Annotated in this window: 55 protein-coding genes (2 of these 55 cut by a window edge); 29 read left to right on the forward strand and 26 right to left on the reverse strand. The window is 31.0% G+C overall.

What is annotated here, in order from left to right:
• Positions 1-1,863, reverse strand: partial view of a TonB-dependent receptor domain-containing protein gene (locus ACSIGC_RS12300; protein WP_442265112.1) — the 5' portion only. The gene continues 924 nt to the left of window position 1, outside the view; only the first 1,863 of its 2,787 coding nucleotides appear in the window; its start codon is at positions 1,861-1,863; its stop codon lies off the left edge, out of view.
• A 197-nt stretch (positions 1,864-2,060) separates the two neighbouring features.
• Entirely contained in the window at positions 2,061-4,343 is a 2,283-nt protein-coding gene (locus ACSIGC_RS12305; RefSeq protein WP_442265113.1) for a TonB-dependent receptor, read from the reverse strand.
• 114 nt (positions 4,344-4,457) lie between these two features.
• Here ACSIGC_RS12305 and ACSIGC_RS12310 point away from each other — a divergent pair, with 114 nt between their 5' ends.
• Positions 4,458-5,114, forward strand: coding sequence for a metal-dependent transcriptional regulator (locus ACSIGC_RS12310; protein WP_442265114.1), 657 nt, complete (start codon positions 4,458-4,460; stop codon positions 5,112-5,114).
• Complete coding sequence (locus tag ACSIGC_RS12315; protein ID WP_095074666.1) at positions 5,111-5,947, forward strand: ZIP family metal transporter; 837 nt, start codon at positions 5,111-5,113, stop codon at positions 5,945-5,947. The genes ACSIGC_RS12310 and ACSIGC_RS12315 overlap by 4 nt, the downstream gene beginning before the upstream one ends.
• Positions 5,948-6,192: 245 nt before the next feature.
• Here the strand turns inward: ACSIGC_RS12315 and ACSIGC_RS12320 are convergent, their stop codons facing one another.
• Together ACSIGC_RS12320 and ACSIGC_RS12325 are read right to left on the reverse strand one after the other, a co-directional pair.
• Entirely contained in the window at positions 6,193-6,759 is a 567-nt protein-coding gene (locus ACSIGC_RS12320) for a cysteine hydrolase family protein (protein WP_442265115.1), read from the reverse strand.
• Between the two features lie 6 nt (positions 6,760-6,765).
• Positions 6,766-7,716 (reverse strand): carbon-nitrogen hydrolase family protein, encoded by a 951-nt coding sequence (locus ACSIGC_RS12325; protein WP_442265116.1) that lies wholly within the window; start codon positions 7,714-7,716, stop codon positions 6,766-6,768.
• Between the two features lie 209 nt (positions 7,717-7,925).
• On the opposite strand from ACSIGC_RS12325, the gene ACSIGC_RS12330 reads away from it, so the two are divergent.
• The 8 genes from ACSIGC_RS12330 to ACSIGC_RS12365 all read left to right on the forward strand — a co-directional run bounded on the left by ACSIGC_RS12330 (position 7,926) and on the right by ACSIGC_RS12365 (position 18,508).
• Positions 7,926-8,615 carry a hypothetical protein gene (locus ACSIGC_RS12330; RefSeq protein WP_442265117.1) on the forward strand — a complete coding sequence of 230 codons (690 nt, stop codon included), beginning with the start codon at positions 7,926-7,928 and terminating at the stop codon, positions 8,613-8,615.
• A gap of 124 nt (positions 8,616-8,739) precedes the next feature.
• Positions 8,740-9,738 carry a helix-turn-helix domain-containing protein gene (locus ACSIGC_RS12335; protein WP_442265118.1) on the forward strand — a complete coding sequence of 333 codons (999 nt, stop codon included), beginning with the start codon at positions 8,740-8,742 and terminating at the stop codon, positions 9,736-9,738.
• Between the two features lie 3 nt (positions 9,739-9,741).
• On the forward strand, positions 9,742-10,569 hold the full coding sequence (locus ACSIGC_RS12340; RefSeq protein ID WP_442265119.1) for a DUF2911 domain-containing protein: 828 nt from the start codon (positions 9,742-9,744) through the stop codon (positions 10,567-10,569).
• A gap of 66 nt (positions 10,570-10,635) precedes the next feature.
• Positions 10,636-13,761 carry a UvrD-helicase domain-containing protein gene (locus ACSIGC_RS12345; RefSeq protein ID WP_442265120.1) on the forward strand — a complete coding sequence of 1,042 codons (3,126 nt, stop codon included), beginning with the start codon at positions 10,636-10,638 and terminating at the stop codon, positions 13,759-13,761.
• A gap of 24 nt (positions 13,762-13,785) precedes the next feature.
• Positions 13,786-14,979, forward strand: a complete 1,194-nt coding sequence (kbl, locus tag ACSIGC_RS12350; RefSeq protein ID WP_442265121.1) for a glycine C-acetyltransferase — start codon at positions 13,786-13,788, stop codon at positions 14,977-14,979.
• Positions 14,980-15,099: 120 nt separating this feature from the next.
• Complete coding sequence (locus ACSIGC_RS12355) at positions 15,100-16,497, forward strand: OmpA family protein (protein ID WP_442265122.1); 1,398 nt, start codon at positions 15,100-15,102, stop codon at positions 16,495-16,497.
• A 182-nt stretch (positions 16,498-16,679) separates the two neighbouring features.
• Entirely contained in the window at positions 16,680-18,191 is a 1,512-nt protein-coding gene (gene atpD, locus ACSIGC_RS12360) for a F0F1 ATP synthase subunit beta (RefSeq protein ID WP_442265123.1), read from the forward strand.
• Positions 18,192-18,214: 23 nt separating this feature from the next.
• Entirely contained in the window at positions 18,215-18,508 is a 294-nt protein-coding gene (locus ACSIGC_RS12365) for a F0F1 ATP synthase subunit epsilon (RefSeq protein WP_442265124.1), read from the forward strand.
• Positions 18,509-19,018: 510 nt separating this feature from the next.
• On the opposite strand, the gene pyk is transcribed toward ACSIGC_RS12365, so the two are convergent.
• From pyk to ACSIGC_RS12390, 5 genes are all read right to left on the reverse strand, one after another.
• Positions 19,019-20,446 carry a pyruvate kinase gene (gene pyk / locus ACSIGC_RS12370; protein ID WP_442265125.1) on the reverse strand — a complete coding sequence of 476 codons (1,428 nt, stop codon included), beginning with the start codon at positions 20,444-20,446 and terminating at the stop codon, positions 19,019-19,021.
• A 3-nt stretch (positions 20,447-20,449) separates the two neighbouring features.
• Complete coding sequence (locus tag ACSIGC_RS12375; RefSeq protein WP_442265126.1) at positions 20,450-20,920, reverse strand: IPExxxVDY family protein; 471 nt, start codon at positions 20,918-20,920, stop codon at positions 20,450-20,452.
• A gap of 78 nt (positions 20,921-20,998) precedes the next feature.
• On the reverse strand, positions 20,999-21,736 hold the full coding sequence (gene rnc / locus ACSIGC_RS12380; protein WP_442265127.1) for a ribonuclease III: 738 nt from the start codon (positions 21,734-21,736) through the stop codon (positions 20,999-21,001).
• A gap of 16 nt (positions 21,737-21,752) precedes the next feature.
• Positions 21,753-23,006, reverse strand: coding sequence for a beta-ketoacyl-ACP synthase II (gene fabF / locus ACSIGC_RS12385; protein WP_442265128.1), 1,254 nt, complete (start codon positions 23,004-23,006; stop codon positions 21,753-21,755).
• A 12-nt stretch (positions 23,007-23,018) separates the two neighbouring features.
• On the reverse strand, positions 23,019-23,255 hold the full coding sequence (locus ACSIGC_RS12390) for an acyl carrier protein (protein WP_075340350.1): 237 nt from the start codon (positions 23,253-23,255) through the stop codon (positions 23,019-23,021).
• Between the two features lie 171 nt (positions 23,256-23,426).
• Here ACSIGC_RS12390 and purN point away from each other — a divergent pair, with 171 nt between their 5' ends.
• Both purN and ACSIGC_RS12400 read left to right on the forward strand, forming a co-directional pair.
• Positions 23,427-23,999, forward strand: coding sequence for a phosphoribosylglycinamide formyltransferase (gene purN, locus ACSIGC_RS12395; RefSeq protein WP_442265129.1), 573 nt, complete (start codon positions 23,427-23,429; stop codon positions 23,997-23,999).
• Positions 23,992-24,630 carry a ribonuclease H1 domain-containing protein gene (locus ACSIGC_RS12400; RefSeq protein WP_442265130.1) on the forward strand — a complete coding sequence of 213 codons (639 nt, stop codon included), beginning with the start codon at positions 23,992-23,994 and terminating at the stop codon, positions 24,628-24,630. The genes purN and ACSIGC_RS12400 overlap by 8 nt, the downstream gene beginning before the upstream one ends.
• A 4-nt stretch (positions 24,631-24,634) precedes the next feature.
• Here ACSIGC_RS12400 and ACSIGC_RS12405 read toward each other — a convergent pair whose 3' ends face one another.
• From ACSIGC_RS12405 to ACSIGC_RS12420, 4 genes are all read right to left on the reverse strand, one after another.
• Entirely contained in the window at positions 24,635-25,051 is a 417-nt protein-coding gene (locus ACSIGC_RS12405) for a hypothetical protein (RefSeq protein ID WP_442265131.1), read from the reverse strand.
• 70 nt (positions 25,052-25,121) lie between these two features.
• Positions 25,122-26,081: a M43 family zinc metalloprotease gene (locus tag ACSIGC_RS12410; RefSeq protein ID WP_442265132.1), complete on the reverse strand. Its 960-nt coding sequence runs from the start codon at positions 26,079-26,081 to the stop codon at positions 25,122-25,124.
• Positions 26,082-26,157: 76 nt separating this feature from the next.
• A complete protein-coding gene (locus tag ACSIGC_RS12415; RefSeq protein ID WP_442265133.1) occupies positions 26,158-27,213 on the reverse strand; it encodes a zinc metalloprotease in 1,056 nt (351 codons plus the stop codon).
• A gap of 290 nt (positions 27,214-27,503) precedes the next feature.
• On the reverse strand, positions 27,504-28,715 hold the full coding sequence (locus tag ACSIGC_RS12420; protein ID WP_442265134.1) for an aminotransferase class V-fold PLP-dependent enzyme: 1,212 nt from the start codon (positions 28,713-28,715) through the stop codon (positions 27,504-27,506).
• 88 nt (positions 28,716-28,803) lie between these two features.
• Between ACSIGC_RS12420 and ACSIGC_RS12425 the strand changes: the two genes are divergently transcribed.
• Positions 28,804-30,126, forward strand: coding sequence for a serine hydrolase domain-containing protein (locus tag ACSIGC_RS12425; protein ID WP_442265135.1), 1,323 nt, complete (start codon positions 28,804-28,806; stop codon positions 30,124-30,126).
• 40 nt (positions 30,127-30,166) lie between these two features.
• Here ACSIGC_RS12425 and ACSIGC_RS12430 read toward each other — a convergent pair whose 3' ends face one another.
• From ACSIGC_RS12430 to ACSIGC_RS12445, 4 genes are all read right to left on the reverse strand, one after another.
• Positions 30,167-32,425, reverse strand: a complete 2,259-nt coding sequence (locus ACSIGC_RS12430) for an inorganic phosphate transporter (protein ID WP_442265136.1) — start codon at positions 32,423-32,425, stop codon at positions 30,167-30,169.
• 80 nt (positions 32,426-32,505) lie between these two features.
• Complete coding sequence (locus tag ACSIGC_RS12435) at positions 32,506-33,396, reverse strand: metallophosphoesterase (RefSeq protein ID WP_442265137.1); 891 nt, start codon at positions 33,394-33,396, stop codon at positions 32,506-32,508.
• A gap of 76 nt (positions 33,397-33,472) precedes the next feature.
• Positions 33,473-34,897, reverse strand: coding sequence for a DUF5689 domain-containing protein (locus ACSIGC_RS12440; RefSeq protein ID WP_442265138.1), 1,425 nt, complete (start codon positions 34,895-34,897; stop codon positions 33,473-33,475).
• Between the two features lie 24 nt (positions 34,898-34,921).
• The gene (locus ACSIGC_RS12445) at positions 34,922-37,687 is read right to left on the reverse strand and encodes a carboxypeptidase-like regulatory domain-containing protein (protein WP_442265139.1); all 2,766 of its coding nucleotides are present in this window, start codon (positions 37,685-37,687) and stop codon (positions 34,922-34,924) included.
• 153 nt (positions 37,688-37,840) lie between these two features.
• Here ACSIGC_RS12445 and ACSIGC_RS12450 point away from each other — a divergent pair, with 153 nt between their 5' ends.
• From ACSIGC_RS12450 to ACSIGC_RS12460, 3 genes are all read left to right on the forward strand, one after another.
• On the forward strand, positions 37,841-38,884 hold the full coding sequence (locus ACSIGC_RS12450) for an endonuclease/exonuclease/phosphatase family protein (RefSeq protein ID WP_442265140.1): 1,044 nt from the start codon (positions 37,841-37,843) through the stop codon (positions 38,882-38,884).
• Between the two features lie 97 nt (positions 38,885-38,981).
• On the forward strand, positions 38,982-40,466 hold the full coding sequence (locus ACSIGC_RS12455; RefSeq protein ID WP_442265141.1) for a hypothetical protein: 1,485 nt from the start codon (positions 38,982-38,984) through the stop codon (positions 40,464-40,466).
• Positions 40,467-40,477: 11 nt separating this feature from the next.
• Positions 40,478-40,903, forward strand: a complete 426-nt coding sequence (locus ACSIGC_RS12460) for a hypothetical protein (RefSeq protein WP_442265142.1) — start codon at positions 40,478-40,480, stop codon at positions 40,901-40,903.
• 98 nt (positions 40,904-41,001) lie between these two features.
• Here ACSIGC_RS12460 and ACSIGC_RS12465 read toward each other — a convergent pair whose 3' ends face one another.
• Genes ACSIGC_RS12465 through ACSIGC_RS12475 form a run of 3 tightly spaced genes read right to left on the reverse strand, consistent with a single transcriptional unit; the run spans position 41,002 to position 43,525 of the window.
• The gene (locus tag ACSIGC_RS12465; RefSeq protein WP_442265143.1) at positions 41,002-41,346 is read right to left on the reverse strand and encodes a hypothetical protein; all 345 of its coding nucleotides are present in this window, start codon (positions 41,344-41,346) and stop codon (positions 41,002-41,004) included.
• Positions 41,347-41,398: 52 nt separating this feature from the next.
• A complete protein-coding gene (gene recJ, locus ACSIGC_RS12470) occupies positions 41,399-43,084 on the reverse strand; it encodes a single-stranded-DNA-specific exonuclease RecJ (protein ID WP_442265144.1) in 1,686 nt (561 codons plus the stop codon).
• Positions 43,085-43,102: 18 nt separating this feature from the next.
• Entirely contained in the window at positions 43,103-43,525 is a 423-nt protein-coding gene (locus tag ACSIGC_RS12475) for an OsmC family protein (protein ID WP_442265145.1), read from the reverse strand.
• Between the two features lie 59 nt (positions 43,526-43,584).
• Between ACSIGC_RS12475 and ACSIGC_RS12480 the strand changes: the two genes are divergently transcribed.
• Positions 43,585-44,175, forward strand: coding sequence for a carboxymuconolactone decarboxylase family protein (locus ACSIGC_RS12480; protein ID WP_442265146.1), 591 nt, complete (start codon positions 43,585-43,587; stop codon positions 44,173-44,175).
• Between the two features lie 81 nt (positions 44,176-44,256).
• Here ACSIGC_RS12480 and mscL read toward each other — a convergent pair whose 3' ends face one another.
• From mscL to ACSIGC_RS12495, 3 genes are read right to left on the reverse strand one after another with little or no spacing between them, the layout of a single operon-like run.
• A complete protein-coding gene (mscL, locus tag ACSIGC_RS12485) occupies positions 44,257-44,667 on the reverse strand; it encodes a large-conductance mechanosensitive channel protein MscL (protein ID WP_442265147.1) in 411 nt (136 codons plus the stop codon).
• A 55-nt stretch (positions 44,668-44,722) separates the two neighbouring features.
• A complete protein-coding gene (gene alr, locus ACSIGC_RS12490) occupies positions 44,723-45,823 on the reverse strand; it encodes an alanine racemase (RefSeq protein ID WP_442265148.1) in 1,101 nt (366 codons plus the stop codon).
• On the reverse strand, positions 45,820-46,428 hold the full coding sequence (locus ACSIGC_RS12495) for a thymidine kinase (protein WP_442265149.1): 609 nt from the start codon (positions 46,426-46,428) through the stop codon (positions 45,820-45,822). Before ACSIGC_RS12495 ends, alr begins: the two co-directional genes overlap by 4 nt.
• A gap of 156 nt (positions 46,429-46,584) precedes the next feature.
• On the opposite strand from ACSIGC_RS12495, the gene ACSIGC_RS12500 reads away from it, so the two are divergent.
• Genes ACSIGC_RS12500 through ACSIGC_RS12525 form a run of 6 tightly spaced genes read left to right on the forward strand, consistent with a single transcriptional unit; the run spans position 46,585 to position 50,803 of the window.
• Positions 46,585-47,475 carry a hypothetical protein gene (locus tag ACSIGC_RS12500; protein WP_442265150.1) on the forward strand — a complete coding sequence of 297 codons (891 nt, stop codon included), beginning with the start codon at positions 46,585-46,587 and terminating at the stop codon, positions 47,473-47,475.
• Positions 47,476-47,491: 16 nt separating this feature from the next.
• Positions 47,492-47,884 carry a DUF6165 family protein gene (locus tag ACSIGC_RS12505; protein WP_442265151.1) on the forward strand — a complete coding sequence of 131 codons (393 nt, stop codon included), beginning with the start codon at positions 47,492-47,494 and terminating at the stop codon, positions 47,882-47,884.
• Positions 47,885-47,897: 13 nt separating this feature from the next.
• On the forward strand, positions 47,898-48,740 hold the full coding sequence (locus ACSIGC_RS12510; RefSeq protein ID WP_442265152.1) for a tetratricopeptide repeat protein: 843 nt from the start codon (positions 47,898-47,900) through the stop codon (positions 48,738-48,740).
• A gap of 1 nt (position 48,741) precedes the next feature.
• Positions 48,742-49,767 carry a DUF3089 domain-containing protein gene (locus tag ACSIGC_RS12515; protein WP_442265153.1) on the forward strand — a complete coding sequence of 342 codons (1,026 nt, stop codon included), beginning with the start codon at positions 48,742-48,744 and terminating at the stop codon, positions 49,765-49,767.
• 56 nt (positions 49,768-49,823) lie between these two features.
• On the forward strand, positions 49,824-50,288 hold the full coding sequence (locus tag ACSIGC_RS12520) for a DUF4252 domain-containing protein (RefSeq protein ID WP_442265154.1): 465 nt from the start codon (positions 49,824-49,826) through the stop codon (positions 50,286-50,288).
• Between the two features lie 50 nt (positions 50,289-50,338).
• Entirely contained in the window at positions 50,339-50,803 is a 465-nt protein-coding gene (locus ACSIGC_RS12525; protein ID WP_442265155.1) for a DUF4252 domain-containing protein, read from the forward strand.
• Positions 50,804-50,823: 20 nt separating this feature from the next.
• Here ACSIGC_RS12525 and ACSIGC_RS12530 read toward each other — a convergent pair whose 3' ends face one another.
• Positions 50,824-51,171 carry an arsenate reductase family protein gene (locus ACSIGC_RS12530; RefSeq protein ID WP_442265156.1) on the reverse strand — a complete coding sequence of 116 codons (348 nt, stop codon included), beginning with the start codon at positions 51,169-51,171 and terminating at the stop codon, positions 50,824-50,826.
• 42 nt (positions 51,172-51,213) lie between these two features.
• Here ACSIGC_RS12530 and ACSIGC_RS12535 point away from each other — a divergent pair, with 42 nt between their 5' ends.
• The 3 genes from ACSIGC_RS12535 to ACSIGC_RS12545 all read left to right on the forward strand — a co-directional run bounded on the left by ACSIGC_RS12535 (position 51,214) and on the right by ACSIGC_RS12545 (position 53,504).
• Positions 51,214-51,669, forward strand: a complete 456-nt coding sequence (locus ACSIGC_RS12535; RefSeq protein ID WP_442265157.1) for a DinB family protein — start codon at positions 51,214-51,216, stop codon at positions 51,667-51,669.
• A gap of 15 nt (positions 51,670-51,684) precedes the next feature.
• Positions 51,685-52,833: a cystathionine gamma-synthase gene (locus tag ACSIGC_RS12540; protein WP_442265158.1), complete on the forward strand. Its 1,149-nt coding sequence runs from the start codon at positions 51,685-51,687 to the stop codon at positions 52,831-52,833.
• Positions 52,834-52,910: 77 nt separating this feature from the next.
• The gene (locus ACSIGC_RS12545; RefSeq protein ID WP_442265159.1) at positions 52,911-53,504 is read left to right on the forward strand and encodes a TetR/AcrR family transcriptional regulator; all 594 of its coding nucleotides are present in this window, start codon (positions 52,911-52,913) and stop codon (positions 53,502-53,504) included.
• Positions 53,505-53,820: 316 nt separating this feature from the next.
• Here the strand turns inward: ACSIGC_RS12545 and ACSIGC_RS12550 are convergent, their stop codons facing one another.
• Positions 53,821-54,429 carry a superoxide dismutase gene (locus tag ACSIGC_RS12550; protein ID WP_442265160.1) on the reverse strand — a complete coding sequence of 203 codons (609 nt, stop codon included), beginning with the start codon at positions 54,427-54,429 and terminating at the stop codon, positions 53,821-53,823.
• A gap of 128 nt (positions 54,430-54,557) precedes the next feature.
• Positions 54,558-55,568, reverse strand: coding sequence for a class 1 fructose-bisphosphatase (gene fbp, locus ACSIGC_RS12555; RefSeq protein ID WP_442265161.1), 1,011 nt, complete (start codon positions 55,566-55,568; stop codon positions 54,558-54,560).
• 184 nt (positions 55,569-55,752) lie between these two features.
• Between fbp and ACSIGC_RS12560 the strand changes: the two genes are divergently transcribed.
• The 3 genes in view from ACSIGC_RS12560 to ACSIGC_RS12570 are tightly spaced (at most 52 nt apart) and all read left to right on the forward strand, a layout consistent with a single transcriptional unit that may run on beyond the window.
• Entirely contained in the window at positions 55,753-56,238 is a 486-nt protein-coding gene (locus tag ACSIGC_RS12560; protein WP_442265162.1) for a GNAT family N-acetyltransferase, read from the forward strand.
• The gene (locus ACSIGC_RS12565; RefSeq protein WP_442265163.1) at positions 56,225-57,478 is read left to right on the forward strand and encodes an aspartate kinase; all 1,254 of its coding nucleotides are present in this window, start codon (positions 56,225-56,227) and stop codon (positions 57,476-57,478) included. Before ACSIGC_RS12560 ends, ACSIGC_RS12565 begins: the two co-directional genes overlap by 14 nt.
• Before the next feature lie 52 nt (positions 57,479-57,530).
• On the forward strand, positions 57,531-57,671 hold the start of the coding sequence (locus ACSIGC_RS12570; RefSeq protein WP_442265164.1) for a GNAT family N-acyltransferase. The gene runs 1,665 nt beyond the window's last position; only the first 141 of its 1,806 coding nucleotides appear in the window; it begins with the start codon at positions 57,531-57,533; the stop codon falls past the right edge of the window.

Consider the following 57,671-nt stretch of genomic DNA (forward strand, 5'->3'; position numbering starts at 1 on the left):
TTCTCCTCTTATACCAAAAATACCAGTGAATTTATCAGAAAATTTATATTCAAACTGTGCATAAGCAGCATTAATATTTTGCTTACCACCATAAGTTTGTGGTAAAAGCACATCTATAGTACTACCTAATCCTCCTCTAAATGTTCTAATGGTAAATAAACCTGCATTAAAGTTATCTTGATTGAAATAGCTATCTAAATTATAAACATCGTTAATGATAGGTTGTGTTACAGTTCTTAAAGTAATAGCAAAGTTGAATTGAGTTGCGTCAAAATCAACATCTTTAAATCTTCCACTATAACCTAATTTTAATTTAGCTCTGTTAATGTCGTCTGCATCTTTGGCAAACTTGTATGTAATACTAGAATTTGCAGCAATTTCTTCTTCTTCAAGGTCAGAGAAGAATCTATGGTTATCAGAATCATTACTGATTAATAAGAAAGACTTTGGTCCGTTAGGTTCGTCATTTCTATTAGGTAAAACAGTAGTTTGTTTTCTGTCTGGAACGTTGTTTTTGTTAAAGTTATACGAAGCTCCCCAATCAAATTCGATATTTTCTCCGAATTTATGATCTCCTAATAATTGGTGAACAAACAATGTGTTTTGCACATAAGTTTGTCTTTGTATAACAGCACCACCTTCTGGAGCATTATCAAAAATATCATAGATACCTTGGTAATCGTCATGACTATTACTAGAATTATTTACCATTAAACCGTTATACTTGAACTCATGAGATTTATACTTTAAACGTAAGTTACCCATTGCTGTAGTATTCGTGTTATATGAATAAGATTCTCTTGTTAAATCTCTACGCGCTACACCAGAAACGTTTACATCTGCTCTTGTAACTCCTTGTTGATATGTAAAGTCGTTATTGAAAGAACCAACAGCAAAGAAACTTAATCTTGTATTGTCAGATAAATCAAAAGAATCTCCTCCTTTAATTGCAATTGAAGTATTTACTGGAGCATTTCCTTCTTGTCTATCCCAGCTAGTTGTAAAATTGTAATTGTTTAATGGAAATGCAGGATAGTTAGTTTTATAAAAACCAAAACTATTAGGACCATCTGAACCATAAAAAGTTTTATTATTAGCTACAGTATTAATTCCTGAACCTAAGCTGATTTCAGCAAATCCTTTTCCTTTATATACTTTTGAAGAAATATCAACATTAGCACCTGCAAAATCACCGTAATTACTAAGTGCGTAAGTTTTGTCAATACCGATATATTCAACAATATCAGTAGAAAAAATACTTAAGTCGATATTCTTTTTAGAAGGATCGTTAGATGGTAAAGGTAACCCGTTAAGAGTTGTTACATTATAACGATCTCCTAAACCTCTTACGAATACAGTTCCTGAACCTTCTTCTTTGGATACACCAGTAGTTTTAGTAACAGCTGTAGCAACATCGCTTACACCTTTTCTTGCAAGTTCTTGATTTCCTATTTTTTGTTGGATAACAACTGCTTTTTTTTGCTCTAATAAAAGGGCACTTTCTTTTTCTCGACTTACAGTTGTATTAATTTGAACTTCTTCTAATTGCTCCCCACCACTAGAACCAAGTTCTTGATTAATCACTAAAGTTTTTCCAGATATTATAGTAATTGGTTTTTCAATAGTTTGATAACCAACAAAACTAAAAACTAATGTATGGTTTCCAGCTGGTACAGATATGGTATATTTTCCATCTAAATCTGTAGTTCCTCCAATAGAAGTACCTTTAATAAAAACATTAGCAAAAGGTAAAGTATCGCCATTCATTTCTTTATCAGTAACAGTCCCCGTAACTGTACCTTTATCTTGTGCACCGACCATTTGACACAGATAAACTAAAGCAACTAATAAAATTTTTTTCATTTTTACGTATTCTAAAATCAATTGCAAAAGTCTACTGAAAGTGTAAACAAAAGGTTACATATAAATTAATGTTACATTATTAGAATGTTTATTTTATGTTAAGTAAAGGAATAATAAAAGTTAAGCCAAATAAAACAGCTACTTTTAGGTTGAAGAAGTAGCTGTTTGTTTATTAGTGGTTTATGTGCTTTAATAAGCTAATCGTTAATGAATTTTATTCCAAAGAAATATGTTCTAGGTCTAGAAGGACCGTATACATAATTAGCATCTCTATTAACACCTTGATCAAAATCTTGTTGATAACTGTCAAAAATATTTTGGATACCTGCACTAATTTGAATCTTTGAATGTTCGTGTTTATCAAGTGAAATACTATAAGATGACCTGAAGTTTAATTCAAAAAAGTCAGAAGTTTTCTCTAGTTTATCTTCAGTAGTAAATCCTGCTAAATGTGGAACGTACATACTTCCTGTATAAATACCAGAGATATTATTTTGAAACTTTTTAGTTGGAGCGTATGTAATTATGAAGTTTCCGTATACATTAGGAGACTTGAAAAATTTATCTGCATTTTCTAAAGATATATTAGGATCATCAGACCAAGCAACGGGTGAATTAAACTTACCTTGTTGAACGGTTCCTCCGGTTTGAATGATCCATTTTTCATTAGGAGCGTACTTAGTTTCTAGATTTACACCAAAAACATTAGCATTATCTCCATTTCTTTTTTCCCAAATAACATCAGTTAATTGTTCTAAAATAAAAGGGTTAACAAGGTTGGTGTAGAAGCCTTCAAGTGTAAAAGAAAATTCACCTTTTTCTAAATTTTTATTCCAATCTAAAGAAGCAGTGAAACTATGAGAAGTTTCAGAAACTAAATTGTCACGATTTACTCTAACAGTTAATACTTCACCAGCTGCAATTTGAGCATGTAAGTCTTCAGTAAAAACTTGTGGTGCTCTAAAACCTTTTGCGTAAGAAGCTCTTAATCTAAGGTTATCATTAGCAAAATACATAACATTTAATCTAGGATTCCAAACAATATTTTCTTCGGTTAAATTATGAATATCTGCGCGTATTCCCCCTAAAACTTTCCATTTCTTATTAATTGTCCATTCTTGCTGTGCATAAATACCATAAGTTCTTAAAATTTGGTTCACAAAAGCATTAAACCCTGGTTTTTCATCAATCATATGATCATATTTATACTCGATTCCTCCAGTAAAGTTTCCTTTCCCTCCTAAGAAAGAGTTAAATTTATGTCCGTACTGAGCGCCTAAAACCCATGTTTCATCTTTTGATTCACCAAAACCAATAACTTGACCGTTTTGAGCAATTAAATCTTCGTCTCCGCCATAATAATTGTTATTTGACGATAATGAAGAAGAAACATAAGATGAAAAATTTTGCTTACCATCATTAAAAGAAGTTTCATAAGTAAGTCCTCCAGAAAGAACTTTTGAATCAATTTGTTCGGCAACATCACTTTTAAAAGGTTGTAAACTTAGTTTGTTTCCTCCTCTTCTAAATTCGTTAGTACTGTTAAATTCCGCTGTTAATCTTTCTGTTTCAGAAGTTCTTAGGTATCCTTTAAAACCAAAAGTTTGTGTTTCTAATTTTGTGATTTCAGTAAAAGAATCGCCATCATAATCAAAAGGATTTCTATTTCGGTACATTCCAAAATATGTTAAACCAGCAGTAGCTTCATCATTAACTACAGTTCCGTTTAAGGTTGTCGCTAGATCTAACTTTTCACCTTTAATTATTGATATATTTTGTCCAACTTGAAAAGTGTTTTCGACAGGGTCTTTAGTTATAATATTTATTGTACCCGCAATTGCGTTAGCACCATAAAGCGCAGAGCCACCACCACGAACAACTTCAATACGTTCAATTATATTTGTAGGAATTTGATCTAAGCCATAAACACCATTTAAAGCACTAAAAATCGGTTTACTGTCTACTAATATTTGTGAATAAGCACCGTCTAATCCATTAATACGAACTTGTGAGAAACCGCAATTTTGACAATTTGTCTCCATTCTCAAACCAGGTTGAAAATTCAAGCCTTCTGACAGGCTTACAGCTTGAGTAGCTTCTAATAATTTTGAATCGGTAACAGTAACTATAACAGGTGCAACTTTTCTGTTTAAATATGAACGAGTAGCACTAACTACAACTTGATCTAAACCTAATAAGTCTTCTTCTAAACTAATGTTTAAGATTTGATTTTCTGTTGAAGTAATATTTTTTTCTATTGTTTTGAATCCGATATTTTGAAAAACTAAAACATGGTTTTTAGATGTTAATTTAATTGTATAATCCCCATTTTCATTTGTTATAGTACCAATGGATGTATCTTTTATATATATAGAAACATTCTGGATAGGTTGATTTTTAAAAGAGACTTTTCCAGAGATAGTTTGTGCTTGAATTGTAATTCCAAGTAGTAAGAATATAATGTGATAAATAGATTTCATTTTACCTTTTCTAAAATTTATTTTGATGCAAATATAAACTAATTTTTAGACTTGCCTAAAAATTGAATTTCACTAATATAAATTTTGTATGTTTGCAAAAGGAAAAAATTAGTTATGTTTTCACAGTCCGAAGAAAATTATATTAAAACAATTTACCACTTAAGTATAGGTTTTGATGGAGGTATAAGTACAAATGCTATTGCAAAGCAATTAAATACTAAAGCATCTTCTGTAACAGATATGGTTAAAAAGTTGTCAGAAAAAGAAGTTGTAGTGTATAAGAAATATCAAGGTGTTACTTTAACTGATTTAGGAAAAAAAGTAGCGGCTAGCATTATTAGAAAACATCGTTTATGGGAGGTGTTTTTAGTACAGAAACTAAATTTTTCTTGGGATGAAATTCATGAAGTTGCAGAGCAATTAGAACATATCAAGTCTCCAAAGCTAATTTCTGAATTAGACGCATTTCTTGGGCATCCAAAGCAAGATCCGCATGGAGATCCTATTCCTGATGCTGAAGGAAATATTCATCAAATAGAAAAAAAACTATTATCAGTGTTAACTGAAGGAGAAGAAGGTGTTTGTGTTGGTGTTGATGATACGTCATCTGATTTTTTGAAGTTTTTAGATAAGCAAGGAATAGGTTTAGGAAATAGTATTAGAATAGTAGAAATAGAGCCTTTTGATGGTTCTTTCGTTATAGAAGTCAATGGGAAAGTGCTTACCATCTCAAATAAAATAGCAAGTAATTTATACATACAAAAAAGATGAGTTTTTTTGATCAACTAGTTAATTTCGCTAAAGAGCATCCAATACAGGGAGCGTTATATGCTTCATTGTTTACTTGGGGGTTAACAGCGTTAGGTGCTGCGTTAGTTTTCTTTTTCAAAAAATTGAACAGAGCAGTTTTAGATGGAATGTTAGGTTTTACGGGTGGAGTAATGGTAGCTGCAAGTTTTTGGAGTTTATTATCACCAGCAATAGATAATAGTCCGGGAGAAGGCTTTGTAAAAGTTATTCCTTCTGCAATTGGTTTTGCTTTAGGAGCATTAGCTTTATTTGGAATGGATAAATGGTTGCCACACTTACATATCAATTTTAAAGAAGATGAAGCTGAAGGTGTAAAAACGAATTGGCATAAAACTACATTATTAGTTTTAGCAATTACGTTACATAACATACCTGAAGGTTTAGCTGTTGGGGTTTTATTTGGAGCTGCATCTACATTGGTAGGAGTAGAGCAAACTGAAATGATTATTGCTGCTATTTCTTTAGCGATTGGTATTGGTATTCAAAATTTTCCTGAGGGATTTGCAGTAGCAATGCCTTTAAGAAGACAAGGTGTAAGTCGTAGAAAAAGTTTTTGGTACGGACAATTATCTGCCATAGTAGAACCTTTTGCAGCTGTGTTAGGAGCATTAGCAGTTTCTTTCTTTACACCAATTTTACCTTATGCTTTAGCTTTTGCAGCAGGAGCAATGATTTTCGTTGTTGTAGAAGAAGTAATTCCAGAAACACAAAGAGATAAATACACAGATATAGCTACGTTAGGTTTTATAGGTGGATTTATCGTAATGATGTCTTTAGATGTTGGTTTAGGGTAAAAAAGAATATGCTTATCCATAATGTGCAATAATAAACAAACGTCAACCTAAACTTGTTTCAGGTTCTCATCATAAATCCTTGTTTATTAAAATTATGTGATTCCGAAATGAATTCGGAATGACGCTTAAGCATCAAATATGATTTATAACGGATATTCAAAAAAAGAATAACACTTTATATAAAAAACGAAAAAAGACGCTAATTTTTTAGTGTCTCTTTTGATTTATACAGTAAGTTTTAAATGTTATAATCGTTTTAATAATTCCTCTGTTGAAATTACTTCAGCAAATTCTTCATTCAAATTCGCTAATGTGGTTTGATGAATAGTTTCAGCAGAGAAAACTTCACCGTTGATTCCTTTTCTATCAAAAGTTGCTGTTGCATCAGAAATTAAAAAGGTATTAAAACCTAAGTTTCCAGACATTCTTGTTGTCGTAGAAATACAATGATTTGTAGTTAGTCCAACAATTACAACAGTATTGATATTATTTTCTTCTAAAATCTCCTTTAGATTTGTTCCTATAAAAGCACTGTTTACGTTCTTAACAATTACAGGTTCGTTTGGTAAAGGTTTAATTTCATCACAAAGTTCGAAACCAGGATGCGATTCATGTAATAAAGATTTCGGATCTTGAGAACTATGCATAATGTGATATACAGGTAATTCAGCAGCTCTCCATTTTTCTAAAATCTCTTCGCATTTTTTTTCAGCATCTTTATTGTTTCTATTTCCGCCCCAATAATCTTCGTCTTCAAATCCTTTTTGAATATCAATAAGTAGTAAAGCGGTGTTTAAATCTTTTAAGCTCATAAGTAATTAGTTAGAAAAATCAATAATAGATTGTCTTTCTGTGTTTAAAGTAAGTTTTGTGATATCTGGTCTAGAATAATGTCCAACACAATCAAAATTATGACGTTCTTCTAATACTTTCTGAAAATCAATTTCTCCAGTAAAAAGTCCTTCTTTTCCTGTAGCTGGCGGAATTACCCATTCTCCATCTGGACCAGCAATACAAGATCCTCCGTTTGCTAAAACTTCTGGAGCATTTTTTACAACAACATCGTAGTTAGGTGTATCTTTCGGAAAATCTTCAATACTCATAAATCCGCTAACAGAAACTACGAACGATCTACTTTCTTTAGCGATAAATTTCGTGATATCGAAAGTGTTTCTTTCTGCACCAGGCCAAACGGCAACATGTAAATTTTCACCTTGAGCATATAAAGCAGTTCTTGGTAATGGCATCCAGTTTTCCCAACAATTTAAACCACCAACTGTAAAGTCTTTTAATGGGTGAACTTGTAATCCGTGTCCGTCTCCAGGAGACCAAGTTAGTCGTTCTTCGTATGTAGGTTGTAATTTTCTGTGAACAGATTTAATTTCTCCTAATTCATTAATGTAAACTAGTGAGCAATATAAGCTGTGATTTCCTCTGTTAGCAGCTCTTTCAATAATACCTAAATAAATAGCGATTGATTTTTCTTTAGCGATTTTGCAGATATCATCTAAATCGCCTTTTTCAATCTGAACAGAATTCTTAATATAATGAGCATGTATCTCTTTTTGGATTTGCGAATTGAATTCAGAACCATTAGTTATCGATAACCAAAACGGATATCCAGGTAATAATCCTTCACCAAATATCACAAGATCACAATTTTCATTTGCAGCCTTCAGTATATAAGATTTCACTTTGTCAATGGTCTTTTCTTTGTTCAGCCATACAGGAGAAATTTGCGCCATTCCAATTTTTAAGATACTGCTCATTATAGTTGTTTAGGTTTGTTTGTTACACGAATATATTCAAAAATGAGATGAGAATTTTAAAATGAAAACGGATTTAACAAATTGTTGTAAAATGTAGAGTTTGCAACAATATTGGTGATTTACAAGTGCATATACTTTATGCGTACACTAAAAAATTGCTTTTAATTAAATCTTGTTTTTTTTTTGAAGAAAATTAAAAACAGAAAAAAATGAATCTAAAACTAACGAGTTTATTATTGTTGTTTTTCAGTAGTTATTTTTACGCGCAGAAAAATATTCAATACTATGATTTTAAAAAAGGAGAGGTGTTAGATATACTTTTAATTAGTAATACCAAGAAAGATTTTAACAAGTTGTTCGATCGCTATAAGAAAACAATTTTTCCAGTTGGTGTAAAATATTCATTTACTCCACAGAAAGGCTTTAAAACAGATGAGCTTATTTTGGGAGGCTATCTTCCAAATAGTTTAGTTTTTGGTAAGTGGGAAAGTGTTATGAAAAGAGAAAGTTTTTTAGATGTTATTGAAAAAGAAGTGCCAGATTTTCACGAGCAAAGGAAAAGGTTATTTCCTCATTTTGAATTAGTATATTATGAAATTAAAAATGATATAAAATTTGAGATTGATCGAAATAAACATAATGTAGTAACTTCATTTTGGAAAAAGAATAACGAAAGTGAAAAATTTACAAAAAAATGGATTAAAGAAGTTGAAAAATCAGGTGGAAAGATTGTTATAAAACTTACAAAAGGAAAATCTCCTTTAGGCTATTATTATAATCCTACTTTAATTACAATTGTAACTTGGGAAACTAAAGAAGCATTTCAGTCTTTTTTAAAGAAGCATCCGTTGTCAACTTATAAAGATTTAAAACATGTACATCAATTTGTAATTGATTAAATTCACCACAAAAATTATGCAAATGCTACTTAATCAACTGATCTATTTTGGCTTTTTTCAAAGTTTGTTAATAATTGTTATTTATTTTATTTCTTTTAAAAAAAGAGAATATATAAATGATTTCATGTTGATTTTAATTGCTGTTCTTTCTGTAGGTTTTTTAGGTAAAGTTTTGCATAGTGGTGGGTTTTTTAATAAGAACTTCAGGTTAATTGCTATGTCTGAGTTTTCTGCTTTGTTGTTCGGGCCAACTATTTTTCTTTTCGTAAGATCTGTACTGCATAAACAAAAGTTTATAAAGAGAGATATAATGCATTATGTGCCTGGTTTTTTATATTCAATATTTATTTTAGGATATTTTATTCTGCCATCGAGAGAAACTCTTTTAGCAAGAAATAAAATTGTTCCGTTAATGCATGTTATCTACATGTGTCATGCTGTTGGATTAGTTGTAAATATTTGGTATTGGTTTTTGGGTGTTAAAGTATTTCAATCTTTTTCAGAAGTATATCGAAAAGAAATTTCTTATGTTCCGCACACTAAGTTTCTGAAAAACTTTCTTGTAATAACAGGTTTGTGTATGTTAGTTTGGTTGATCTTGTTTTTAACAAGTTTCTTTGGATTTCCAATGCTAGAACGAAATTCAAGACCATACATTTGGTTAATCTTAACGTTCATAGTTTTATTCATCACGTATTATTTAATGATGAATCCTAAAGTGCTTAAAGCTATTCCAGAGTTAAAAGAGAAAAAGTACCAACAATCAAAATTAGATGTTCAAGATTTAGAACGATTAAAAATAGATTTAGAACGATTAATGTTGGAGAAGAAACCTTATTTAAATAATAAACTACTGAAAAAAGAATTAGCTGAAATGTTAGGAGTTCATAGTCCAGAATTATCAAGGTTATTGAATGAAAACATAGGGATGAATTTCTTCGAATATGTCAATTATTATCGAATAAAAGAATTTGTACAATTAGCAGAATCAGAAAAAGGAAAGCAACTTACATTTTTTGGATTAGCACAAGAAGCTGGATTCAATTCAAAAACAACATTTAATAAGTCATTTAAAAACTTGATGGGAGTATCACCATCAGCATATTTCAATAAAAATCAGTAAAAAATGAAACATAAAATTATCATCTTATTTCTTTTCGTCAATGCAGTAGTGTTTGGACAAATAAAAACCCCAAGTTTAAGTCCGAAATCTGTAAGCACACAAAGTGTCGGACTTTCAGAAATCACTATTGAATATTCAAGGCCAAGTAAAAGAGGAAGAAAAATCTTTGGAGAGTTATTACCGTTTTATCAAGTATGGAGAACGGGAGCTAATGCTGCTACGAAAATATCATTTTCAAAACCAACAAAAGTAAACGGTCAATTATTAGAAAAAGGAAGTTATACCTTGTTGAGTTACCCTAATAAAAACAGTTGGGAAATAAAATGGTTTAACTATTCTAGTTCTAGATGGACAAATTATTTAAAGGAAAAACCATTGTTTACAATACAAGTTCCGGTAAACAAAATGTTATCTAACGTAGAAACTTTAGATATCCGTTTACAAGATATTACAATAAATAGTGCTAAACTTTTTATTGAGTGGGAAACTACAAGAGTTGTAATTCCTTTAGAATTAGATGAGCAAAAAGAAATATTAAACTCAATCGATAAGACTTTATCAGGGCCTAGTAACAACGATTATTTTAGAGCGGCGGTTTATTTACACGAAACAAAAACAGATTTAAATAAAGCTTTAAATTATGTTCAAAAAGTTACGAGTTCGAGTAAAGCTTTATTCTTTCAAGTAACAAGAGAAGCTTTAATACTTAAAGATTTAAATAGAAAATTAGAAGCTTTAGATTCAGCAAAACGAGCTTTAGCTTTATCAGAAAAAGCAAAAAACGACGATTTTATAAGAATCAATTCTAAACTTATTAAAGAGTTGCAGTAACTCAAATATTAAAATTACCCTATTTATTTAGGGTAATTTTTATTTAACTTGCATAAAATTTAGTACGTGCAAGATACATCTGTTTTTCAAATATATAATGCTTCAGCAGGTAGCGGAAAAACGTTTACACTTGTTAAAGAATATCTTAAGATTTTACTTCAGTCGAAAGATATCTTTTACTTTCAAAAAGTTTTAGCAGTTACATTTACCAATAAGGCAGCAGGAGAAATGAAAGAAAGAGTGTTGAAAAATTTAAACGCTTTTTCTAATGGAGAGTCTACAGATATGCTAGAACTCATCTTGCAAGAAACTCCAATAGATGTAACTATAATTAAAGAAAGAAGTCAGAAAGTTTTAAATGCGATTCTTCAAAACTATTCTGCATTTTCTATTACAACTATCGATAGTTTTACACATAAGATTATTAAGAATTTCGCTTATGATCTTGGACTAACTTTAAATTTTGAAGTTGAGATGGATGCGGTTTCATTGCTGAATGAAGCAGTTGATATTTTAGTTTCTAAAATTGGTGTTCGAAATGATATTACGAAACTTTTAATTGAATATTCTGCATCGAAAATAGATGAAGATAAATCTTGGGATGTCTCTTTTGAATTGAAGGAATTTTCTAAGGTTTTACTTAGAGAAGATGATGTAAAACATTTCAGGAAGTTAAGTCAGAAAACTGTTGGAGATTTTAATGCTTTACAAGACAAATTAAAGAAAAGTAAAAAGGAAGCAGTAAAAAGATTAAAAGAAATAGGAGCAAGGGGATTGGAAGTAATTGCCACTATGAATCTCGATCATAAAGATTTCTATTATTCTTTAATTCCTAAACATTTTATAGCCTTACAAAAAGATCCGTTACAAGCTAAGTTTTTCGATCAAAGTAAACTGAAAGAAAGAATAGAAGAAAATATGTTCTATTCGAAATCAAAATCTGAAGATATTAAATCTGCAATTGATGGAATTCTTCCAGAACTTTTGAATCTATATTTTGAATCAGAAAAGATTTTTCAAGATGTATTATTGCAACAATTGGCTTTAAAAAGTTTGGTTCCATTAGCGGTGTTAAATAATGTCAATAAAGAATTAAATACGATTAAAGAAGAAAATAATATTCGATTAAATGCCGAATTCAATCAACTGATTTCAGATCATATTAAAGATCAACCTACACCATATATTTATGAGAGAATTGGTCAGCGTTTTATGCACTATTTTATTGATGAAATGCAAGATACTTCAATCTTACAATGGCAAAACTTAATTCCTTTAATAGACAATGCGTTAGCACAAGAAAGTAGTAGTTTGTTGTTAGTAGGAGATGCAAAGCAAGCGATTTATAGATGGCGTGGAGGAAAAGCAGAACAGTTAATTGATTTAAGTTCTTCTGAAAATGTAACTTTCAATATTGAAAAAGAATTAAAGCTTTTAGGAAGAAACTTTAGAAGTTATTCTGAAGTTATCAATTTCAATAACGATTTTTTTCAGCATGTAGCCACCTTATTCTCTAATCCGAATTATAAAGAGTTATTTATAGAAGGAAATCAGCAACAAGAAAATAGTAAAACAGGAGGTTGTGTTAGTATTTCGTTTTTAGAAAAAAAAGAAGATAAAGAAGAAGAGAAAAGTAAATATCCAGAAAAAGTTTATCAGCAAATCGTCGAGTTACAGCAACAGTACGCTTTAAGTGAAATTTCAGTGTTAGTTCGCAAGAAAAAAGAAGGAATTGCTGTTGCAAATTATTTATCGGAAAAAGGAATTCCAATAGTTTCTTCAGAAACATTACTGTTAGCAAATAGTAATAAGGTATTATTCATTATTAATTTCTTGAAGTTAATTTTATATCCTAATGATGAGCAAAACCGATTCGAGTTACTATGTTTTCTTCACAAGCATTTACAAACAAATAGTGATCTACATACATTTCTAACAGACAAGGTGAAGTGTGATTTGCCAACCTTTATCGAGTTGTTAAATGGTTTAGGAACGAATTTTAAATTAGAGCTTTTTAATACACTGCCTTTCTACGAAAAGATAGAATACATCATTCGTGGGTTTTCTTTATTAGAAACATCAGATGCATATGTGCAGTTTTTTCTTGATTTAGTTTTAGATCAACAAGGAAGAGGTGTTACGATTCAAGATTTCTTAGATTTTTGGAGTTCTAAAAAAGATAATTTAAGTATAGCAACACCAGATGAATCTGAAGCGGTTAAAATAATGACAATTCATAAATCTAAAGGTTTAGAGTTTCCTGTGGTTATTTTTCCTTTCGATTTAGATATTTATCGACAAGTAAAACCTAAAGTTTGGTTTCATAATTTGTCAAACGACTTTTTAGGTTTTGAAGAGTTACTTATCGATTACAGTAAAAGTCTCGAATATATTAATGACTTAGGAAAAGAAATTTATCATCAGCAACGACAAGAATTAGAGTTAGATAATTTCAACCTATTATATGTTGCATTAACAAGATCGGTAGAGCAATTACATATTATCACAGAGAAAAGATTAACTAAATCAGGTGAAAATATGAATTATTATTCCGGAGCTTTTATTTCTTATTTAAAAAAAGTAGGAAGATGGGAAGAAGATGTAAATGAATATGTTTTTGGAGAATCAAAAAGAAATAGTGAAAAAGTTGTTGTTGATACTAATAAATTGAAATTACAAGATCAATTTATTTCTACTTCTTGGCAAGATCATAATATTGTTTTGTTGTCAAGTGCATCGAAAGTTTGGAATACTGATGCAGAAGAAGCTGTTGCTTACGGAAACATTACGCACGATATTTTATCGAAGATAAAAACTAACAAAGATGTAGATGAAATTTTAAACTTTTATAAAAGTAAAGGAGATTTAGATGTAGAAGTTTTAGATAATCTTACTGCTCGAATTCGAGATATTTTAAATCATCCTAAACTGACTTTCTTTTATTCTGATGAGGTGACTGTCGTTAACGAAAGAGAAATACGAAATAATATGGATGAAATTATTATTCCAGATCGTTTAGTGTTCTATAATAATATGGTAACTGTTATCGATTATAAAACAGGAAAACCAGATCGTTCACATATGCATCAAATTAATAAATACGCCAACGATTTAGGTCAGTTGAATTTTAAGGTAGATAAAAAAATATTGATATATATAAATGATGAAATTTTAGTGGAAGAAATTGCATAATTTTACCACATAAACAAACAAGCCATGTACGGAAAAATAAAAGAATATTTACAAAAAGAAATTCAGGATATTAAAGATGCTGGATTATATAAAACAGAACGTATTATTACGTCTTCACAGGATGCTGTAATTAAGATTTCTACAGGTGAAGAGGTGATCAATTTTTGCGCAAATAACTATTTAGGTTTATCAAATCATCCAGAAGTAATTCAGGCCGCTAAAGATACTATGGATACTCATGGTTTCGGAATGTCTTCTGTGCGTTTCATTTGTGGAACTCAAGATATTCATAAAGAATTAGAAGCTAAAATTGCCGAATTTTATCAGACTGAAGATACAATTTTATATGCAGCAGCTTTTGATGCAAATGGAGGTGTTTTTGAGCCATTATTAACAAAAGAAGATGCTATCATTTCTGATAGTTTAAATCATGCTTCTATCATCGATGGTGTTCGTTTATGTAAAGCGGCACGTTATCGTTATAATAATAATGATATGGCTTCATTAGAAGAGCAATTAATTGAAGCAAATAAACAAAACCATAGGTTTAAAATTATTGTTACTGATGGAGTTTTTTCTATGGATGGTATCGTTGCTGAATTAGATAAGATTTGTGATTTAGCAGATAAATACGATGCAATGGTTATGATAGATGAGTGTCATGCAGCAGGTTTTATTGGAGAAACTGGTAGAGGTACACTAGAGTTAAAGAGAGTAATGGGTAGAATAGATATCATTACAGGAACTTTAGGTAAAGCTTTAGGTGGAGCAATGGGAGGTTACACAACGGGTAAAAAAGAAATTATAGAAATCTTACGTCAAAGATCAAGACCATATTTATTCTCTAACTCACTTGCGCCAGCAATCGTTGGAGCTTCGTTAAAAGTTTTTGATCTGTTATCTAATGATACTTCTTTAAGAGATAAATTAGAGTGGAATACAAATTACTTTAGAACTGAAATGGAAAGAGCAGGTTTTGATTTAGTTGGTGCAGATGCTGCTATAGTTCCTGTTATGTTATACGATGCAAAACTGTCTCAAGTAATGGCAAATGAGCTTTTAAAAGAAGGTATTTATGTTATAGGTTTCTTTTACCCAGTAGTACCAAAAGAACAAGCAAGAATACGAGTGCAATTATCCGCAGCTCATGAAAAAGAACATTTAGATAAGGCAATAAATGCATTTGTAAAAGTAGGAAAATCGTTAAGTATTATTTAGTAAAAGACGAACAAAAACTTGTTTTTTTTATAAGTTTTTGTAGATTTGCTTTTGTAAATAAGTTTTTAGAACTTACATTTGCGTTATATATAAACGAACTTTTAATTTAAATTTTTGATAATGAAACAATTAAATTTTGCTGTGATTTTTACAGCTGTGTTGACATTACTATCGTTTAGTAAGGTTAATGCGCAAGATGAAAACAATCCTTGGGTTGTTGGTTTCGGTGTTAATGTTGTAGATGTTAGAATTCCTAGTGAATTTGGAGACTATTTACAAGATTATGTTGGGACTTCAGAGTGGTCTGATAACTTATTGCCATCTATTTCTAGAGTAAACGTTGAGAAGTATTTAGCTGACGGTTTTACTTTACAATTAGCTGGGTCTATCAACAAGATTAAGACTTATAGATCAGAAAGAGATATTAATGAATTATACTGGGCTGTAGATTTAAATGTTAAGTGGGATTTTAACCACTTAATCGGAGATACAGGTTGGTGGGATCCTTACGTATACGTTGGGGGTGGTTACACTGACTTTGGTAGAATCAATGGAGTCGTATTCGAAGACGGAGGAGAAGGTACTTTAAATGTAGGTGCTGGATTTAACGTATGGTTCAACGAAAACATAGGTTTAAACTTCCAAACTGGAGCTAAAAAAGAATTTGCTGATAAAATTCAAGATCATTTCCAACATAGTTTAGGTGTTGTTTTCCGTTTCGGAGGAAAAGATACTGACGGAGATGGTGTTTACGATAAAGATGATGCTTGTCCAGAAGTTGCTGGTTTAAAAGAGTTTAATGGTTGTCCTGATGCTGATGGTGACGGAATCAAAGATTCTGATGATGCTTGTCCAAACGAAGCTGGTAAAGCTGAGTTAAACGGTTGTCCTGATGCTGATGGTGACGGTATCGCTGATAAAGATGATGCTTGTCCAACTGAAGCAGGAACTAAAGCAATGAACGGATGTCCAGATTCTGATGGAGATGGTATCGCTAACAAGAACGATAAGTGTCCAAATGAGGCAGGTCCAGCAGAAAATGGAGGATGTCCTTGGGGAGATAAAGATAACGATGGTGTTAAAGATAACGTAGATAAGTGTCCAGATGTGCCTGGTGTTGCTTCAAGACAAGGTTGTCCAGAGCCTAAGCCAGTAATTGAGGAAGTTAAGTTAAAAGAATTACAAAACTTCGCAAGAGCTATCTACTTTAACTCTGGAAGAGCTACTTTCAGACCTGGAGTAACAGGAAAGTTAGATTTAATTGCAGGTATCATGAAGGAGTATCCAAATGCTAACTTCAATATCGAAGGACATACTGATAGCCAAGGAGCTAATGCAGCTAACCAAAGATTATCTGAAAGAAGAGCTAAAGCTGTTTTAGATTACTTAGCTTCTCACGGAATTGCTGGTAATAGATTATCTTCAGTAGGTTTAGGAGAAGATTACCCAATTGCTTCTAACAAAACTAGAGCTGGTAGAGCACAAAACAGACGTGTAGAAATTAACTTAAAGAAATAATTTTTCTAAATAAGTTATAGAACATATTAAGCCTCGCATTTGCGAGGCTTTTTTTATTGTCTTTGTGTAAATTAAAATTTATGGCTAAAGTTTTTTATATTGTTATAAAAAAATTACCTTTGCGCACTGAAAAGTGGGATAATAAACACTTAATAAATACAATAACTTAATTACAGAAAGTAATGTCTACAATAAAAGGTAAAGTTTCTCAGATTATTGGTCCGGTTATCGATGTTGAGTTTAACACTGAAAATTCAGAGTTACCAAAAATTTATGATTCATTAGAAATTAAAAAAACTGACGGTACTACATTAGTTTTAGAAGTTCAACAACACATTGGTGAAGATACTGTTCGTACAATATCAATGGATGCTACGGATGGTCTTAAAAGAGGTCAGGAAGTAATAGCTACAGGAAATCCAATACAAATGCCAATTGGAGATGATATCTATGGACGTTTATTTAATGTAACAGGAGAAGCAATTGATGGTTTAGGTGAATTACCAAAAACAGGAAAAGACGGTCTTCCAATTCACCGTCAGGCACCTAAATTTGAAGAATTATCTACTTCTACAGAAGTTTTATTTACAGGTATTAAAGTTATCGATTTAATTGAACCTTACGCTAAAGGAGGAAAAATTGGATTATTTGGAGGTGCTGGAGTAGGTAAAACTGTATTAATTCAGGAGTTAATTAACAACATCGCAAAAGGACACGGAGGTTTATCTGTTTTTGCTGGAGTAGGTGAAAGAACTCGTGAAGGAAATGATTTATTAAGAGAGATGTTAGAATCTGGAATTATCAAATATGGTGATGATTTTATGCATTCTATGGAAGAAGGAGGATGGGATTTATCTAAAGTAGATAAAGCTACAATGAGAGATTCTAAAGCTACTTTCGTATTTGGACAAATGAATGAACCACCAGGTGCACGTGCTCGTGTAGCATTATCTGGTTTAACTATAGCTGAATATTTCCGTGATGGGGCTGGAGAAGATCAAGGAAAAGATGTATTATTCTTCGTTGATAACATCTTCCGTTTTACTCAAGCAGGATCTGAGGTATCAGCATTATTAGGACGTATGCCTTCTGCAGTAGGTTACCAACCAACATTAGCTACTGAGATGGGAGCAATGCAAGAGCGTATTACTTCTACAAAGAAAGGATCGATTACTTCTGTTCAGGCAGTTTATGTACCTGCAGATGATTTAACGGATCCAGCACCAGCAACAACGTTTGCTCACTTAGATGCTACTACTGTATTATCTCGTAAAATTGCTGAGTTAGGTATTTATCCAGCGGTAGATCCATTAGATTCTACTTCTAGAATTTTAACTCCAGAAATTTTAGGTGATGAGCATTATAATTGTGCACAAAGAGTAAAAGAGTTATTACAACGTTATAAAGAGTTGCAAGATATTATCGCGATTTTAGGTATGGAAGAATTATCTGAAGAAGATAAATTAGTAGTGCATAGAGCTCGTCGTGTTCAACGTTTCTTATCTCAACCATTCCATGTAGCAGAACAATTTACTGGTATTCCAGGAGTGTTAGTTGATATTAAAGATACCATCAAAGGATTTAATATGATCATGAATGGTGAATTAGATAAATACCCTGAAGCAGCATTTAACTTAAGAGGTTCAATTGATGACGCAATTGAAGCTGGAGAGAAAATGTTAGCAGAAGCTTAATATTAATTATTTAATAGTTAATTATGTTTTTAGAAATCGTTACTCCTGAAGCAGTTGTTTTCTCATCAGAAATTGATTCTGTTGTAGTTCCAGGTGTGAATGGAGAGTTCCAAATTTTAAACAATCACGCGCCTATAGTGTCTGTTTTAAATAAAGGTGTAGTTAAAGTACATGTTCATAATCAAAGTCATTTAGTATTTGATGATTTACATGGTAGTATTGAAAAATTACCAGCAGATGATAAAGTACTAACTTTAGCGATCAATTCTGGAACAATAGAAATTAAAGATAACAAAGCAATTATTCTAGCTGATTAGATTATAAATATTGTTTTGATTATATATAAACTATAAACCCGTAAATTAATTTACGGGTTTTTTTATTGGTAACATTTAGGTTACAAAATATCGCTATCAGTTATTAAAAGGAGATATAAAAGTTTACTGTCGAGAATTTCTTATGAAAATTTGTAATATAGAGACCGTATCGAATTTAAAAGGACTATTTAGTTCAGAACTTATCCATATATGCATAAAACATAGCTTTAAATAAGTTTCAGTTATTAAGTAAAGTAACTCAAGAATAGAGGTTTTCGCAAGATTAAATAAGAATTTAGAAAGTTTAGTGATTTATACTATGCAAGCATCTTTTGGTATTTGTAGTACTGTAAATAGCACAGATGAAATGATTAACGAATATCATAGATTATCAAACTCAGACAATTCTATTTTTTATATTAGAATAAAAAAAAAGGGGCTTTTTAGCCCCCTGTGTAATATATCTCTGTATTTTCATTACAGAGTGATTTAGTTTTCGACTAATTTTATTTAGTCTATTTGTGAAACTCTTAAAGTATTAACCATACCTCTTTCCTCAACAGGCATTGAGGTTAAGTTAATAACAAATTCACCTGATTTCACGAAGTTTTTTTCTTTAATGATTTCATTAATATCTTTTACAGTATCATCTGTATTTAAATCTCTATCATAATAATAAGCTCTGACCCCCCATAGTAAATTTAATTTCCCAAGAATTCTTCTTTCTGAAGAAAAAGCAATAACATGAGATTTTGGTCTCCAAGCAGATATTTGAAAAGCCGTGTAACCACTATTTGTTAAAGTAGAAATAGCAGAAGCCTTTATATCATCTGCCATTAATGCAGCATGATGACAAACAGATTTTGTTATAAAGCGATTAGTTCTAACATGAGGAGGTTCAATAGGAACTTTAATTAAAGGAGAGAATTCAACACTACCAATAATTTCTGTCATTTTTTGAATAACCTTTACAGGATGTGCTCCTACTGAAGTTTCACCTGATAGCATTACAGCATCTGCGCCATCCATAATTGAATTTGCAACATCATTAACTTCTGCACGTGTTGGAACGCTATTTTCTATCATAGTTTCCATCATTTGAGTAGCAATAATAACAGGTATTCTTGCTTTTTTAGCTCTTCTTACTAAACTCTTTTGTATTAACGGTACATCTTGCATAGGAACTTCTACACCTAAGTCACCTCTGGCTACCATTAATCCATCACAATATGGAATTAAAGCATCTATGTTTTCTACGGCTTCAGGTTTTTCAATCTTAGCAATTACTGGTACACGATATCTTGATTTTTGTTTAATTAAATCACGAAGCATTCTTAAATCTTCAGGGTTTCTAACAAAAGATAAGGCAATCCAATCTACTTCCTGCTCCAAAGCAAAAACAACATCTTTTTTATCTTTTTCAGTAAGTGCAGGTAAAGAAATATCAGTATTTGGTAAGTTTACTCCTTTTTTAGATTTTAAAGGACCTCCATTAATTACTTTAGTTACAACTTCTTTTTCTTTGTCTGTTGAAATCACTTCAAAAAGTAATTTTCCATCATCAACAAGAATGTTTTCACCAGGTTTTACATCTTTAGGGAAACGTTTGTATGTCATAAAAGCCCTTTCCTTTGTTCCAATACACTTTTCAGTAGTGAAAATAAAGCTGTCTCCGGCTTTAACTTCTATGTCGTCTTCCATAACACCTACTCTTAGTTTAGGGCCCTGTAAATCTGCTAAAATCGCGACATTATATCCTTTTTCTTCATTTATTTCACGTATTTGTTGTACACGTTCTTTTACAATATCATAATCTGCATGAGAAAAATTTATTCTAAATACATTCACACCAGCTTCCGCCATTTTTGTTAGAATTTCTTTCGTATTAGTTGCAGGTCCTAATGTGGCAACAATTTTTGTTTTTTTGTTGTGAGGCATAGGTTAAAAAATTAAAGACTCTTTTGATTTTAGTTTGTTTGTATCTATGGAATAAGAAGTTACTATTTGTGGAATTTTATTTATTAATTCTATAGTTTTGTTAATAAGTATAGAGTTAAAATCTCCTTCCAGTTTTAAAAAATAGTCTACTTTTTTCCTTTCAGGAAGTAAAAACGTTACCGTTTGACTTTCTGAAAATAAACTTAAATTATTTCCAGCAACTTTTTTTTTATGATAGTTTGATATAAGATGCCATGTGTTTTCTGTTGCGTTATGAGTGAACTCATAAAGTGAAAAAAAAGCATTGACATTATCTTTTGTAACATCAATATCAAAATCTGATCGTTTCAGATTAAGTTGCAAGTGTAAATTCAAAAGATACGCTAAACGATAATCTTCTATTGGACTATGAATTCCAATTAAATTGTAATCAGTAGATGAAAAATCATCTAACGTAAGTGAATGAATTTGCATAAAAATAATTTATGCTAATTTACATAATGTAATGTGAAAATAAGATGAAATTAACGAAAACGATTTCTTGTTTGCTTATTATGAATTAGTTATTTGGTTTTGAAAAGCATAGTAAACACGCTTGGCAGCCATTTCTTCTGCTTTCTTTTTGGAAGTAGCTCTTCCTTTTGCTATTTTTTGACCATCAATAATTACTCGAACACTAAAATGCTTTTGATTCTGATTTCCTGAATCTTCATAACTTTCAAAAGCATATTTTCTTTTTGTTTTTTGACACCATTCTATAATAAACCCCTTGTAACTTGTTATTTTGTTTTCAAGTTGCTGAAGATCAATATAAGGAAATATAACTTGGTCGTAAATAAACTGATGGCAATAGTTGTATCCTCTATCTAAATATATAGCACCAATCAATGCCTCGAAAATATTACCGTGAATATTTTCTCCAACTTGGTTTTGATTAATATTGCTTTTAACGAATCGTATTAAATCTAACTCCTTACCTAATTTATTTAAACTTTCTCTACTAACAACTTTAGATCGCATTTGAGTTAAGTAACCTTCGTTACCTCTAGGTGCTTCTTTATATAAAAAAGAAGCAATTACAGAGCCTAAAATGGCATCACCTAAAAACTCTAAACGTTCGTAATTAATAGGTTTACCTTTATTATCTGTCATTTTTAAAGACCTATGGATAAAAGCCTTTTTATAATGATTTAAAACAATAGGTTTGAAATTTAGTAAAGCTTTAAGTTCATAAAAAAATTCTTCGTCCTCTTTAGTTTTAGGCCTAACTATTTTACGAAGAAAATTCATATATGTAATTAATTAATTATTGCTTATGCTTTTTAAAAGCGATACACGCGTTATGTCCGCCGAAACCAAATGTGTTACTTAAAGCCACATTAATATCTTTCTCTTGAGCTTTATTTAAAGTTAGATTTAAATTTGGATTAATATTTTCATCTGGAGTACTATGATTTATAGTTGGTGGAACAATACCATGCTTCATGGCTAATAATGAAGCAATAGCTTCAATAGCTCCAGCAGCACCAAGTAAGTGTCCTGTCATAGACTTTGTAGAATTGATATTAATGTTTTTGGCATGATCTCCAAATACTTCAGAAATAGCTTTTAGTTCAGCTACATCACCAAGAGGAGTAGAAGTACCGTGTGTGTTTATATGATCAACGTCCTCTGGTTTAATGCCAGCATTTTCAAGACAGTTTTTCATTACTGCTATTACGCCTAACCCTTCAGGATGTGGAGCTGTCATATGATGAGCATCTGAAGACATACCGCCTCCGATAACTTCAGCATAAATTTTTGCACCACGAGCTTTGGCATGTTCATATTCTTCAAGAATAAGAGCACCCGCACCTTCTCCTAATACAAATCCATCTCTTTCTGCGTCAAAAGGTCTAGATGCAGTTTCAGGACTTTCATTTCTTTTAGATAAAGCATGCATTGCATTAAAACCACCCATTCCTGCAATTGTAACAGCAGCTTCACTACCACCAGTAACAATAACGTCACAATGACCAAGGCGAATGTAATTTAATGCATCTATCATAGCATTAGCTGATGATGCACAAGCGGATACTGTTGTATAATTAGGTCCCATAAATCCATGTTTAATAGAAATGTTACCTGGAGCAATATCTGCAATCATCTTAGGTATAAAGAATGGGTTAAACTTTGGGGTTCCATCACCAGCAGCAAAACTTATTACTTCGTTCTGAAAAGTTTCTAAACCGCCAATTCCTGCTCCCCAAATTACACCAACTTTATATTTGTTTAGTTTGTCTAAATCTAATTCAGCATCTTTAATTGCTTCGTCAGAAGCTATCATAGCATACTGGGTAAATCTATCCATTCTACGAGCTTCCTTTCTGTCAATGTAATCCTTTACATCAAAGTTTTTTAACTCGCATGCGAAACGAGTTTTGAACTTGGCAGCATCAAAATATGTTATAGGTGCAGCACCGCTAACTCCGTTAACTAAGCCATTCCAGTATTGTTCAATATTGTTTCCTATAGGCGTTAATGCGCCAAGTCCAGTTACTACAACTCGTTTTAATTGCATATGTAATTAAATTTACTTCTTTGCTTCTTCTATATAGCTTATTGCTTGACCAACTGTAGCAATATTTTCAGCTTGATCGTCTGGGATTTGAATATCAAATTCCTTTTCAAACTCCATGATTAACTCAACAGTGTCTAACGAATCAGCTCCTAAGTCGTTAGTGAAACTTGCTTCGTTAGTTACTTCGTTATCGTCTACTCCTAATTTATCAACGATAATTGCCTTTACTCTAGATGCAATGTCTGACATAATTTTTTAATTTTTAAATTTAAAATCGAGGCAAAAATACGAATCTTATGATTTTATTCTAATTTTTGCTCAAAAATGTGAGGTCTAAAATAAAAAATCTTTTGTTTAGGACCACACTCTTATTAATAATTATTGTTTTTTTGCAGTAACAACATAGCTATTTTTAAGATTATGAAACGAATAGTAATTTTTGCTTCGGGGTCCGGAAGTAATGCCGAGAATATTATAGGTTTTTTTCAAACTAAAAGAACTGCTAAGGTTACTCATGTGCTTACTAACAACGAGCGTGCCAAAGTTTTGGAAAGGTGCAAAAGACTGGGTGTTAGTTCTTTGGTTTTTGATAGGGAAGAGTTTTTTAAGTCTGATAAGGTGCTTGATTTCTTGAAAAAGGAAGCAGATTTAATCATTTTAGCAGGTTTTTTGTGGAAAGTTCCTGAGCATATTGTAGTAAACTTTCCAAATAAAATAGTGAATATTCATCCTGCGTTATTGCCAAAATATGGTGGAAAAGGAATGTATGGGAGTCATGTTCATAAGGCAATTAAAAATAATAAAGAAACAGAAACAGGCATAACTATACATTATGTAAACGAGCATTATGATGAAGGAGCTATTATTTTTCAAGAAAAAACTGCTTTGAGTCCTGAAGATTCTGTTGAAGATATTGCTAGAAAAGTACATGAATTAGAATATGAACACTATCCTAAAGTAATAGAAGATATTATCTTATCTCAGAATGAGTAAAAAAAAGAAATTCTATGTCGTCTGGAAAGGTAAAAAAACAGGCGTGTTTAATAAATGGGAGACTTGCAAAAAGCAAATTTCCGGATTTGAAGGTGCTCAGTATAAGGCTTTTTCAAGTGAAGAAGAAGCTAAAATAGCGCTTACAAAGAACTATAGTGACTATAAAGGGAAAGACACAACAAAAAAGAAGTTGTCTGCTTCAGAAAAAGAAAAATATGGAACTCCTGTGTTAGAAAGTTTATCTGTAGATGCTGCATGTGCCGGAAATCCAGGAATATTAGAGTATAGAGGAGTAGATACAAAAACAAAAAAACAGATTTTTATTCAAGGCCCTTTTAAAGAGGGTACCAATAACATTGGGGAGTTTTTAGCTTTAGTTCATGGTTTAGCCTTGTTAAAAAAGCAAAAACTTCCTAATTATCCATTATATTCAGATTCTAAAATTGCAATTTCTTGGGTAAAAAAGAAACAATGTAGAACAAATATAACTTTCACAGAAGCTAATAAAGATTTGCTAGATTTAATTAAAAGAGCTGAGACATGGTTAAAGGAAAATCCAGTAACTAATCCGATTTTAAAATGGGAAACCAAAGCCTGGGGAGAAATTCCTGCAGATTTTGGAAGAAAGTAAATATTTATTTTACAAAATTTCTCAATAAATCTATAATAGGTTTTAGTTCATTGGGAGGATTATCGTGATCAAAATCACTAGATATATATGTCTCATTTGTTGTCTTTATTTGAAGAGAAGCATGTAAAGCAGCATCTGTAGCTCTTTTGTCTGATGGGGCTTTAAGTTCAGATATAGATTTTAATTCTAAATTTTTTATAAGATTAAAAAGTTGTTCTTTTTGATCTTTAGTGATAGAGTATGTTTTTGTTGTGTTGTAATCTTTGTAGGTTATAGTGTTATCAATTAAACTGATATTTTCCATTGCGCCTCTCGTGTGGGCATTAAAGGTAACTTCTGAAATTATTGAAGTTTGATTGTCTTTTTGAGAAATACAGCCCACAGTTGAAAGTAAAATTATGATAGAGATTAAAAATTTCATGATTTATTATTTAATAAAAAAGCGTCATAGTTAACTATGACGCCTATAAATATATACTTTTTTTGTCTATTTAGTCTGCCATAGTTGCTCTAAATGCTCCAGGAGCAAAAACAGCATCCATTCTTGCTTTTTGACCATTTGTAAACATGTACATACAACTATCATCTGAATAATCCATGAAGTTCATTGTCATGTTTGTACTACCACATTCAATAGTTGGGTATGTAGGACATCCTCTACTTGGTCCATCAGCATCTGGAGTGTCAGCAACAAAATCGCTAGCTCCACATCCTCCGTCACCCCAAATATGACGTAAGTTTAACCAGTGACCAACTTCATGAGTTGCAGTTCTATCAGTTCTACCAACAAATCTACTTCCTAAAACTACTCCGTCAGTAGCCCAGTTTCCACCAGGGAATTGAGCGTATCCTAAAATAGTTCCTCCTCTATAAGGCATATTATTTACAATCCAGATATTTAAAAATTCTTGAGGATTTACAACGTCACTTCCACCGCTAGATGAAAATTTCATAGAATCGTCTGGTCTCCAGCTTCTTTTTCTGCTGCTAACACGAATTACATCTTCTATAACAAAGTCAATTCCTACATTAGCTTCTACACCTGCAAATTCTGCTGGCATAGCTCCTCTATTAGGGTTTTGTAAATTGAAGTCTTCATTCATTGCTGCTATTTGATCTTCTAAAACAGATAAAGGTAGATTTTCACTTGCTTGTCTGTAAATAACGTGAAAAACAACTGGGATTTGAATTTTTCCATTTACTAATCTCTGTTGAAGATCTACTTGGTTTGCTAAAAAGTTAGAAGTTTGTTGTTCTATGTTAGCCATTCTATTAGCTAAGTCTGGATCTTTTGCTAAATTTTCATTTAGCTTATCCATAGTAAAACATTGCTTTTCTGCTTTTAACAAAGAAGCTTCAGGGCTAACTTCTAATGGTTGTTCGTTTTCATTGTTTTGACAACCGATAAATAATGCAGCAGCAGCTACAATAGATAAAACTGTTTTCTTCATTTGAAAGGGTTTTTAAAGAAGATTAAGTATTTTATATACTTAATCTTCTAATTTATAATTAAGTTGTTGTTTGAATTTAATTTAAGATTGATGCTCTAGCAGCGCCTGGTTGGAATACTGCTCTCATTCTAGCTTTTTGTCCTTCAGTAAATAAACTCATACATGCGTCATCTGTGTAATCCATATAGTTCATAGTCATGTCATTTGAACGACAGTGAGCAGTTGGGTATGTTGGGCATCCGTAGTTAGGACGATCTGATGAAGGTGTGTCAGCAACAAAATCATCTTGACGACATCTTCCGTCTCCCCAAATATGACGTAAGTTTAAGTAGTGACCAACTTCATGTGTCATAGTTCTTCCTCCGTTAAAAGGAGCTTGTACAAATCCTGTAGTTCCGAAATATTGAGGAGAACATACTACACCATCGGTAGCAGAATTACCACCTGGGAATTGTGCATATCCTAAAATTCCACCTCCAATATTACAAACCCATACATTTAAATGTGTTTCAGGTGTTACTGGTGGGTAAGCAGATTTTACAGCGTCATTTGTTCCCCAAGAACTTCTAGAGTCAGCATATCTAAATGTACCAGCTAAAGAAAAAGTGATTTCAGAATCAGCAGCAACACCTGCAAATTCAGAAGGCGTGTTGTTGGCATCAGAATTTTGCATTCTAAAATCATCATTTAACACTCTCATTTGTGAAGATATCTGAGCGTCTGAAATATTTTGTTGAGAGTTGCTGTATACTACATGTATATATACAGGTATATTAATAACCCCTAGATTGTCTGTAACAGGAGTTCCACCTCCGTCACCACCACCATTGTTTCCTCCTCCATTTCCATTTCCTTTCTTCGCAGCAATAAATTTTCTTGTGTTGTACTCAATGTCATACATTTTTTTGTATAAACCAGGGTTTTCCTTTAATTGGCGGTTTAATACTTTCATTGATTGACATTTCTCTCCAGCTCCATCAGCTGATCTAGAACTCAACTCATCAGTTTGAACATAAAAATCACTCATGTTGATAGCTTCTTGTTGAGATAGGTCAGTGTTTTTAGTATCCTCATCTTGACATCCGATTAATAATCCTGCCACAATAGCAATACTTAAAAAAACTCTTTTCATTTGTAATGGTTTTAAAGTGTTAATAAATAGTATTCATTTTTAATCTGATTAAAATTTAAGTGGGAGTTAAATTTTTATAGATAAACAGTTAAAAATGTTAAAATTTTACGATTGCCAAAATACTATTTTTTTTAGAAAGTTCAGCTTTAAATAAAAAAAACTCTGAATCCCAGTGTTTTATTGGGGTTCAGAGTTTTTTTGTTTGTTAAACTTCTTTTTTTTATTGTTTGAAAGTTAACAAAAATGTCAATTTTTGTTATTTTTTTTAATTTTATCTTAAAAAAATAGAGTTAGCTAAGCATTATTTTTGCTTTCTTAACAGCTTCTATCATTATGTCTATTTCTTGTTTGGTGTTATAAAAACTTAAAGATGCTCTAACTGTTCCTGGAATTTTATAAAAATCCATTATTGGTTGTGCACAGTGATGTCCTGTTCTAACCGCTATTCCTAGTTTATCTAAAATAGAGCCAATGTCATAAGGATGTATTCCTTCTATATTGAATGAGATTACCGATGTTTTGGTCGATGTACCGTAAATTTTTAAACCATCGATGGTTGAAAGTTTTTCAGTAGCATAGGTTAAAAGTTCATGTTCTGTCTTTTGAATGTTTTCAAATCCAATAGAGTTCATATAGTCTATGGCTACTCCAAAAGCTATTCCCCCACAAATATTTGGAGTTCCTGCTTCAAATTTATGAGGTAAACCTGCATAAGTAGTTTTTTCAAAAGTTACAGTTTCTATCATTTCTCCACCACCTTGATACGGAGGTAGTTTTTCTAATAGCTCTTGTTTGCCGTATAAAATTCCAACTCCAGTAGGGCCGCACATTTTATGAGCAGAAGCAACATAAAAATCAACATCTAGTTCTTGTACATCTGGTTTAATATGCGGACAAGCTTGTGCACCATCTATTAATACATAAGCGCCAAATTTATGAGCTCTATGAATAATGGTTTCAATAGGATTTATGGTTCCTAATGCGTTTGAGACATGGTTACAGAAAACTAACTTTGTTTTATTACTTAACATTTCATCGTAAAGATCAATTCGTAAAGAACCGTCTTCATCCATGGGTATTACTCGTAAAACAGCACCAACTTTTTCACACATCATTTGCCAAGGAACAATATTGGAATGGTGTTCTAACGCAGAAACAATTACTTCGTCACCTTCTTGTAATAAAGATGAAAATCCTGAAGCTACGATATTTACACTTTCAGTAGTTCCTGATGTTAAAATGATTTCATAAGGATGCTTGGCGTTAAAATGTTTTTGAATTTTAATTCTAGCTTCCTCATATTTATCAGTGGCTTCTTGACTCAAAGTATGAACGCCACGGTGAATATTTGCGTTGTAATTAGAATAATAATCAACAATAGCATCAATTACTACAGTTGGAGTTTGTGATGTTGCTCCGTTGTCAAAATATATTAATGGTTTTCCATGCACTTTTCTTTCAAGAATAGGGAAGTCTGCACGGATTTTTTTGATATCTAACATGAAATTAGTTTTATACAAAAATACGGCTATGATCTCAAAAGAACAATCAAACAGATAAATTCTTACATTTGTGAAAACGACCCAAATTATGAGAATTTTTAAAAGAGTAGTTCTGCTCTTAATAGCTATTTTGCTAGTAGCTGTCTTCTATAATTACCCGAAGTTAAATATTATAGCTGGTTATTCTGCGAAAAATACGGCTTCTTCAGTTTTTTTAGCAAATAGAAATTTGAAGTTTACAGATAGTACAGATACTAATTTTTCACCAATTAACTTAGCTTTTAATCGAATTAATAAAAATAAGAAAGAGGCTTATGCTTCTGCTTTTGGATTGTTAAAGAGGAAAGCTATTTATAGGGAAGGTTTAGGGAGTGTTTTGGTAGTAGACGGGGTGGGATTTGAGAAAAAACCTTTGGTTCCTAAAAGAACGATTCCAGATGATAAAACTCCATTTCCTTACGGAAATTTAGATCCAGTGGATTCTCTTTTTGCTGAAATTAATTATAATAAATTGAATAAAGCTGTAAGTGATATGTTTAATGACACATACAAAACAAGAGCTTTTTTGGTTGTTTATAAGGATAAGATTATTGCAGAAAAATATGCAGATGGTTTTGATAAAAATTCATTGTTATTGGGTTGGTCTATGACCAAGAGTCTTACTAGTACAGTGATGGGGATTTTACAATGCAAAGGTAAGCTTAATGTATATGATAAAGCTCCTTTTATAGAATGGGCGAATGATGAAAGAAAAAACATAACTATTCATAATTTGTTGCAAATGAATAGTGGTTTAGCATGGGTGGAAGATTATAATTCAATTTCAGATGTAACAAAGATGTTGTTTTTATCCGAAGATGTAACAAAATTACAGCTTAACAAACCTATGGTAGGAGAGCCAAATAAAACATGGAATTACTCTTCGGGTACTACAAATGTATTGTCAGCAATTATAAGAAAACAATTTAATTCTCATCAGGGGTATTTAGATTTTTGGTACGAAGAATTAATTGATAAAATCGGAATGAATTCGATGGTTGTTGAAACAGATATGAATGGTAATTATGTAGGTTCTTCTTATTCTTGGGCAACAGCAAGAGATTGGGCTAAATTTGGTTTGTTGTATTTAAAAAATGGTCAATGGAAAGGTGAATCTCTTTTCGATAAAGATTGGGTAGATTATGCAACTACACCAACACCTACTTCTGATGGTTGGTATGGAGCTCAAATTTGGTTAAATGCAGGAGGAAGATATCCAGATGTGCCAAAGAATATGTATTCTTTTAATGGTTATCAAGGGCAGAATGTTTTTGTCTTGCCAGATCAAGAAATGGTAATTGTACGATTAGGTTTGACCAAAAATGCAGATGTAAATCATTTTTTAAGTGAGATTTTAAATTCTTTTGAATAAAAAAGACTTCAATTTTGAAGCCTTTTTTATTCGAGTGTTTTTATATTCTTACTGATGCAGTTTTAGTTGAAATATAAAATTCATTACAGTTTTCTAAAAGACTAACAAGGGCTCCAACTAAATCTTGAGTTTCTAGTAAAATACTAAAATATAATGTAGTGTTTTTAGGACTTGTTTCATCTGTTCGAATTCTATCTACTTGATTTTCTATCGAATTATATAAATCAGAAGTGAGTTTCTTTTGATCATCTAAGATGTAAGTAAGGTTGTCAAATGTTTTTTTATCAAACGTTTGACTAACTTTGTCTAATAAGTCACTAAGTTGATTGTCGATATTTTTAAGGTCCTTTAATTGGGATTTCTTAAGGTTTTTGTGATTGTTGTTAACATGATTAAATGTAATCTTAGAGATGTAACTAATTGATTGGGTTACATCTTGTAAATAGCTTAATATTAAGATGTAAAATTTACTAGCTTTAACCGAAGTGTCATCTAAAGACTTGATAAAATAGAAAACTCCATTTTTTAAATTTTCAATTTCTTCGTTTAATTTTAATACGTGTTTTTCAGTTTTTCTTAGTTTATTTAAATCATGAGTTGCAAGATCATTTACAACATTCGAATATAATTTGTTTACTCGCTGAGCTACATTTGCAATATGTTCAGAGCTTTCATCAATAATTTCATTGATGGATAATAATTCTGCACGTTCAACAAATTGTTGTTGTTTTTCTTCTTTACTTTTTCTAGAATATTGAATAGTTGTTCTTACTAACATTGCTATTACTACTAACAATAAAACGGGTATCATAGCTTGATGCCAAGAGATTAATAAAGCAACTATTGCTGCTGCTGTAAAAGCGATGATTGCAGTTAAAAACCATCCGCCAATTACATTTAAAACTCCAGCAACTCTATAAACAGCACTTTCACGTCCCCAAGCTCTGTCAGCTAAAGATGTACCCATAGCTACCATGAATGTTACATATGTGGTGGAAAGAGGTAACTTCATAGATGTAGCAATAGAAATTAAAATACTAGCCATAATTAAATTTACAGCAGCTCTTACTAAATCGAAAGCAGGTAATTCGTATGTTTTGTCTTTAGGTAATTTTATTACAGGTTTTTCAAACTTTGAGTTAATATAGTTTCTTGTTTTTTCAGGAACAATAGCGTTAAAACCTAAGTTTGTAAACATGGCTGCTCTAACTACAATTCTTGATAAATTATTTGGTCTAAATTTTTCATGACCATCACCTTGTCTAGATAAATTAATACCAGTTTCAATAACAGCTCTAGCTTTTTTTGATGTCCATAAGGTAATTACCATGATAGCTCCAGCTACTAATAATAGGGTAACATTAGAAGGAACTTTTTTTGCTAAAATTCCCATTGAGAATTCATTGGCAGCTTTACCAGAAAGTTGCCAAGCATCATAGGAGTTTAAAGCAGCAATTGGTACCCCTATAAAGTTTACTAAATCATTACCTGCAAAAGCCATGGCTAAAGAAAAAGTACCAATAGCGATAATAGCAGTAAGAATATTTATTTTAAAAAGTTTAATTAAAGCAAGTGAAATAACAGACCATAAAACAAAACTTCCTGCTATAATAGCTAATGAATTTCCTTCGATTAATCCTTTCATGTTTCCGTAAAACGGAGTTCCTTTTAATCCTTTTATAATGATAAAATAAGTGATAGCTGTAATTGCAAAACCACCGAATAAAGCGTTAATATATAAGGGTCTTTTTTCGAAATCAAAAGAATATATAATTCTAGAAAAATATTGTACAATTGCACCTACTGTAAAAGCGACAACAACAGATAGTATAATTCCTAAAATAATCCATGTAGCTTGTTCGTGATTGATATAGTTCCAGATTTGGGAAACAGATCCATCTGTTCCTGAGATTTTAATTAAAGCTATGGCAACCGCAGAACCTAATAATTCAAATACAATAGATACTGTAGTTGAAGTAGGCATTCCTAAAGAGTTAAAAATATCAAGTAACAGTATATCGGTAATCATAACCGCCATAAAAATGTACATAATTTCTTCAAACATGAACATATTTGGGTTAAAAATACCTTTTCTTGCTACCTCCATCATTCCACTAGAAGATACAGCTCCAAAGAATACACCAACACTGGCAATGATCATTATGGTTTTAATAGGAATGGCTTTAGAACCGATAGCTGAGTTTAAAAAGTTAACGGCATCGTTACTCACTCCTACAACTAAATCTAAAATAGCTAATGCTCCCAGTGCAACTAGCATTAAAATAAAAGGATCTCCCATCTTTTATATATAAGATAATTATAACTTGACAAAAGTAAACACCTCTGTTTTTTGGTATGTTATGTAATTGTTATGAAATGCTACAAATCTACATAATTACTTAAGTTTTCTGGGCCTTCAAGAATGCTTTTAACAATTTGCATTGTGCCATCTTCATGTGTGGTAAAATGCCATTTTATAAGGGTGATTTGATAATTTTCTATTTCTATGCCTGTTATGCATCTTGGATGAACGCAACTACCATCATTAAAGTAAGGTAGTTCATTAGGTTGAGGAAATCTTGGTCTATGAGTATGACCAGTTACTAGTACTTGATTATTGTTATTTTTAATCCATTTCTCTATGTGTCTTTCTACTTTTATAAGTTCTTTAAAATTTTGAGCAGGGCTTGTAGGGTCTTTTATTCCTACTATTTGTAGTGGTTTCCATAAATATTGAACTAAAAACCGACTTAATTTCCAAAAGGAATAATTAAACCAATCTGCTTGATGACCATGTAATAAAAAAATTGAATTTTGATTATTGTTTTCTAATCTTATTGATTCGTGAAACGGAGCATTAGGCATGAATTCTTTAAATTCATCTGTGGCTGATTCGTAATAACGACTTAAGTTTTTTTTAATGTTTTTTTGATTCTTGTAATCCATGTCATGATTACCCCAGATGAAATGAATTCTATTTATGTCGTAGAACTTCTTTAATAGTAAAAAGGTGTCTTTATTAGCTTTAAAAATTGTGTCAAATTTATTCTCCCAAAGTTCATCTCCATCTCCAAGTTCAATATAAGTAAAACCATTGTTGAAATATTGAGAAATTGCATAATTATAAACTTTTCTGTTATGAGAAAAGTCGTCTGCAAAACCATTATCTCCTCTGTGGCAATCTGAGAAAAGTATGTATTTTGAATTTTGATTAAGGGGGAGTTTTTTTGCGTTTTTAAAAGCTCTTGATAATCGACTATTAGCAGACATTTTTGTTTTTGATAAATTTCAAAAAAAAAACCGAGTTTTCAAAACTCGGTTTTTTTAGTATTATTTATACTATTAATTATTGAGCAACAACTTTTATGTTGTCAATTTCAAAAGTACCATCACTTCCAGAGTCTCCGCTACCAATATACTTGAAAGCGATATAAGCATTTCCAGTGAAAGAAGATAAATCTACATCACCAGAGCTTACCCAGTTTCTGAAGTTTTCACTATCTGTTACAACAGCTGCAGGTAAAGAGTTCCATGTAGCAGTAGCTATATTAGCTTCGGTACCGTCCCAATCTGTTGAAATTAATACTTCTAATTCACTTCCATCAGCAAAACTATTTGAAGATTCGAAAGAGAAAAATTCATTAGCAGTTGCGTCTAAATTGATAGATGGTGTAATTAACCAAGTGATTGTGCTCGCATCTCCAGATCTGAATGCACCAATACTTGTAGCTCTACTTCCAGAGTTACTGTCGTTATAACTTCTAAATAATCTAGTACCTTCTTGACTATAGTTTGTCCAACCTGTGATAGTTAAGTCTCCAGAACCAGAAGTTCCTTCAAAATCTTCTTCAAAAATAGGAGTAAATGTACTTAAATCTAAAGGTTGACATAATGATTCGTTAAATTGAATATCTTCTACATCATTAATAACAACAACAAAATTATTTCCTCCAAAATCTTTAGTTAAAATAGCGCTGATTGCTCCTCCTTCATCAGATTGCATTTTTACTTGAGAGAAATTAGCAAATGAGCTAGTTTCTAAAATGAATTCTGAAAAACCAGAACCATTACAAGCAGATAAAGTTCTTTGAGTGTCAAAATCTTCATTTGGATCAATAATAGTTAATCCATCTAACTCAGCAGGGAAGAAAGCATCTTCTATTCTTATAAATGTACCAATTAAATTGTCTCCTATTTCTGCTACTTTTATTGTTTTTGGAATAATAGTTTCTGTATTAGTAGATCTAAATACGTGGTTTCCTAATTGGTTTTCGCTAATTACTTCTATTTCATCACTATCGTCAGGATTTACTTTACCTCCAATTGAAATGATTCCGTCTCCAGAGTTTGTTTCTCCTAGGTATAATCCGTTTAGGTATACATAAACTTCTCTACCAACATTATATCTTGTGTAACTAGACCTTAAGTTTAAAACAACTCTAATACCTGCAGTTGGGTTTTCTGGAGAATCTTGAATGTATATTTCTTGGAAAAAGTTTCCTGTACGATCAGAAGAAACTACATAACCTTTCACAACGTCATTAGATGTAATAGCTACTGGTGCACTACCTGAGCTATATCTAGATTTAAGATCTGCAATTGATACTAAGTTCCAGTTGATGTCATTAGCAATATTACCTAATATAATACTTAACTCTTTATTTTCTTCACTACCAGAAGGAGTAGGTACGTCAAAGTTATCATCTACACAAGATGATAGTAATAATGTAATTAAGATTACACTTATTATTTTAATTGAATTAATTTTCATGATTGAAATGTATTTTTTTATTTTTTAGAATCTATAATAAACGTTAAAGAAGTAGTTTGCACCTCTACCATACCAATATCTTGGACCAAATAATCTCTTAGGGTTACTAAAATCTTCACTTAAAGAGGTGAAATCTCCTCTTCTAGATTGTTCGAATCCTCCAGTTCTAAATTGTTGGTCGAAGATGTTGCTAATTCCTAAAGTAAATCCAATAAATTTATTGTCTCTACTTATTTTCCAAGACTTTCCACCAATTACGTTGGCAACAAAGTAACCTCCAAATTCTTCTTGCTGTAGTAATCTTTTAGCTTCTACAGGGTTATAGTTGTTAATTGGCACACCATCGACATCAGTAAAGAATCTATCAGTTCTTAATATTGGACTAACGCCAATGTAAGTATCGTCAAAATAATTACCTGTCATACTTACCCACCAGTAATCTGGGTCACGATACTCGATACCTAAAGAGTATGCTTTTTGTGGGCCAGAGTTTAATCTGTAATTTTTCAGTTGTGCTTCTCCTAAATTATTAATATTTAATTCTTGAGTATTGATGTCTCTAACTGCTAATTGAACATTGCTAGGGTTATTACTATAAACATATTCTCCAATGTTAGCAGCTCCTTTTAAGTTTAAAGTAGAAGTTAATTTGTATTCAAAACCTAATTCAACTCCTAAATGACGCTTATCTACACCAGTAACAATTTCTTGAGAGAATCCTTCACTTTGTCCTCCTTGTAAGAAGAAGAAGTTAGATTCTACGCTATCTTCAATTGTAGTATAGTATCCTGTAATTCTAGAAGTAAATCTAGGAGATCTAACAATATAGCTAGCATCAAAAGATAATGCTTTTTCACTAGTTAAGAAATCTGTAATAATGTTACTTTCTCTGGCTTGAGTAAAAGCATCTCTAATAGTTGGAGCTTTTTCTAGATACCCCGCATTAAAGTCTAAAATATGTCTACCAGATAATTTATATGTAATTCCTCCTTTAGCTCCAAAAGTAGTAAAATCTACTTCTGGTGATTTTCCTAAAGAGTTTCTAGGGTCAGTAGTAGCTAATGATCCGCTTTGGTAAAAACCTTCTCTTTGATAAGAAGTTTTAGTGATGTCTCCAGCTACATAAAAATCAAACTTGTTGTATTTAAATTGAGCCTGTAAGAAACCATTCATTATTTCTGAATTGATGTTGTAGTTGTATTTAAAACGATCACCAACGTTTACAACACGATCAGGATTTAATAAGTCGTTTTGTCTTTGGTTTGTTCCTATGCTACTAAAACCATTAACGTCTACATATCCAACAGAATTTCCTAAAAGATCTAAAACGTTAGCAAAGTTTTCTGATTCAGATTTTGTGTATTGTACTCTACCGTTTAAAGTAATGTTGTCTGTAAGATCTGCTGAAAGAATAGAATTAACGTTTAAAGTATTATTGTCTACTCTATCTTCATAAAAAACGTATGCAGCATCAATTCCTTGTTGAGAATTGTTAATGTTAGCATCGTAAATAGCATTCCAGTTTAATTGTCCGTCATTTAAGAAACGTTGCTCAGCTTCATAAGCACCGGCTAAATCACCAATAGATAACCAGTAACTTGGTAAGTTTCTGAATTGGATTGGGTTAGGGTTTTGTCCTCCGTTAAAATCAATTCTACTTCTACCAATTTTTCCAAACTGATAAGAAACGTTTGTGTTTAAATTTACTTTGTCGTTAATTTTCCAGTAATGACTTAACATTGTGAATGGCTCTTCAACATCTTTAATTCTAGAGTTTCTGATTTTTCCATCTTGATAACCCCAGTTAGAGTTGTAACGAATACCTTTTAAATCTACTACTTCTTTAGTGTTAGGCGAACCTACACCTCTTTTATTAGAAGCGAAAATAGATGTTAAGTTTAAACTATGATTATCGTTAAATATTTTTTCAACAGAAGCAAATAAAGAAGTGGCATCATAAGAAGTTCCGTCTACGAAACCTTCATTACCAGCTCGTCTACTTCCAGAAACTGTAAATGCCCATCCATCTTTTAATAATCCAGATGAGTATGTTCCCATAACTCTATGTCTGTAACTTCTATTTGAAGAAGCATAAGAAATTCTTGCGCCTTTACGATATTGAGAAGCTCTTGTGCTGATATGAGTAGAACCTAAAACACCACCGAAAGTGTAATTGGAAGGCGTTAAGCCGTTTGTGAATTCTTGGTTTCTTAAAACATCATTTAATCCACCCCAGTTTGCCCATTCAGGACGACCTGTTTCTAATTTGTTCATTTCTATCCCATTGATTAATAGTTTAGCGTTGTCAGAATCTAAACCACGAATTCTAAAGAAAGAAGAACTAAATTCGAAAGCAGCAGCACGTAAGTATACATCTCTAGATGATTGAAGTAAACTAGAAATGTTGTCTGCAGCACTACTATCGTCGTTTAATTCATCATCAGCAATAATAATGGTACTAAGGTCTTGGTTTTCTGAAAACTCGTCTTTATACATAAAGATTTCACCTAAATTTACAACTTTTCCAGATAATGTAATAGGGTAGTTTTGAGTTTCGTAACCTCCTTTTTTTAAGGTAACAATGAATTTTCCGTCAGGTAAATTCTGTAAAGAGAAAACACCGTCAATGTTAGTAACCTGACTGTCATTTCTCCCTTCGATACTGACTGAAACGCCTTGTAATACCTTTTCTGAGTCGCTGTCTTTAACAACTCCTTTTACAGTATTTTGTGCTAATGCTCCGTAAGCTATTGTAAAGCAAAGCAATACTGTTAAGATAATTTGTTTCATAAAAGTTTATGTTTTTTAAAAAAAATGCCCGCAAACTTAGTTTTTTTCAAGGGTGTTAATGTTAACTTAACATTAACAAATGAGAATATTATGCACAATCTGGGAATTGGCTTGAAATTTGTTTTTACTTTTGTGCAGTTAAAAAATAATTTCATGAGAAAATTAATAGTACTATTAGTTTCTATAATGAGTCTCTTTTCTGTGAGTGCTCAAAAGGAATACAAAATTAGAACAGTAGCTTTTTATAACGTAGAAAATTTGTTTGATACAATTAATGATGTTGCTAAGGATGATGAGTTTAGTCCAATGATGGAGTTAAAAACAGGAAGATCTAAAGTATATTGGGACAAGATTGATAAACTTGGAAAAGTTATTAATGGATTAGGCGCAGAGAAAGCTAAAACCAGTCCAGCTATTTTAGGAGTAGCTGAGATTGAAAACAAACAAGTTTTAGAAGATTTGGTAAAAAGTAAGCATTTAAAAAAGAAGCGTTATGGAATTATACATTTCGATTCACCAGATAAAAGAGGTATTGATGTAGCTTTGTTGTATCAACAACGTTACTTTAAACCAGTTCATTTTGAAGCTGTGAATCCAAATATTTATTCAGAGAATAAAAAAATATATACTAGAGATATTCTTTGGGTTTCTGGATATTTAGATGATGAATTAGTACATGTTTTAGTAAATCACTGGCCATCAAGAAGAGGAGGCGAAGCTAAGAGTAGTCCATTAAGAGAGAAAGCTGCATATAAAGTGACTCAAATTATTGAGAGAATTAGAGAAAATGATAAAGATGCAAAGATTATCATTATGGGAGATTTTAATGATGATCCAATGAATAAATCTTTTAAAGAAGTAATTAGAACCAAATCGGATAAAGATGATGTTGCTAAAGATGATGTGTATAATCCTTATGAAAAAATGTTTGAAAAAGGATTAAATACAACGGCATACAGAGATAATCTAAGTTTATTTGATCAAATTTTATTTACAGCTCCTTTACTAAATAAAAAAGGTAGAAAAGATTTTTCTACTTATAAAATGTTTAAATCTGGTATTTTTAATAAACGTTTCTTAATGCAGAAACAAGGTAGATATAAAGGGTATCCTTTTAGAAGTTTTTCTAACGGACAGTACTCCGGAGGTTATAGTGATCACTACCCAGTTTACCTATATTTGATAAAAGAGAAATAAAAAGTGTGGTTTTTCCACACCAAAAGTGTGGGTGGCCCGTACTCATGTTTCTTTTAGCATAGTTACTTTTGTATTGAAAAAGTAAAAAATTAAAAAAATGCTAAAAGAAAAATTAAGTTACATCAAACTGTTTCTATGTTGTTTAGGAGCAGTTTTGTTTTTTGCAAATTGCAATGAAGAAGAAATTGAATTAGAACAAAAACAAAATTTAAATTATGAAATCGAAGATATTAACTTTAATAGTTTTATACGGAAACAAGAGTTAAAGGAATTTTATAATGAAGTTATTAATAAAGGAGAAGTTTTAAATAGAGGTGGTGAACGAATAGGTGTTAATTCTACTTTAATTAGAAGAATTAAAACAGATAAGATTGAATCATATACTTTCTCAGTAGATAGAAATCATTTACAAAGAAATGAATATGAAAATTTAGTAATCACTAAAAATTTACAAGAAAATAAAATAACTGCCGCTTTTTTAAAGTATAAAATGGCAACTGTATTACAAGTAGATCAAAATGGAAATCCATATCCATTTCAAGGAACATTAGAAATTGTACCTGTAGAAGAGAAAAGCGTAAAGGGTTTGTTGTCTAGAAGTACTACAGTTTGTTATAGAGTTGGTGTTTTAATGTGTAATGATAATAGAGGAGATTATACTTCAGATCATCAAGTAACTGAAGCATGTACAAGACCAGATAATATTTACACAGCTCAATCTATTGAATGTTCAACAACATTTGGTCCACCAAGTTTTACTGATGAAACCGATGGTGGAGGAGGAGTAATTGATAGCGGTACTTCAGGAGGTTCAGGAGGCTCTTCTGATAGTGGAGGTACTATAATAACATCCCTTTTACCTTCAGATTTAAAAACTGAGTTTTTTGAACTAGTTGATAGATTAACTCCAGAGCAGCATAAATTCTTGTATGAAATAGAGAATTCATCTATTAGAAAAGAAATAGGAGTTTTTTACGAAAGAGATAATTTTTCTAAAAGAGCAGAAGATTTTATAAAAGAAGCTATAGATGTTCTTATTGATAATGGAGATGTGAATTTTGATGATTGGTATATTAAAACTAAAGTATCTGATGATAGTTATTTTTATACAGGGCCAAAAGAATCTATTCCTAGTACAATAATTTTATCTAATGGAACTTCGGTTAGTGTTAATTTTGGTGTTACTAAATCTGATAATAAAAACGCAAATCAACAAGTTTCCCCAGTTTTAATTAATGCGATTAAATTTGCTTTAGAAAAAGCTAATAATAATTTAAGCTCATCTGATAAAATAACCAGTATTTATGTTTCAGCTACAACAAATGGAAAACATAGTGCAACTAGTAATCATCCTTTGGGATTGGCGATAGATATAAGTAGAATTAATGGTAAGAAAATGGCAATAACTGGTGTGACAAATCAAATAATAGAATTGCAAAAAGCTTTTGATGGTTTCGAATATATTAGAGAAAATTTTGGACCACACTTTAAACATAAATATGACTTAAATACTAGCAGATGGAATTTTAATTATTCAGTAGGTGGACATAAAGATCATATACATATATCAGTGAGAAAATAACAAATATAATAATGAAAAAACTATTTTTAATTGCAGTTTTAGGAACTGTTTTAGGGTGTAATGCACAACAAAAATTAGATTTATCTAGTTCAGACATTAAGATGAATTATATATTTTCAAGAATGTATAATGAAAAACCAATACATCAAAACTTGTTCAATCAAAGTTTGTATTTATCTATTTATAAATTTTCCGATTCTAAAATTTCCAAAGGAATAAATATTTCTGAATCAGAGGAATTTTTGAGTAGTTATATGATTTCAGTAACTCCAGATGGAGATAGTTATTCAACGAGTAAATTATATAAAATTGAAGGTGTTTTAAATCCAGAAATTATAAAAATTAAAGAAGAAAACTATCCCTTTTTTACTATAAAGATCGAACATGGATTAAAGAATAGTAGAAAAATAGAGACTTTTCATTTTAAGGGTAATTAATTATTAAGAGTAATCAATTACTTCTTTTAAGTGATTGATTGTTTTTATATATCCGTTTTCAGCTTGGGTTGATATTAATCAATCTAAGCTGTTTTTGCTTAAATCTTACAAATTTTCTCTACATAGTCATTAAACTTAAGTTGGAATAAAGTTCCTTTTAATAAGTCTTCAATTTGACCTAAATCAATTATTGAAACAGCTAGACTTACTTTGTTTGATGGAGTTCTTAGTAAAAGAGATCGGCAATTATCTCCCATTTTACATTCACTACATCTACTTTGAAATTTAGCATCAATTGTAAATTCTAAAAAAGATTCTATTTCAGTTAAGGTTAAATGAAATCCAATATCTCTAAAAACTATTTGTGTCAGTTCTGTTTTTGAGTTAATCCATTGAAATGAAATTCCAATATCATTAGTATAAATAGTTTTTACTTGCTCCATAGTGTTTGTTTTATAGAACAAATATACATTATTTTTATTTAATCTAAATAAACTACTTTAAATCCTTCAATTGTAGTTGTATGGATGTATTTCCATTCCATGTATTTTCATCAAGCTGGTAAACAATATCAAACTCTTGTTGTACATGTTCTATTTTATTTCCTAAACTAAAACCGATAGCTCCAATACAGTTTTTAGGATTTCCTTGGAAAACAGTTAGTTTTAGATGAGTTTTATCTTGTCCAACCTGTTTTCCATAACCATTGTCTCTTACTGAGTTAGACTGAAAAATAGGTCTTCTGTTTAATGGACCGAAGGGAGCCATTTGATTTATTATTCTGTAGAATTTAGGAGAAATATTACTGAGATGTAATTCTGCGTCAATTTCAATTTCAGGTTCTAATAGTTCTTTTTGAATTGTATTTTTTACAACTTCTTCAAATTTTGATTTAAAAGCGTTGTAATTTTCTGGTTTTATAGATAATCCAGCAGCATATTTATGTCCACCAAATTGTTCAATGTATTCAGAACAAGCATCCAAAGCATTGTAAACATCGAAACCTTTAACAGATCTTGCAGAAGCAGCTAAAAATTCACCGCTTTTTGTGAAAACTACTGTAGGGCGATAGTACGTTTCAGTCAATCTTGAAGCAACAATTCCGATAACGCCTTTGTGCCAACTTTCATCGTAAACAGTGGAAGTGAAATTATGCTTTTCATTATTTGTTTCTATTTGATGCAAAGCTTCTTTTGTGATTTCCTGATCTAACTCTTTTCGATGTGCATTAAACTCTTCAATTTCTTTTGCAATATTTTTTGCCAGATCAAGATCTTCAGAGATTAATAAATCTACAGCATAGCTGGCATGTTTAATTCTGCCAGCTGCATTAATTCTAGGAGCTATAATAAAAACAACGTCAGTTATGGAAAGTTCTTTTTTGTTTATGTGCTGAGTTAGTGCTTGAATACCAATACGAGGAGCAGTGTTTATTACTTTTAACCCGTAATAAGATAAAACTCTATTTTCGCCAGTCATAGGAACAATATCAGCTCCAATAGCAGTTACTACTAAATCTAAATAAGGCAATAAATCGTTTATAGTTTGTTCCTGTTGTTGTGCTATTGCCTGAATTAATTTAAATCCAACACCACATCCGCAAAGTTCTTTATAAGGATAATTACAGTCTATTCGTTTAGGATTTAATACAGCAATCGCGTCAGGTATTTTTTCTCCAGGTTTGTGATGATCACAAATAATAAAATCTATACCTTTTTCAGTAGCATAAGCAACTTTTTCAATGGCTTTAATTCCACAATCAAGAGCAATGATTAAAGAAAATTCATTATCGTGAGCAAAATCTATTCCGGCAAACGAAACCCCATATCCTTCTTTGTATCTATCAGGGATATATGTTGCCAAATACGGGTGAATATTCTTTAAGTATGAATACATTAATGAAACAGATGTAGTTCCATCAACATCATAATCGCCATAAATTAAAATTTTCTCTCCATTTTTTATAGCTTTTTCAACTCTAGAAACAGCTTCATACATATCTTTCATCAAAAAAGGATCGTGAAGATCTTCTAATGAAGGTCTAAAAAAATGTTTAGCTTCATCAAAAGTTTTGATTCCTCTTTGAACTAAGATTTCTGCTAATTTTAAATCTATATTTAATTCATTAGCTAAAGTATTTACAATGTTGAAATCAGGTTTGGGCTTTAAAGTCCATTTCATAGCGAAAAAGTGATGCTGTTAGTCGTTGAAAATAATTTCTGTAGTCACTTTTGCAAACTGACGAAACATTTCCATAACTCCACAATATTTCTCAATAGATAAGTTCACTACTTTAGTAAGTTTATCATGATCTAAATTGTTACCCTCGAAAAAATATTTTACATGAACTTTGTCATAATATTTAGGGTGTTCTTCGGTTAAATTAGCTTCAATAACTATTTTTAAATCATCGAAAGAAACACGCATTTTTTCAGCAATCATAACAACATCTAATCCAGAACATCCGGCTAAAGAAGATAGCATTAGGGCTTTAGGTGAGGCGCCAACAGCATTTCCTCCATTAGCAAAAGAGGTATCCATTAAAACTTGCGCTCCATTAGGGTTGTCACTTTTAAAAAGTAAATTTTTCTTCCATTCTGTAGTTACAATATTTGATGTCATATGAGTTTTTTTTTGTTTCTTGTATGAAATTACAAAATTACTTAATAAAAAAATAAATTATGCCATTAGTAACTCCCTTAGATCCGAATCATGATGAGGAGACAAAAAGGTTGTCAGATTTTTATAATGAGACATTAGGATTTTGTCCTAATTCAGTACTTACAATGCAAAGAAGACCAGAAATTTCTAAAGCTTTTATTAATTTAAATAAAGCAGTTATGGCAAATCACGGTCGTGTAACTTCTGCTTTAAAAAGAATGATTGCTTGGGTAAGTAGTAATGCTACAGGTTGTAGGTATTGCCAAGCACATGCAATTAGAGCAGCAGAGCGTTATGGAGCTGAACAAGAAAAATTAGATAATATTTGGGAATATAAGACACATTCTGCTTTTTCTGATGCTGAAAGAGCTGCGTTAGATTTTTCATTAGCGGCTTCTGTAGTGCCTAATAATGTAGATGAAGAAATAAAAACAGAATTATACAAATATTGGGATGAAGGAGAAATTGTTGAAATGTTAGGAGTGGTTTCTTTGTTTGGTTATTTGAATAGATGGAATGATTCTATGGGAACAAGTATTGAAGATGGTGCTGTAGAGAGTGGAGAGCAATACTTAGGAAAACATGGATGGAATAAAGGAAAACATATATAATTAAATTTTTAATTATATAAAATAAGAGGCTATTGATGAAATCAATAGCCTCTTAAACTTTATAGTGATTGGTGAAGAAGATTAGTTCTTCTTTAATAAATCTCTAATTTCAGTCAATAAGTCTTCTTGAGTAGGTCCAGCTGGAGCAGCAGGAGCTTCCTCTTCTTTTTTCTTCATAGCATTAACACCTTTTACAATCATAAACATTACAAATGCAACAATAATAAAATCAATAACATTAGTAATAAATTCACCATATAATACGGCGACTTCACCAGATACTTTTCCAGAAGCATCAGCTACGCCTTCTTTAATTATATACTTTAAGTCTTTAAAGTCAGCATTAAATATTAAGCCAATTAAAGGAGAGACAATACCTCCAGTGAATGAAGAAACAACTTTGTTGAAAGCAGCACCCATTACAAAACCAACTGCAATGTCTACTAAATTGCCTTTCATGGCAAAGTCTTTAAACTCTTTTAACATTCCCATTTTTGAATAGTTTTTTTGATTATTAATTAATTACTGGTTGTAATTTAAGATTTTTTTAACTTTTAACCAATCTTTTTATGCGTTGAGAAAGACTTGTTAAGATTTCATAAGGAATAGTTTCGCATTTATGAGCCATGTACTCAATGTGTTGTTGGTGGTTGAAAAGAATAACGTCATCACCTTCTTTACAATCAATTTTTGTAACGTCTACCATTAACATATCCATACAAACATTTCCAATTATAGGAGCAGGTTGATTATTTATGATTACAAAACCATTTTTATTTCCTAATTTTCTAGAAATCCCATCAGCATGACCTATAGGGATTGTAGCGCTTCTAGTTGGTTTGCTAGCAACAAAAGCTCTGTTGTATCCGACAGTTTCTCCTGGTTGAATCATGTGGATTTGAGAAATAATACTTTTTAAACTGTGTGTATTTTTTAGATTGGCAGTTTCATTAGGGTTGTTTCCAAAGCCGTATAAACCAATTCCAATGCGTACCATGTCAAATTGAGCTTTTGGATAATTAATAACTCCTGATGTGTTCAAAATGTGAATTAATGGCTCATATCCTAAATGTTGATAAATCTGTTTTACTATGTATGCAAAATTATTAATTTGGTTAATGGAGAATTCTTGCTCATTAGGATCTTCACTCGCTGCTAAATGAGAGAAAATAGATTGTACGACAACATGGTTAGATTTTTTTAATGAGGAAATAATGTTGGGTACGTCTGAATGCCAAAATCCTAATCTATTTAACCCTGTGTTAAATTTGATATGAACAGGGTAGTTCATTAGAGGAACACTATCTGCATAACTTAAGAAAGCTTCAAAAATCTTAAAATTATATAAATTAGGTTCTAAACGATATTTAACAATAGTTTCAATATTTGGTATTTGCGGATGTAATACTAGAATAGGTGTATCAATTCCTGCTTCTCTTAAAGCGATACCTTCTTGACTATATGCAACTGCAAAATAATCTACATGATCTTTTACAATTTTAGCTACCTCAACAGCTTCACTTCCATAACCAAAAGCTTTTACTACGGCCAAGATTTTAGTTGTAGGTTGTAATTTTTGTTTGAAATAACTTAGATTATGCAAAACAGCATTTGCATTAATTTCTAATACGGTAACATGGTTGTTCATTCTTCCTCTTCTTTAAGTTGAGCGTTTTGCTCTTGTATGGCTTTGTAGTAAGCAGCTCTACTAAGTGGTTCGTATTCTTGAGTTTCACCTAAAAGTACAATGTTTTCACTTTTGGCTTTTCTAAAACTATAATGTGCTAAGTTACCGGTTCTTGTACAAACAGCATGAACTTTAGTTACATATTCTGCTGTTGCCATTAAAGCAGGCATTGGTCCGAACGGATTTCCTTTAAAGTCCATGTCTAAACCAGCAACAATAACTCGAATTCCTCTATTAGCTAGGTCGTTACAAACGGCAACAATTTCATTGTCAAAAAACTGAGCTTCATCAATTCCTACGACGTCAACATTGTTAGCAAGTAATCTGATATTTGCAGAAGCTGGTACTGGTGTAGATCGAATTCTATTATCGTTATGAGAAACTACTTCTTCCTCATCATATCTTACATCAATAGCAGGTTTAAAAATTTCAACTCTTTGTTTGGCAAATTTTGCTCTTTTTAATCTACGAATTAATTCCTCAGTTTTCCCCGAAAACATTGAGCCGCAAATTACCTCTATCCACCCAAACTGTTCTGTATGATTTACTGTATTTTCAAGAAACATTTTGTAATTTTAATGCTCAAATAATTATTTTTGTCTTACATTTCGATAAGGGAACAAATTTATTAAAATTTAAGAGCAAAAAATAAAACCTACTCATAACTTATGCACAAAAAATTGGCTTCAGACCTAACTAGTTTAGCGCATAGCATTTTAAAGATGAAAAACAAAGAAGATGTTTTTGCATTAAAAGAAAAAGCATATGAAGTTTACGAAAAGTTAGCCGTATTGGCTTATGTAGAAGAGTATATTAACACAACACCTCAGGCAAAAGAAACTAAAGAAGAACTGATTGAGATAGTTACGCAAATTGAAACAGCAAGGAATACTAATGTTGTAAATCAAGAGGAAGAAGTTATCAATACAAATCATGAAGAAGAAATAGTTGAGGTAATTGAGGAAAGGCCAATTGTTAATTCAATTGATGAAAAAGCTGAAGTTGTTGAAGAAGTTGAAGAAGAAATAGAAATAGTTGAAGAAACTATAGAAGAAGAACTTTCTGAAGTTATTGAAGAGATTATTGAAGAACCAACTTTAATTCAAGTAAAAGAAGAAAAAGTTGAAGATAAAGTTCAAGAAATAGAAGAGCAACCTTTTGATGAACTTGAAAGTTTATTGTTTGGAAATGATGATCCTACAATTTTTGATGAAGCTAAATTCATTGAAGATTTAAAATCACCTGAAGAAGAGAAAAAAGAAGAAGTAACTACTGAATCCAAAATACCTACTTTAGAAGATGAATTAAAAGATACTTTGCCTGTTGATGTAATGGCAGATTTATTTCAAAAAGTAGAACCTAAAAAAACTGTAAATGATCATTTACAGTCAACAATACAAATTGGACTTAACGATCGTATTGCTTTTGTGAAACATTTATTTGATGGAAATCAAACTGATTTTAATAGAGTTATTTCACAATTAAATACTTTTAAAACAGAAAGAGAAGCTAAAAACTTTATCAGTAAAATGGTAAAACCAGATTACGATTGGAGTACAAAAGAAGAATATGAAGTACGTTTTTTAGAAATAATAGAACGTCGTTTCGTTTAATACAAAAGATAAATTAATGAAGATTGAAGTTTCTAACGGAGAAATAATAGACAAGTATACCATTTTAGCAATTAAGTTAACTGAGATTAAAAATCAAAATAAACTTAAAAACATTCAAAATGAATATGATGTGTTAACACCAGTTGTAGATCAAATTTATAATGAAGTTTCAGATCAAGATGAATTGAAAAAACTACACAATGATTTATTAGAGATTAATAAAAAATTGTGGAAAATAGAAGATGATATTAGAGAATGTGAACGTGCTAAAGATTTTGGTGAAACTTTTGTCAATCTAGCCCGTGCAGTATACTTTACAAATGATGATCGTTCCGTAGTTAAAAAAGATATTAATACGTTAACTGGTTCAGATTTAGTAGAAGAAAAATCGTACGAAGATTATAAGTAGAAAATAAAATGTTATGAAAAAGACTTTATCAAAACTTTTAACTTCTTTAGGAATTTCAGGAACTAAAGAAGTTAAAAGAATAGAACAAGATAATTCTCATTCTCAAAGAATAAATGATATTAAGTTTACAGATCAACAAGGAAATGAAATATCAAAAGAAGAATTATCACAAGCTACAGGAAGATATAATTATGCCATTTATAGCATAGATAAATCTTCTGATAAAGCTAAAGAATTACATCAAAAAGCAAGAGAATATGGGCAGAAAGGTGATTATACTGAAGCTGTCAGTCATCTTGAAGAAGCTATACAAGATTCACCTGAATGGGCTTATCCGTATTATGATTTAGCTTATACATATTTGTTAAATGATGATTTCGAAAATGCTTTAAAATATTACGAGTTAACAGATAAAGTGGCTCCAAATGGTTTTTTTACATCTAAAACAGCTGTAGATGTTTTAAGAAAAGAGAAAACAGGAGTTTTTACTGAAGGTTTGTATAAAAACTATATAGCTTTAGAGTGGATCGATAATCCACAAGAAAAGGCTCAAATGTTAAAGTTATTAGTTGATAATTTTCCTTCTTTAGCTCCAGCTTGGAAAGATTATTCAAATTTTTTAGAAGGAGAAGAAAGACTTCAGGCTATAGAAAAGGGATTAAACGAGAATCCAGATATTGAAACAGAAGGAGTTCTTACTATTAATAAAGCTTTAGTTCTAAATTTAAACGGACAGTTTGAAGAAGCCAAGGAATTATTAATGCAAGTCATATTTAACTCTAAATCTACTTTCGGGAACCAAGAGCTAGCAAAATTAGTGCTGAACAGTATTTCTGAAGAAAATAAGAAAAAATAAAATGTTTGTAAAAAAAGCGAGATCGGTTTTATATGTAGTTTTAATATCATTGTTGTGTTTCAATTGTCGTTCAACCTACAAAACGCAAGCTTTTTTACAAGAAAATATTCCTGTTAAACCAGATTATACTAAAGAAAGTTTTTGGGCAGTTCTACCAACTAAATATCAAGAGAATTTTAAAACTTATGCGTCTAATCGTTTAGATACATTACAGGCTGATGTTTTTTATGTATACCCTACTTTAATTACAAGTAAAAAAGATATTCGTTGGAATGTTCCAATTTCGGACAAAAAGCAAAATAACGCAGTTTTAAATAAAGCTGTGTTAATGCAAGCATCAGCTTTTGCAACTTCAGGTAAAGTTTATGCACCATTTTATCGTCAAGCTCATATTCGTTCATACAGATTATTTAATAAAGGAGGAAAAGAGGCTCAAGATTTGGCGTATTTAGATGTTAAAAGTGCCTTTGAGGTGTATTTGAAGAAATACAATAAAGGAAGACCGATTATTATGGTTGGTCACAGTCAAGGAACAACACACACAGTACGATTATTAAAAGATTTTTTTGATAAAAAAGAACTACAAAAGCAATTAATTGCAGCTTATATTCCAGGAATTAGAATAAAAGAAAATGAGTTTTCATCAATTAAATTAATGAAATCTCCAAACGAGATTGGAGGTTTTATTTCTTGGAATACATATAAGAAAAATCATTATCCAAAAAAAGATAAAGATTGGTATAAAGGTTATGTAACTACAAATCCAATTACTTGGGATAATTCTACAACAACCATACTAAAAGAACATAAAGGCTTTTTATATACAAACGGAAAAATTTACAAAGAAGCACTAGTGATTCAAATTACAGATGGATTAGTTTGGAGTACAAATCCAAAGTTTCCATTACGTTTCTTTATGTCATTTTTAAAAAATTATCATGCAGGAGATATAAATTTATTTTGGCAAAACATTAGAGAAAATGTAACGTTGAGAACAAACACTTGGTTGAATGTCAATCAAAAATAAAAATCTTGTGTAACAAAAAATTATAGATGTCGTCTTCATTACAAAAACCAAGTATTATGAAACGATTAATAACCGCTATTTTAATTTGTATCGCATTTGTAATTAATGCACAAAACACAGCTTATTCAGATTTTTATAAGGCGAATAAAGATGAAAGTCAATTCTCAATGAGCGTTCCTGTTTCTTTAGGGAGTTTTTTCTCAGATGATGAAGAATCTGAAGAGTTTGAAGAACTAATGAAAAAAGCAGAACATTGTAAAATTGTTGTTTTCAACAACGAGAACAATATAATTGAAAAAAGCTTTAAAAAATTCTCAAGAAGGAAAGGTTTGAAAACTTTAATGAGAGTTAGAGATGGAAAAGATAAAGCAGGAATATTCTTTATAGAAAAAGATGATTTAATTAGAGAGATTATAATTAGTGCTAACAGTGAAGAAGAAAAAATGGTAATGATTGGCTTAAAAATTACATTAACTAAAGATGAGTTAGCATCTGTTGTAACTAAAATTTCGAAAGATTAATAAGCAATAGCTTTCAATAAAATTTAAATATAAAGTAAACCAAGTTTTTTATGAAAAGAATTGTAACAGTAGTATTAGTATTTTTGGCAGTAGCAATTAATGCTCAAAAGACATCATTCAAAAGTTTTTATAAATCTCACAAAGAGAATGCAGAAGTATCGTTAAATGTCCCAGGATTCATTGCAAGAATGTTTGTCGATAATGATGATTTAGGTGAAGAAGAAATTTTAATAAAAAAAGCAAGGAACTTTAAAATATTAACTTTTACAGAAAGAGTAGATAGTGTATCTAGTGATTTTAAAAACTTTGTAAAAAATAGTAATTTAAAAACTTTAGTAAGAACAAAAGATGGAAAAGATAAAGCAGGAATTTATTTTTTAGAGCATAAAGATAAGATTAGAGAAATTATTATTATGTCTGAAAATGAAGGAGATGAGTTGGTTTTCTTAGGTTTAAAAACAAATTTATCTAAAGATGAGTTTAGCTCTTTAATTACCGAAATGGAAAAATCTTAAAATTTAGAAAAAGCTTCTCACTAGAGAAGCTTTTCTTTTAAACTTTCAACAGTTTTTTTACTGTTTCCAATAAAAATTTCATTATCAACAATAAATACAGGACGTTTTAAAAAAGTATATTCATCAAGTATATATTGTTTATAATCATCTTCAGTTAAATTCTGATTTTTTAAATCCATTTCTCTATACAATTTAGCTCTCTTGTTAAAAAGAGCTTCATAGCTTTTAGAGAAGCTATACATTTCTTCCAATTGCGAAAAAGTAACAGGATCCAATTTTATTTCTTGTTTTTCAAAACCTTCTAGGTTTACTTCTTTTAAAATTCTTCTACAAGTATCACAAGTTTGTAAAAAATAAACTTTCTTCATGGTATTAAGTGTATCTTTATAAACGCTAAAATAGGCAGAAAAATGAACACACAATTTGATATCTTAAGAAAATCTAGAGAACTTGTTTTAAAAAGAATAGAAGGTTTAACTCACGAGCAATTACATAAAATTCCTGAAGGATTTAATAATAATATAGCATGGAATGTTGCTCATTTAGTAGTAACTCAACAATTATTACATTATAAATTATCAGGTTTACAATGTTTAGTTCCAGATGATTTAATTGAAAAATATAGAAAAGGAACAGCTCCTACGGAAGAGTTATCAGTAGAAGAGTTTGAAGAGGTTAAAGAATTGTTAGTTGGTTTGCCAGATACTTTAGAAGAAGATTACAAAGAAGGAATTTTTAAAGAATATACAGAGTATCCAACAAGTACAGGGTATGTGTTAAGTTCAATCGATAATGCAATTGCTTTTAATAATTTACACGAAGGTATTCATTTAGGAGCAATAATGGCATTATCTAAATTAGTATAAATCTAATTTTATCTGATGAAGTTTAATACAAAAACCATACATGGTGGTCAGCAACATGAAGAAGCTACAGGTTCGGTAATGACACCAATATTTCAAACTTCTACATATGCACAATCTAGTCCAGGCATAAACAAAGGATATGTGTATTCACGTTCAGCAAATCCCACAAGAACCGCACTAGAAAATGCTTTTGCATCTTTAGAAAACGGAACGCATGGTTATGCTTTTGCTTCAGGTTTAGCAGCTATAGATTGCGTTTTAAGGTTATTAAAACCAGGCGACGAGGTGATAGCTGGAGACGATTTATACGGCGGAACTTACAGAATGTTTACAAGGTTATTTGAAAAATACGGACTCAAATTTCAATATGTAAATATGGATGATCCAAGTAATGTGGTTAACACTATTACTGAATCTACTAAGTTAATTTGGATTGAAACACCAACAAATCCATTAATGAAAATTGCTGATATTGAAGAAATTTCACAATCAGTAAAGCAAGTTCAAAAAGAGATTTTAATTGCTGTTGATAATACTTTTGCAACGCCTTATTTACAACAACCGTTAGATTTAGGAGCCGATATTGTTATGCATTCTGCGACTAAATATTTAGGCGGCCATTCCGATTTAGTTATGGGAGCTCTAATAGTAAAAGACGCACAGTTAGCTACTGAACTTAATTTTATTCAGTTTGCTGCTGGGGCAATTGCAGGTCCTATGGATTCTTTCTTAGCTTTAAGAGGAATTAAAACATTACATGTTCGTATGCAACGACATTGTGAAAATGGAAGAAAGGTAGCTGAATTTTTACGTGATCACAAAAAAGTAGGAGAAATATATTATCCAGGATTTCAAAGTCATGAAAATCATGAAGTAGCTAAAAAGCAAATGAAAGATTTTGGTGGTATGGTTTCTTTCCGGTTAAAAGATGAAAGTAAATCTGCTACTTTTAAATTTTTAGAACATGTAAAAGTATTTACTTTGGCTGAATCACTAGGTGGAGTAGAGAGTTTAGTTAATCATCCGGTAACCATGACACATGGTTCAATTCCTGAAGAAGAGCGATTAAAAATGGGGATTACAGATTCTTTAATTCGCTTAAGTGTAGGTATCGAAGATATAGAAGATTTGCTTTCAGATTTAGATCAAGCATTAAATAAATAAAAATAAGTTCCTCATTATGAGGAATTTTTTTTGTTAAAAAATATACCAATTGGTATATTTTTATATATTTGCCATATATGTTGAAATCTGAGAAGACAAGATTACATATTATTGAAACGGTTGCTCCTATATTTAATAAGAAAGGATATTCAGCTATGAGTTTATCACAAATAACTCAAGCAGCTGGTCTAACAAAAGGAGCTATATACGGGCATTTTGAAAGTAAAGAAGAATTAGCCATAGAAGCTTTTCGCCATTGTATCCGAACCGTTTTAAAAGATTTAAATGCACATGTTGCAAAGGGGGAAACAGCGTTAAATAGATTGATTAATGTTTCTAATTTTTATAAAAACTATTATAGTTATTGTAAAAAATTTGGAGGCTGTCCAATATTAAATATTGGTGTTGATTCAGAATATCAGCAAAATTCAATATCTAAATTAGTACGATCTTATAATGAGCGAATCTTAGAGAAATTCACGAATTTAATTGAGGTGGCAAAAGAGACTAATGAGGTTAAAAATAATGTTGATAGTGCTGTTTATGCAAAAAGATTTTCCTACATGATAGAAGGAGCAGTGTATATGTCTCACATAATGAAAGATGAGACTTATCTATTTGATTTAGCAGATGTAATGAAGAAAATAATAGATAATGAATTGAAAGTTTAAAAAAATTTAAAATAAAATATACCGATTGGTATAAGTTTAATTTAATCCCAAGTATGTTTATTGAAAAACATAAACAAAACTAGCTCTTTTGAGCTAAACTAAACTAAATTAGTTCTTTAGTGTATTTTAATTTGTTAACGTTGTCTTCAAGAACTAATGTCGAAGACAGGCTTAAACTATTTGAAAAGATTGTATAACCGTTTTTAAACAAACAAACTTCTAAAAAGAATTAAAAAGTTTACGATTTTCGAAAAAAAGTGTAAGCAAAAAGCACCCGTTCTGGGTGCTTTTTTTATATAAGAACTATATTGTTGTCTTATTTAGCTTCTGCATATCTTCTTTCAACTTCATTCCAGTTGATAACTTTAAAGAAAGCTTCAATATAATCTGGTCTTCTATTTTGATAGTTTAAATAATAAGCATGTTCCCACACATCTAACCCTAAAATAGGAGTTCCTCCACAAGAAACACCTGGCATTAAAGGATTGTCTTGGTTTGGAGTAGAACATACTTCTACTTTACCACCTTTGTGTACGCATAACCAAGCCCATCCAGAACCAAATTGAGTAGCAGCAGCTTTAGAAAAAGCATCAATAAAAGCTTCTTTAGAACCAAATTCAGCTTCAATAGCATCCTTTAATTCACCAGATAAGTATCCTCTATCTTGTGGGTTCATTACAGTCCAAAATAATGAGTGATTATAAAAACCACCACCATTATTACGAACTCCAGCATTATTCATGTCTAAGTTTGTTAAAATATCTTCTATAGATTTACCTTCTAAATCTGTTCCTTCAATTGCAGCATTTAATTTAGTTGTATATCCATTATGATGCTTAGAGTGGTGAATCTCCATAGTTCTTGCATCAATATTTGGTTCTAACGCATCATAAGCGTAACCTAATTCTGGTAATTCAAAAGCCATAATTTTTGTTTATTTGATTACTAATTAACTGACACGAAGTTACCATAAAAAAACAGGACTAACAACAGTTAGCCCTATTTGATTCTTATAGTATAATAAGATAATATTATAACAGAATTAAATTACTTTTATTCAGAATATTCTCTCATAAACTCTTCAGCTTTTTCGACCATATTTTTGCTTCCGCAGAAAAAAGGAATTCTTTGGTGTAATTCTGTTGGTTGAATATCCATAATTCTATTAAAACCATCACTAGCTTTTCCTTTTGCTTGCTCTGCTAAAAATGCCATTGGGTTACATTCATATAATAAACGAAGTTTACCATTAGAATTTTTAGAGCTTTTTGGGTACATATAAATCCCTCCTTTGATCATGTTTCTATGAAAATCAGAAACCAAAGATCCTATGTATCTGCTAGTATAAGGCCTGTCTCCTTCTTCTTCTTGACAATACTTAATGTATTTTTTTACTCCTAAAGGGAAATGAATATAATTACCTTCATTTACAGAGTAAATTTTTCCATCTTCAGGGAATTTCATATCTGGATGAGATAAGTAGAAAGTACCTATAGCTGGATTTAAAGTAAAACCATTTACACCATCTCCTGTAGTGTATACTAACATGGTGGATGTGCCATAAACTACATATCCTGCAGCAACTTGTTCACTTCCTTTTTGTAAGAAATCCTCGAGTTTAACAGGAGTTCCTACTGGGGTTACTCTTCTGTAAATTGAAAAAATAGTACCAACAGAAACATTTACGTCAATATTAGAAGATCCATCTAAAGGATCAATTAATACGACATATTTATTTTGATGGTTTTCATCTTGACTATTTACGATTATAAAATCATCTTCCTCTTCACTTGCAATACCACAAACAATATTTCTATTAGTTAATGTCTGAATAAATTTATCGTTGGCATAAACATCAAGTTTTTGTTGATCTTCACCTTGGATGTTGGTTTCACCAGCAGCACCAATAATATCTACTAAACCAGCTTTATTTACTTCATGATTAACAACTTTGGCAGCTAAACGAATAGAATTGATTAATCGAGATAATTCACCAGAAGTATATTTAAAAGAAGTTTGATTTTCGATGATAAATTCACCAAGAGTTTGATTTTTTTTAGCCATAAAACGATACAGATTTTATCTGTTTACAAAGATGATAACTTTTTTTACAACTACAACGTTTTAGTTTAGTATTTTACAGGAATTGTTAAAGTAGAAAAATCAACAAAACAATTGTATGTGTTGTAATTTGTTATTTTTTTTAACAAGGTGTTATAAAAACTATTTTTGCCTAAAAATTTTAAACATGAGTTTTACTATTCGTAAAGGAAAAAAAGAAGATGTTCAAGCGATTCATAATTTAATTGTTGAGTTAGCCGTTTTTGAAAAAGAACCAGATGCGGTAGAAATAACTGTTGAAGATTTAATAAAAGATGGATTTTCAGAAAATCCAAGATTCAACACTTTTGTCGCAGAAGAAGCTAATGGTACTATTATAGGTATGGGGTTGTTCTATGAAAGATATTCTACATGGAAAGGTAAAACAATTCATTTAGAAGATTTAATGGTAACAGCATCTAAAAGAGGAATAGGAGCGGGAAAAGAATTATATAAATCAATAATGAAATATGCTTCAGATAATGGGTATAAACGTGTAGCATGGGAAGTATTAGATTGGAATACAAATGCTATTGATTTTTATGAAAAAAGTGGAGCAAAAGTTTTAAGGGATTGGGACGTAGCCCAAATGAATGAACAAAATTTAGAAAGATTTATAAATGAGAATTTTTAAGTTTGGAGGGGCATCAGTAAAAAATCCTGATGCAGTTAAAAATGTTGTACGTGTACTACAGCATGAAGGAACAGAAAATACTTTAGTAGTAATTTCTGCAATGGGAAAAATGACAAATGCTTTCGAACGTTTAATTAAAGCATATACAGAAAGTACAGACGATGTAAAGCCTGCATTAGAGGTAATAAAAGATTTTCATACAGAAATGTTAGACGGTCTTTTTGATAAAGGTGACGAAGTGTATACTAAGGTAATGTACTTATTTGGCGAATTAGCTGGTAGAATGGCTATTAATACGTCTGAAGATTATAATTATATATACGATCAAATTGTTGGTTTCGGAGAAATATTATCAACAACAATAGTGAGTGCTTACTTAACAAAAATTGGTGTAGAAAATCAATGGTTAGATGTTCGTGAGTATATAAAAACAGATAATAACTATAGAGATGCAAAGGTAAACTGGGAACTTACAGAAACTATAATTAAGGAGAAAGTAGATACAACCAAGTTAAATATAACTCAAGGTTTTTTAGGGAATGATGGAGAGTATACAACGACTTTAGGTAGAGAAGGATCAGATTATACTGCAGGTATTTTTGCATATTGTTTAGAAGCAGATAGTGTAACTATATGGAAAGATGTGCCAGGAGTTTTAAATGCAGATCCGAGAGTTTTTAGTGAGACAGAACTTTTAAGGAAAATCTCTTATACTGAAGCTATTGAGATGGCATTTTACGGAGCTTCTGTAATTCATCCGAAAACAATTCAACCGTTAGAACAAAAACAAATTCCTTTATATGTTCGTTCTTTCGATGATTTAGATAGAGAAGGAACAACAGTTTTAAAAACAGAAGGAATTACTCCAGAAATACCATGTTATATTGTAAAGAAGAATCAAATATTAGTTTCTATATCGGCTAAAGATTTTTCGTTTATGGTAGAAGACAATATTAGTGATGTATTTAAAAAATTACACGATTATAAGTTAAAGGTGAATTTAATTCAGAATTCAGCAATTAGTTTTTCAGTTTGTATTGAAGATAAGTTTAATATGTTTGATGATTTTTATGATGAATTAAAATCTTTCTACACAATTAAATCATATAAAGATGTCACATTATATACAATAAGACATTTTGATGATGAAGCGATTAAAAGTATTAGAGCAAAAGGAAAAGCAATTATTAGACAAATTAATACAGAAACAGCACAGTTAGTAATTCAAGAAAACGCTTAACCAAAGTATTTTTCTGCTATATTTGCCACTTACGTTAACACCAAACTTAATTATGGGTTTAGTTACATCTAAAGAAGTCGCAAAAGCAATAAAAGTTGATAAACTAGGTTTTGTAGGTACGTTTATTGGCTGGTTATTAATGAAAGTTTTGCGTATATCAACCGCAAATAAAGTATATAATAAACATAAACAT

Source organism: Tenacibaculum aquaeponti (genome assembly GCF_052084715.1).
GTDB lineage: Bacteria > Bacteroidota > Bacteroidia > Flavobacteriales > Flavobacteriaceae > Polaribacter.

What these genes read in the sequence shown, in the direction of transcription:
- ACSIGC_RS12305 (WP_442265113.1), bottom strand. Translation starts at nt 4,343, where the DNA reads ATGAAATCTATTTATCACATTATATTCTTACTACTTGGAATTACAATT.
- ACSIGC_RS12310 (WP_442265114.1), top strand. Translation starts at nt 4,458, where the DNA reads ATGTTTTCACAGTCCGAAGAAAATTATATTAAAACAATTTACCACTTA.
- ACSIGC_RS12315 (WP_095074666.1), top strand. Translation starts at nt 5,111, where the DNA reads ATGAGTTTTTTTGATCAACTAGTTAATTTCGCTAAAGAGCATCCAATA.
- ACSIGC_RS12320 (WP_442265115.1), bottom strand. Translation starts at nt 6,759, where the DNA reads ATGAGCTTAAAAGATTTAAACACCGCTTTACTACTTATTGATATTCAA.
- ACSIGC_RS12325 (WP_442265116.1), bottom strand. Translation starts at nt 7,716, where the DNA reads ATGAGCAGTATCTTAAAAATTGGAATGGCGCAAATTTCTCCTGTATGG.
- ACSIGC_RS12330 (WP_442265117.1), top strand. Translation starts at nt 7,926, where the DNA reads ATGAATCTAAAACTAACGAGTTTATTATTGTTGTTTTTCAGTAGTTAT.
- ACSIGC_RS12335 (WP_442265118.1), top strand. Translation starts at nt 8,740, where the DNA reads ATGTTGATTTTAATTGCTGTTCTTTCTGTAGGTTTTTTAGGTAAAGTT.
- ACSIGC_RS12340 (WP_442265119.1), top strand. Translation starts at nt 9,742, where the DNA reads ATGAAACATAAAATTATCATCTTATTTCTTTTCGTCAATGCAGTAGTG.
- kbl (WP_442265121.1), top strand. Translation starts at nt 13,786, where the DNA reads ATGTACGGAAAAATAAAAGAATATTTACAAAAAGAAATTCAGGATATT.
- ACSIGC_RS12355 (WP_442265122.1), top strand. Translation starts at nt 15,100, where the DNA reads ATGAAACAATTAAATTTTGCTGTGATTTTTACAGCTGTGTTGACATTA.
- atpD (WP_442265123.1), top strand. Translation starts at nt 16,680, where the DNA reads ATGTCTACAATAAAAGGTAAAGTTTCTCAGATTATTGGTCCGGTTATC.
- ACSIGC_RS12365 (WP_442265124.1), top strand. Translation starts at nt 18,215, where the DNA reads ATGTTTTTAGAAATCGTTACTCCTGAAGCAGTTGTTTTCTCATCAGAA.
- pyk (WP_442265125.1), bottom strand. Translation starts at nt 20,446, where the DNA reads ATGCCTCACAACAAAAAAACAAAAATTGTTGCCACATTAGGACCTGCA.
- ACSIGC_RS12375 (WP_442265126.1), bottom strand. Translation starts at nt 20,920, where the DNA reads ATGCAAATTCATTCACTTACGTTAGATGATTTTTCATCTACTGATTAC.
- rnc (WP_442265127.1), bottom strand. Translation starts at nt 21,736, where the DNA reads ATGAATTTTCTTCGTAAAATAGTTAGGCCTAAAACTAAAGAGGACGAA.
- fabF (WP_442265128.1), bottom strand. Translation starts at nt 23,006, where the DNA reads ATGCAATTAAAACGAGTTGTAGTAACTGGACTTGGCGCATTAACGCCT.
- ACSIGC_RS12390 (WP_075340350.1), bottom strand. Translation starts at nt 23,255, where the DNA reads ATGTCAGACATTGCATCTAGAGTAAAGGCAATTATCGTTGATAAATTA.
- purN (WP_442265129.1), top strand. Translation starts at nt 23,427, where the DNA reads ATGAAACGAATAGTAATTTTTGCTTCGGGGTCCGGAAGTAATGCCGAG.
- ACSIGC_RS12400 (WP_442265130.1), top strand. Translation starts at nt 23,992, where the DNA reads ATGAGTAAAAAAAAGAAATTCTATGTCGTCTGGAAAGGTAAAAAAACA.
- ACSIGC_RS12405 (WP_442265131.1), bottom strand. Translation starts at nt 25,051, where the DNA reads ATGAAATTTTTAATCTCTATCATAATTTTACTTTCAACTGTGGGCTGT.
- ACSIGC_RS12410 (WP_442265132.1), bottom strand. Translation starts at nt 26,081, where the DNA reads ATGAAGAAAACAGTTTTATCTATTGTAGCTGCTGCTGCATTATTTATC.
- ACSIGC_RS12415 (WP_442265133.1), bottom strand. Translation starts at nt 27,213, where the DNA reads ATGAAAAGAGTTTTTTTAAGTATTGCTATTGTGGCAGGATTATTAATC.
- ACSIGC_RS12420 (WP_442265134.1), bottom strand. Translation starts at nt 28,715, where the DNA reads ATGTTAGATATCAAAAAAATCCGTGCAGACTTCCCTATTCTTGAAAGA.
- ACSIGC_RS12425 (WP_442265135.1), top strand. Translation starts at nt 28,804, where the DNA reads ATGAGAATTTTTAAAAGAGTAGTTCTGCTCTTAATAGCTATTTTGCTA.
- ACSIGC_RS12430 (WP_442265136.1), bottom strand. Translation starts at nt 32,425, where the DNA reads ATGGGAGATCCTTTTATTTTAATGCTAGTTGCACTGGGAGCATTAGCT.
- ACSIGC_RS12435 (WP_442265137.1), bottom strand. Translation starts at nt 33,396, where the DNA reads ATGTCTGCTAATAGTCGATTATCAAGAGCTTTTAAAAACGCAAAAAAA.
- ACSIGC_RS12440 (WP_442265138.1), bottom strand. Translation starts at nt 34,897, where the DNA reads ATGAAAATTAATTCAATTAAAATAATAAGTGTAATCTTAATTACATTA.
- ACSIGC_RS12445 (WP_442265139.1), bottom strand. Translation starts at nt 37,687, where the DNA reads ATGAAACAAATTATCTTAACAGTATTGCTTTGCTTTACAATAGCTTAC.
- ACSIGC_RS12450 (WP_442265140.1), top strand. Translation starts at nt 37,841, where the DNA reads ATGAGAAAATTAATAGTACTATTAGTTTCTATAATGAGTCTCTTTTCT.
- ACSIGC_RS12455 (WP_442265141.1), top strand. Translation starts at nt 38,982, where the DNA reads ATGCTAAAAGAAAAATTAAGTTACATCAAACTGTTTCTATGTTGTTTA.
- ACSIGC_RS12460 (WP_442265142.1), top strand. Translation starts at nt 40,478, where the DNA reads ATGAAAAAACTATTTTTAATTGCAGTTTTAGGAACTGTTTTAGGGTGT.
- ACSIGC_RS12465 (WP_442265143.1), bottom strand. Translation starts at nt 41,346, where the DNA reads ATGGAGCAAGTAAAAACTATTTATACTAATGATATTGGAATTTCATTT.
- recJ (WP_442265144.1), bottom strand. Translation starts at nt 43,084, where the DNA reads ATGAAATGGACTTTAAAGCCCAAACCTGATTTCAACATTGTAAATACT.
- ACSIGC_RS12475 (WP_442265145.1), bottom strand. Translation starts at nt 43,525, where the DNA reads ATGACATCAAATATTGTAACTACAGAATGGAAGAAAAATTTACTTTTT.
- ACSIGC_RS12480 (WP_442265146.1), top strand. Translation starts at nt 43,585, where the DNA reads ATGCCATTAGTAACTCCCTTAGATCCGAATCATGATGAGGAGACAAAA.
- mscL (WP_442265147.1), bottom strand. Translation starts at nt 44,667, where the DNA reads ATGGGAATGTTAAAAGAGTTTAAAGACTTTGCCATGAAAGGCAATTTA.
- alr (WP_442265148.1), bottom strand. Translation starts at nt 45,823, where the DNA reads ATGAACAACCATGTTACCGTATTAGAAATTAATGCAAATGCTGTTTTG.
- ACSIGC_RS12495 (WP_442265149.1), bottom strand. Translation starts at nt 46,428, where the DNA reads ATGTTTCTTGAAAATACAGTAAATCATACAGAACAGTTTGGGTGGATA.
- ACSIGC_RS12500 (WP_442265150.1), top strand. Translation starts at nt 46,585, where the DNA reads ATGAAAAACAAAGAAGATGTTTTTGCATTAAAAGAAAAAGCATATGAA.
- ACSIGC_RS12505 (WP_442265151.1), top strand. Translation starts at nt 47,492, where the DNA reads ATGAAGATTGAAGTTTCTAACGGAGAAATAATAGACAAGTATACCATT.
- ACSIGC_RS12510 (WP_442265152.1), top strand. Translation starts at nt 47,898, where the DNA reads ATGAAAAAGACTTTATCAAAACTTTTAACTTCTTTAGGAATTTCAGGA.
- ACSIGC_RS12515 (WP_442265153.1), top strand. Translation starts at nt 48,742, where the DNA reads ATGTTTGTAAAAAAAGCGAGATCGGTTTTATATGTAGTTTTAATATCA.
- ACSIGC_RS12520 (WP_442265154.1), top strand. Translation starts at nt 49,824, where the DNA reads ATGAAACGATTAATAACCGCTATTTTAATTTGTATCGCATTTGTAATT.
- ACSIGC_RS12525 (WP_442265155.1), top strand. Translation starts at nt 50,339, where the DNA reads ATGAAAAGAATTGTAACAGTAGTATTAGTATTTTTGGCAGTAGCAATT.
- ACSIGC_RS12530 (WP_442265156.1), bottom strand. Translation starts at nt 51,171, where the DNA reads ATGAAGAAAGTTTATTTTTTACAAACTTGTGATACTTGTAGAAGAATT.
- ACSIGC_RS12535 (WP_442265157.1), top strand. Translation starts at nt 51,214, where the DNA reads ATGAACACACAATTTGATATCTTAAGAAAATCTAGAGAACTTGTTTTA.
- ACSIGC_RS12540 (WP_442265158.1), top strand. Translation starts at nt 51,685, where the DNA reads ATGAAGTTTAATACAAAAACCATACATGGTGGTCAGCAACATGAAGAA.
- ACSIGC_RS12545 (WP_442265159.1), top strand. Translation starts at nt 52,911, where the DNA reads ATGTTGAAATCTGAGAAGACAAGATTACATATTATTGAAACGGTTGCT.
- ACSIGC_RS12550 (WP_442265160.1), bottom strand. Translation starts at nt 54,429, where the DNA reads ATGGCTTTTGAATTACCAGAATTAGGTTACGCTTATGATGCGTTAGAA.
- fbp (WP_442265161.1), bottom strand. Translation starts at nt 55,568, where the DNA reads ATGGCTAAAAAAAATCAAACTCTTGGTGAATTTATCATCGAAAATCAA.
- ACSIGC_RS12560 (WP_442265162.1), top strand. Translation starts at nt 55,753, where the DNA reads ATGAGTTTTACTATTCGTAAAGGAAAAAAAGAAGATGTTCAAGCGATT.
- ACSIGC_RS12565 (WP_442265163.1), top strand. Translation starts at nt 56,225, where the DNA reads ATGAGAATTTTTAAGTTTGGAGGGGCATCAGTAAAAAATCCTGATGCA.